Below are 57,671 nucleotides of genomic sequence, written 5' to 3' on the forward strand. Positions count from 1 at the left end.
CTCGATCCCCGGCGTCAGACTGGTCTCCATCCAGAAGGGACCCACCGAAGGGCAGGCGGCAAACCCGCCGGGCGGCTTCCCGCTGCTGAACCTGTCGCCCGACATCAAGGACTTCGCCGACACCGCCGCCATCATGGCGAACCTCGATCTGGTCGTCTGCGTCGACACCTCCGTCGCCCATCTCGCCGGTGCCCTCGGCGTCCCGGTCTGGGTGCTGGTGCCCTTCGCCCCGGATTGGCGCTGGATGCTCGACCGCGAGGACAGCCCCTGGTACCCGACCATGCGCCTGTTCCGGCAGGCAAGGCCGCAGCACTGGGACGACACCATCGACAGGCTGGAGCGCGCACTGCGCGAACGCGCCGCTTCCCTCCCTCTCCGTCAAAATGGAGCTTCCGACATGCCGATCCTGGCGCCCGTCTCCTGGGGCGAACTGCTGGACAAGATCACCATCCTCGACATCAAGACGGAGCGCATCGCCGACGCCGACAAGCTGGCCAACGTCCGGCGCGAGCGCGAGGCGCTGCTCGCCGTGGCGGTGCAGGCCGACACCGCGCGCCCGGAGGTCGCCGTGCTGATCGACGAGCTGCGCGCGGTCAACACCACCCTGTGGGAGGTCGAGGACGAGATCCGCGACTGCGAGCGTGCCAAGGATTTCGGCCCGCGCTTCGTCGAGCTGGCCCGGCAGGTCTACCACACCAACGACCGCCGGGCCGCGCTGAAGCGCGACCTGAACCATCTGCTCGGCTCCGAGCTGGTCGAGGAAAAATCCTACCAGGCCTACTGAGGTCCGGCGGCTCCCGTCCTCTCCGGCCCCTGTCCTCCCTGGCCTCCTTCCAGCCCAAAGGTCCAGCTCCATGACCACCGACAGCGCAATCGGGACCGCCGGCCTTCCGACCGGCCAAAGCGGTCCGGACCATCAGGCCGCCGGCCAACGTCTGGCGCAGGTGCTGGATCTGTGCCGGTCCGGCCGGCCGGAGGAGGCGGAGGGGCCGTACCGCACGCTGTGCGGCACCCCGCCGCAGGATCCGGCCGCGCTGCTGTCGCTGGCCGACGCCGCCCGTATCCTGGGCCGGCCGGCCGACAGCGTCGCCTGGGCCGAGGCGGCGGTGCGCAGGCAGCCGGACAGGGCGGAGGGCTGGAGCGTGCTTGCCCTGGCCTTCATCGCCGCCGGCCGTGTCGACGACGGCTATGCGGCGGCAGCCGAAGCGCTGCGCCGGACAGGACATGAAGCGGCGGGTGGAGCGGCCGCGGTCCAGGCCCACCGGGCGCAGGCGCTCGCCCGGCTGCGCCGCGGCCAGCTGGCCGAAGCGGCGGCGGCCTGCGACACGGCCCTGCGCCTTGCCGACGGCGCGGCGCAGCCGGCCCAGCCGTTGCGGCAGGCGCAGGCCGAGGCGCTGGGCACCCTGGCGCTGGTCCGCATGCTGGAGGGCCGCGTCGAGGAGGCCGAGGCGCTGTTCCGCCGCGCGCTCTCCCATCGACCGGTTTTGCCGGAAATCCTGGGCAACCATGCCTCGCTGCTGGCCCGGCTGGGCCGCGACGAGGAGGCGCTGGAACAGGCCGAGCAGGCGGTGGCGCTGCGCCCGCGGCTGGCGGGAACGCTGCATCTGATCGGCACCCTGCACCACCGCAGCGGCCAGCTTGAATCGGCGATCGCCGCTTTCCACCGCGTGCTGACGGTCGATCCCGGCCATCTCGATGCCCGGCTGCTGTTGGCCGACAGCCTGCGCGTCGCCGGCCACTGGACGGAAGCCGTCACCGTCTGCCGCGACGGTCTGGCGCTCATCGCCGATCCGGACGACAGGACCAGGACGGCGCTGCTGGCCAATCTCGGCACCGCCCTGCAGAGCGGCGGCGATGCCGCAGGCGCACTGGAGGCCTATGGCGCCGCGCTGCGCCTCACCCCCGACCTGCCGGAGGTCCACAACAACCTCGCCCGCCTGCACCAGGAGACCGGCAACCCCGACGCCGCCATCGAGGACCTGCGCCGCGCCGCCGCCGGCCGGCCGCTTCCCCTGCCGCTGCGCCGAACGCTGCTGTCGCTGCTGATCGCCGCCGGCCGCACCGCAGAAGCGGAGACGGAGGCGTTCGGCATCGCCCGCACGGCTCCGGACGATGCGGAGCTGTGCTTCGGCATCGCCGCGCTGTTCCTGCAAGGCGGCTGGCGCGACCAAGCCCTGCCCTATGTGCGCAAGGCGATCCGCCTTGCCCCCGACATGCCGCGCAACTGGATCGCCTTCGTCGAAGCATTGCGCGACGCCGGGCCGCCCGCATCCGGCGAGGGGGCGGATCAAGGCCTGCGCACCGACCTGCTGGCGGCGCTCGAGCGGCCGGAGGTGGAAAGCGCCGGCCTGTCCCGGGCCATCGCCGGCGTCCTGATGGCGTCGCCCGTCCTCAAGGCCCTCGCCGCTCCGGAGGCGGGACCCGAGGACGACGGGCGGACGCTGGACGGGAAAAGCCTGGCGCTGCTGGCCGACGGCTCGCTCGCCGGGCTGGCGGAGGATGCACTGCTGCTGGCCCACCTGCGCGCCGCCCCGGTCTGCGATCCCCGGCTGGAACGGGCGCTGACCCGGCTGCGCCGGGTGCTGATGCTGGCGCTGACCGGTCCCGGCCTGCCCGACCGGCCGTCCTGGCGCACCCTGTGCGCCGCCATCGCCGAGCAGTGCTTCCTCAACGAATATGTCTTCGCCGAGACCGACGGCGAGTTCCAGGTGCTGGCGGTGCTGGTCCGCGCGGCGGAGGCGGCTTTGGCGAGCGGCGAGCAGCCGCCGGCGGTTCTGGTCGCCCTGCTCGGCGCCTACCGGCCGCTTTACCGCTGGGAGCGGGCGGAGGCCCTGCAGGCGCTGTCCTGGCCCGAGGAGATCGCCCGGCTGCTGAACCGGCAGGTCGTCGAACCGCTGGCCGAGGCGGCGATCCAGGCGGAACTGCCGGAACTGACCCCGATCAGCCACCCGGTGTCAGTCGGCGTGCGCGCCCAGTACGAGGAGAATCCCTATCCGCGCTGGATGAACACCGGACTGCTGCCGGAGCCGATGCCGCTGTCCCGCTTCCTGCATGCCCTGTTCCCGCATGCCGCCCTGCCGGCCGCCCCCGCCTGGAACGCGCCGGGCTGGGAGGCGCCGGAGGTGCTGGTCGCCGGCTGCGGCACCGGACGGGAGGCGGTGTGGGCGGCCTCCACCCTGAAGAATGCGCGGGTGCTGGCGGTCGACCTCAGCCGCCGCAGCCTTGCCTACGCCACCCGCCAGAGCCGGCGCCTGGGCCTGAAGACCATCGAGTTCGCCCAGGCCGACCTGCTGGAGCTGGGGGCGCTGGGCCGCCGCTTCGACGTGATCCACAGCGTCGGCGTCCTGCACCACATGGAAGACCCGATGGCGGGCCTGCGCGTGCTGCGCGGGATGATGAGCCCGCACGGCGTGATGGAGATCGGCTTCTACAGCGCCGCCGCCCGCCGCCCCATCCTGGCTGCCCGCCAGTTCATCGCCGAGCGCGGCCATCCGCCGACCCTGGACGGCATCCGCCATGTCCGCCGCGACATCCTGGCCCTGCCGGAGGACCATCCGGCGCGCGCCGTCATCCATTCCCCGGATTTCTACGGTACCAGCGCCTGCCGCGACCTGCTGATGCATGTCCACGAACTGCACGTCACCCTGCCCTGGCTGGCCGACGCGCTTGCCGCGCTGAAGCTGGAGTTCCTGGGCTTCCGGCTGGCCGACCCGGCGGTGGCGGCACTCTACCGCAAGCGCTTCCCCGAGGATCCGGCGATGACCTCGCTGGCCCGCTGGGACCGGCTGGAGGCGGAGCATCCGATGATCTTTGGCGGGCTGTATCAGGCCTGGGTGCGCGGATGACCGCCCCCGACTTTGAATGTCGGCCGCCATGAAACCGATCACGTCCAGAGTCGGACCTGTTTTATATCTTTTTCAGGAAGAGATGCGGCATGGATGAAGAGATCGGCCTTCTGCGCTACAATTCGATCCCCCTCCTGTGTGATCACATCCTGGATGGTGCAAAGGAATATTACGAACAACTCGGGGCCCCGCCCCTCCACTCGAACCCGCCTTTCCGTCCTCACGAGGTGAAGGCGGGGGATACCGTCTTCGTAAAAACGGATCTTCTGCCCGCGGGGCAACGGGGTGGACACGATAAGCGTGTGGGAAAGCTTGGCAACGGGCGCCATTCCGATCGTCACGTCGAGCATCCTGGATCCGCTCTACGAGGATTGCGGATGCGCCGTGATTCCCGACTGGTCCCAGATACGGACCGCCACGGAAATCCGGGATGGGGATGACAGGCGACAAAGAACGGTGGACTCATTCGCCAGACGCGATGGCATTCTGTTCCTGTCCCATTGGCGCGATAGAATGAAGCATCCGAAGACGTCTTGATCCCTAATCCTTCCCGCCTTTCCGCAGACGAACACAATACGCCTTGCTTACCCATGGAGATGTTGATGCTTCACTTTTTCTGGTCACCATACATCTTCAGGGAAGATTCCTATAACAAGTACGAAGCGAACAACGCCGAAATCTGCAAGCATGCGCGAAGGGTTCTCGGGAAACACACAGACATTCATCTGGAAAGCTTCACCGCCTCCCGGGTGACCCGCAACCCGTCCGACATCCTGCTTGGGCACACCACCTTCGATCCAGCCGGCGGGGTGAGCGACGATTGGGTCCGCGACAACGCCCTGTCGCCGGGCGAGCCCTGCCATCCCAACACCTACATCATGGTCCCGATCCTGCCTGTGCAGATCGCGGAGCACAAAAAATGGTCTCCTTTCGTCGACAGCCAGTTCGACGCCGCCCGGCTGATCTTCGGCATCTGCGGCGAGTATTGGTACGAGCAGATCCAGGCACTGCCGGTCGATACGCCGATCGGCCGGATCAAACATAAGCTGGTCCGCATCGACATGGGGTGCGAAGCGCGCCTGTTCGGATCGCCCCGCCGATACACCCCGGAAAGCATGAACGGCCTGCTCCATCTGAGCGACCTCCAGCCGCACAAGGGGTTCGACCTGCTGCTCGACAGCATCGACCCAAGCCGGATGCGGCTGCATCTGGGCAGCGGCAACCTGCGCAGCTATCCCAACCAGCGGGTCCGCATCCACGACAAGGAGGTCATCTCGCTGGGTTGGATGGACAACAGCAATCCGCAGGTGGACCACTTCGTCAAGGAGCAGTGCGCCTTCTACATCCACACCAGTTCCCTGGATGCGCAGGCCACTGCAATCCTGGAGAACTGCGCGCGCGGGCTGGTGCCCATCGTCACCCCGGAGAGCGGTTTCCGCTCTCCCCACGCGATCTACCTGACCCAGGACACCGCCAGGAACCGTGAGATCATCCTCGCGGCGATGGCGATGAGCCCGGCGGAATACGAGGCGCGCAGCGCCGGCGTCGTCGAACAGATCCGGACGAATCACTCTTGGGAAACCGTGTTCGGCACTGTATGGGAGACCATCCAAGCCGACATGCGGCAGCGGTATACGGCATGAGCGGCCCGACGATGACCACAATCCCCACCAGTTCATGCCGGCTGTGCGGCGGCAACGCGATCCGCGTGTTCGAGACGACGGTTCTCGGCCGCCACCAGGTCGGCTATTGGGAGTGCACCCAGTGCGGCTCCCTGCAGACCGATCCTCCCCATTGGCTGGACGACGCCTATATGCCGGACTGCATGATGCAGGACGTCGGTATCGTACAGCGCAGCATATTGCTGTCGCTCACGGTTCCTCCCCTGCTGGAGCAGCTTGGCGTCGGGGCGGGAACCCCCTGCCTGGATTGGGGCGGAGGCAACGGCCTGTTCACCCGCATGATGCGGGATCGCGGCTTCGCCTTCTTCCTGCACGACAAATATGTCGACAATCACTATGCGCTGGGGTTCGCACGCAAGGATACGGCGACGGCCGTCTTTCCGGTCACCACGGCATTCGAGGTGCTGGAGCACTTGCCAAATCCGGCCCAGGACCTTGATGGCATCTTCGCCGCGGACTCGGACATCGTCATCACCACGACCCAGCTTTATCGCGGGGAAGGGCCGGACTGGTTCTACCTGTCCCCCGACAATGGCCAGCACGTCTTCTTCTACTCGCTGCGCGCTCTTGACATGGTGGCTCAACGCTACGGCATGCGGCTGCACAGCAGCGGCCAGACCCATGTCTTCTATCGGGAACGCCCCAAGCATCTGCGCTATTCGCCCGACCAGACCCACGCACTGGGCAAGGCGCTCGCCGATCAGGGAGGAACGCTGGAGAGCGGCCTTCGCGGCCTGCAGAACCACGTCCGGCAAGCGCCCTATCGGCATGTCGCTGCCGATGCGCAGGCTTTGCTGGAGCGTTTGCGCTCCAGCCGTTCCGCATCCGCGTCGGCACCGCCACCGGCGCGGGAACGCCTGCATTTCCAAATCCGCCGCAGCCCGGCCAAGCCGCGGGTGATGATCGATTCCGTCTTCTTCCAGCTCCAGCGGACCGGCATCGCCCGTGTCTGGCACAGCCTGCTGAAGGAGTGGAGCGGCACCGACTTCGCCAAGCGCCTGCTGGTCCTCGACCGCAACGGCTGGGCGCCGCGGGTGCCGGGCATCGAGTACCGGATGATCGAGCCGCACGACTATGCCGACCCGCAGCGCCAGCGGCGGATGATCGAGCAGTGCGGCCAGGAGGAGAGGGCCGGGGTCTTCATCTCCACCTACTACACCACGCCGCTGACCATCCCGTCGGTGATGATGGTGTACGATATGATCCCCGAAATGCTGAACATGGACCTGGCGCAGCCGATGTGGGCCGAGAAGCGGGCCGCCATCGCCTATGCCCAGCACTATATCTGCATTTCCGAAAGCACCCGCGCCGATCTGGAGCGCCTGCATCCGGAAACCGCCGGGCGGACCAGCCTTGCCTATCCGGGGGTCGATCCCTCGTTCCGCGTGCTGCCGGAGGCCGACCGTCGGGCCTTGCTGGCCGAGGTGCGCTGCCCCAACGGCTATTTCCTGCTGGTGGGCGGCCTGCACGAGCACAAGAACGGCGTGGCCCTGGTCCAGGCCCTGGCACAGATGCCGCCGGAAGAACGCCTGCCTGTCCTGTGCTCCAGCCGCCATGCGTCGCCGGACCAGCTGAACGGCCTGCCGGAAGGGGTCGAGGTCCGGCTGGTGCGGGCGGAGGACGACGCGCTGGTCCGCCTGTACAATGCGGCGACCGCGTTGGTCTTCCCGTCCTTCTACGAGGGCTTCGGGCTGCCACTGATCGAAGCGATGGCCTGCGGGTGCCCGGTCGTCGCCTCCGACCTTCCGGTGCTGCGCGAAGTGGGAGCCGAGGCGGCGCTCTACATCGACCCGCGGTCTCCGGACAGCTTCATCCCCGCCCTGCACGCCGTCCGCCGTCCGGAGACCCGGAACGCCCTGATACAGGCCGGCTTCGACCGGAGCAGGCGCTACACTTGGCAGGGAATGGCCGCCGCGGTTCGCGAGGTTCTGGAACGGGAGGCCGACCGGGCGGGGGCCTGAACCCTCCCATACCATTGAACATAAAGCCTGACACAGCGGGCTTTATGCCCGCCCCCGATCGGCGGGCGCGACCCCCTTACGGCGGAGTGCAGGTGACTTCCGCCCGACCGTATCACTGCCACCAGGCGTGATCGTCGGTGATCTCGGGTTCGGGGACGTGGATGTCGCTGCCCGGCGGCAGGGCGACGAGGTTGACGGCGCCGACCCCGCCGAACAGGTCGGTGGAGTTGCCGGCGAAGTTGCCGGGATGGAACAGGCGGGCCGTGTGCCACCAGACCCGGTAGCCCATCGACCGGATCAGCCCGATCAGGGCGGGCGAGCGGTCGCGCCGGTCGTTCTCGACATACAGCACCGGCCGGTGGCGCGCGATCAGCCCGCCGGCCCCGCGCAGCACCGCCTCCTCCATGCCCTCCACATCGGCCTTCAGCAGGCGGCAGGACGGCAGGTCCAGGCTGTCCAGCGTCACCAGCGGAACCAGTTCGCCATACTCCCACCCGCCGAGGCCGAGGGCGCCGAAATTGTTGGAGCAGTTCGGGTCGAGCGTCGGCACCCGGATGGCGCCGGCCTCGCTTCCCACCGCCATGCGCCGGGTCCGCACATTGACAACGCCGTTCAGCGCCAGATTGGCGGAGAGCAGGTTGAACAGCATCTCCTGCGGTTCGAAGGCGATGACGGTGCCGGACGGCCCGACCATGCGGGCCAGCGGCAGGGTCTGGGCGCCGATGTTGGCCCCGACCTCGACCACGACGTCGCCCGGACGCACGACCGAGCGGAACAGGGCCACCTCATACTCGGCATATTCGCCGTAGAGATCGAGGGAACGGCCGACATAGCGGTCGTTGCGGTTGTAGACCATCAAGCCGTGGCGGCACGGCCGCATGCGGTTGAAGCCGCCTTCCAGATCCACTGGCCCACCGATCATCCACCCGCTCCCATCCGACCCGGCCAAGCTGGCCGCACGCCACGGCCCCTGCTGTAGCCAAAGCAGGAACCGGAAGCCACGACTTTCCGCCCACCTTTTCCGCCCACACGCCCGCTGCCCCCGCCTCTCCGTCACCCCGGGTCCGGCATTTCACCATGGCACCCGGCCGGGGGAGGCGCTACACCTAGCCCCCGTCGCCACCCTCGGCAGTCCCTTCGGGAGAGCAGCCCCATGTGCGGTTTCGCCGGCTTCGCCGGACCCGGCGGCGAGCGCGACCTCGCCGTCATGACCAGCATCATCCGTCACCGCGGTCCCGACGACGACGGCGTCCATATCGACACCGACGGCGCCTTGGCCGTGCATCTGGGCTTCCGCCGCCTCGCTATCATCGACATCGAGGGCGGCCACCAGCCGATGGCGACGGCGGAAGGCGATCTGGTCATCGTCTATAACGGCGAGATCTACAACGCGCCGGAATTGCGCCGCGCGCTGGAGCAGGCCGGGCACCGCTTCGTCACCGACCATTCCGACACCGAAGTGCTGCTGCACGGCTACCGGGAATGGGGCCTGGACATGCTGGAGCGGCTGAACGGCATGTTCGCCTTCTGTCTGTACGACCGCCGCCGGGGCCGGCTGGTGATGGGGCGCGACCGCTTCGGCAAGAAGCCGCTGTTCTATGCCGAGACGGCGGACGGGCTGGTCTTCGCGTCGGAGGCCACCGCGGTGCTGTCGCACCCGTCGGTGCCGGACACGCTCGACCGCACCGCGCTGGTCAAATATTTCGCCTACGGCTTCATCCCGGCGCCGCTGACCGCCCATGCCGCGGTGCGCAAGCTGCCGGGCGGCTGCAGCATGGTCTACGACCTGGCCAGCCGCCGGCTGTCGGTCAGCCGCTATTGGGAATACCGCATGGTGGTGGACGACCAGCCGCCGGGCGGTCCCGACCAGTGGGCCGAGGAGCTGCGCGAGCTGCTGGACCGCGCGGTGGAACGCCGCATGCTGAGCGACGTGCCGGTCGGCTTCTTCCTGTCCGGCGGCATCGACAGCGCCGCCATCGTGGCGCTCGCAGCCCGCCACCGCGACCCGGCCTTGATGAAGACCTTCACCATCGGCTTCGACGAGCCGAGCTTCGACGAGAGCGGCTATGCGGCCGACGCGGCGCGCCACTACGGCACCGACCATGCCTGCCGCACGCTGAACCTCGACACCGCGGCGGGAATGCTGCCGGAACTGCTGGGCCGGCTGGACGACCCGATCGCCGATCCCTCCATCCTGCCGACGCACCTGCTGTCGCGCTTCGCCCGCGAACGGGTGACGGTGGCGCTGACCGGCGATGGCGGCGACGAGCTGTTCGCGGGGTACGACACGTTCGACGCGCTGCGCACGGCGCGGCTCTACCACCATGCCGTCCCCCGCCCGCTGCACCGGCTGGCCGAGGCGGTGGCCCACCGGCTGCCGCGCTCGGACCGCAACATGAGCTTCGACTTCAAGCTGCGCCGGGCGCTGCGCGGGTTGGGCCACCGGCCGGCGCACTGGATGCCGGCCTGGCTGGGTCCGGCGTCGGTGGAGGAGGTGTCGCGGCTGTTCGGCGCCGAGCTGACCGCCGACGAGCTGTATGACGAGGCCGACGCGCTGTGGCGCTCGGGCGCCAGCCGGCACGACGTCGACCGCTCCATCGAGTTCTACGGCCGCTTCTATCTGGGCGAGAATCTGCTGATCAAGGCCGACCGCGCCAGCATGTTCTGCTCGCTGGAGACGCGTTCGCCCTTCCTCGACCGCGACCTCGTCGCCTTCGTCAGCCGCCTGCCGGCGGGCGTGAAGCTGCAGCCGAACGGCATCCGGGCCGGCACCCGCAAATGGATCCTGAAGAAGGCGATGGCCCCGCTGCTGCCGCCGGCGATCCTGTCGCGGCCCAAGAAGGGCTTCGGCATCCCCTTGAGCCGCTGGCTGCGCCACCTGCCCCAGCCGCCGCTGGAGACCGCGGCGCGCATCGGGGTGGACGGCAAGTGGCTGGCGGCGCGCTGGGACGAGCACCGCAGCGGGCAGGCCGACCACCGCGGCCTGCTGTGGGCCTGGACCGCGCTCGCCACCGCGCTGGACCGCCCAGCCCCGGCACCGCCCCTGGCACCGATGGAAAACGCCGCATGAGCCTAGACAGTCTGGACCGTCCGTTCCCTCGGACGCGCGGGGGGGCGGACATGCACGATGCTGCCCGCTCCGATGTCCCCGCCGGCCGCGGTTCGTCGCCCGCCCGCATCCTGGTCGGGCTGCTGCTGGGGCTGGGGGCGCTGATCGTCGCCTATCAGTTCGGCATGAACATGCATGCCAGCACCGGCCTGCCCTATTGGGACGACTGGGGCTATTTCTTCGGCACCGCCCAGGGCGTGCAGCAGCCGCTGACGTTCCAGTCGATCTTCGCCAAGGACAGCGACCATGTCGCGCCCTTCTTCAAGCTGCTGACCCACGGGCTGTGGCAGGCCATCGGCGTCGATTTCCTCGCCTTCCGGCTGGTCGGCTGGCTGGCCTTCGCCGCCATGCTCGCCGCTTACGCGCTGGTGCTGCTGCGGGACTGCGTGCGCTCGGCCTGGGATGGGGTGCCGGTGGCGGCGGCCGGGCTGTTCCTGACCGGCACGCTGAACAACGAGTATTTCTATTACCAGCACATGGGGCTGGCCCAGCCGATCTTCTTCACCTGCCTGTTCCTGTTCCTCCACACGCTGGCCCGCGGGCGGCTGATGCTGGCGACGCTGTTCCTGCTGGCCTTCGGCTCCACCGGGGTGTTCGGCGCCAGCTATGCCCTGGGGGCTGCCGGGGCCGGGGCGGTTCTGGCCCTGCGCCAGGAGGAATGGCGCGATCGCCTGGACGGCCGGACGCTGGTGGCGGTCGGCGGCGGACTGCTGCTGACCGCGGCGATGCTGTGGATGACCTTCCACGGCTCCTACGCCAACCACACCGGCCAGCCGCTGGTGCTGCCCTGGCACAGCGGCTTCTGGGCCTTCCTGCTGGGCGCCTTCGCCACCGCCGCCGGCCTGCCGGTGGAGGCGGTGGGAGCACCGCTGTCCTTGGCGGCGGGAGCGGCGGCCCTGGCGCTCTGCCTCATCCCGGCGGCGGGCCTGCTGCTGGGCCGCGCCGGGTGGGAGAAGCGCAATGCCGCGCTCGCCATTTCCGGGCTGATCGCCGGGGCGCTGATCGTCACCATGACCACCGCGCTGGGCCGGGCCGGGCTGTGCGGCGAGGGCATCGCCAACGCCATGCGCTGCGGCACCATCCCGCGCTACGCCTATCCGGTGCTGCTGGCCTTCCCCGCCGCGGTCGCCGGCTGGACCCTGCTGTTCGGCCGCCGCACGGGGGCGGGGGCGGGAGCATTTGCCGGTCTGGTGCTGGTGGCGGCGCTCGCCGTCGGCCATGGCGCCGGGACGGACGCTTTCTGGCGGCACTGGAGCGTCGCCGGCCTCAACCGCATGGTGGCGGAGCGCGACGGGGCGGCGGAGCGCTGCGTCGCCACCTATCTGCAAGCCATCCGCAAGCCGGCCGGATCGGACTCGGCCGGGATGGATTGGGGCCAGCCGCTGGTCTGCCCGTCCGCCTCGCCGCGCAACATCGCGCCGTTCCTCCAGGCCGCCTACGATCTGAAGGCCGACTTCGTGCGGACGATCCTGGCCGATGCCGCGAGCCGGCCGGAGCGGGGGACGCTGGCCACCCTGTTGCAGGCGGGCAAGCTGGATGAGGCGTCGGGACGGCTGCTGCTGGAGGCGGCACCGCGCGACGCCGGTTTGCTCGGGGGGGGGCTGCTCGGCTCGCTCGACCGCTTCACGCAGCTTCCCTCCGGCTCGCTGGCGGCACTCGGCTGGGCGGTCGATGCGGCGGTGCCGGCGCCGGCGGCCTTCGTCCTGCTGGGGGTGGGCGACCGCATCGTCGCGACCGCCCCGACCGGCGGTGCGCGGCCGGACGTCGCAACGGTCCTCAAGGACGGGCGGATGACCGACAGCGGCTTCGCCCTGCCCGTTCCGTCCGAACTGGCCGGCCAGCGGGTGCGGCTGTTCGTGCTGGGCCATGACGGCGGGCTGAAGGAACTGACGCCGCCCGGCGGGGTGGCGGCGACGCCCTGATGCGAAAAGGCCCCGCACCGGGAACGGTACGGGGCCTTTTCTTTATCGGGACCGATCAGTCGCGGAGGCTGCGGTCCGGCGGCGGCGGCTCGTCGAAATTCAGCATGGTCTTGATCGAATAGTGGCTCTTGCCCTGGCTTTCGAAATAGATGCGGACCAGCAGCTCGGCCAGCAGCCCCATCAGGATGCACATCACGCCGGTGACCAGCCCCATCGTCACCAAGAGCGGCAGCGGCGTCAGGATGAAGGAGATGCCGTCGACCAGCTTCAGGTAGATCGCATAGATGCCGGCCAGCACCGACAGCCCCATGAACATCAGGCCGGCGAAGCCGAAGATGTAGATCGGCTTGGTCTCGTACTGGGTCAGGAACTTCACGACGACGAGGTCGAGCACGACCTTCAGCACCCGCTCCAGCCCGTATTTCGACTGGCCGTGGCGGCGCGGGTGATGGCGCACCGGCATCTCGGTCAGCCTGGCGCCCTGCCAGCGGGCGTAGATCGGCACGAAGCGGTGCATCTCGCCATAGAGCCGGTAGCCCTGGAGCATCTGGCGCCGGTAGGCCTTCAGCGTGCAGCCATAGTCGTTCAGCTTCACCCCGGAGATGGTGGAGATCAGCTTGTTGGCCATCCGGCTCGGCAGCGTGCGCAGCAGGAAACCGTCCTGCCGGTCGGCGCGCCAGCCCGACACCACGTCGTAGCCCTCGTCCAGCTTGGTGAGCAGCCCGGCGATGTCCTGCGGGTCGTTCTGGAGGTCGCCGTCCATCGGCACGATGACGTCGCCGCGGGCATGGTCGATGCCGGCCATCATCGCCGCGGTCTGGCCGACGTTGCGGCGGAAATTGATGACGCGGATGCGGCTGTCGGACGCCACCCGCTGCAACTCCGCCTCCGTCCCGTCGGTGGAGCCGTCATTGACGAAGATGACCTCGAAGCTGCGCCCCAGCCCGTCGAGCGCCGGGATCAGCCGGCCGCACAGAGGGGCGATGTTGTCCTCCTCGTTATAGACCGGGATCAGGACCGAGACGGAAACCGTGCCGGTGTCCGTGGTGGCGGATCCGGGGGCAAGCAGGAGGGTCATCGAACGGGTCCGGAGGCTGCTGTCATCTGTGGGTGCGATGCCGGGCCATGGTATGGCCGCTGGGTCCAGCGAGCGCAACGGCTAATTGGGGCGCGGACTCGGCACGGGGCCCGTCGGGAACCGCGACATGCGGCAACTCCGCCTCCCCTACTGCGTCTTGCCAAGGCCCATGCCACTGTGGGATGACGTGCGGGCAAAAGGCGGGGCAATACGAGCAGCCGGGCGGATGTCCGTCGGTGGTCGTCTGCCGTCCGTTCAGCCCGACATGCTCCCCCGACCGGAACCGGCCCGCATCCGATGAAACTCTCCCTCGTCATCCCATGCACCCACCGGGACGTCGTCCTGGTTCCGGATCTGCTGGAAGCCTATGCGCAAGGCGCCGAACTGCCGGATCAGGTCATCGTATCGGTCAGCAACGCGCATATGGCGGACAAGGCCGTCCTGGAGCGGATCGCCGCCATCGGCGTCACCCGGTTCCCCGAGATCCTCATCCTCAAGCATCACAGGCGCATGTTCCACGGGCCGAACCGCCAAGCGGCCTCTGAACGGGCGATCCATGAGCTGATCTGCTACCAGGACGCCGACGACATTCCGCACCCGCAGCGCGTCCAGATCGTCAAGCGCCTGTTCCAGCAGTACGACATCATGCACCTGAACCACACTTACTGCCGGGCGGGATCGGAGTTCCAGCAGGTCCACGGCGCCCTTCAGTTCATGATCTGGCACCAGGCGGCCATCTTCAACGGCAGCTTCCCGCAGGGCCGGCTGCGCGACTGCGTCCAGGATCAGCAATCCTACGGCGCCTTCACCGAACGCCCGGTTCATGCCGGGCAGCCGGTGATCCGGCGGGAGGTGCTGGAGAAGGTTCGCTGGAAGGATTGGGGGGAGCTCGCCTTCGGCATAGCCGAGGATTACGAGTTCAGCATGGAATGCGCCTATGTCTGGCGCAAATCGATGATCGTCGACATTCCGCTGATCCGCTACACCCCCTATGCGGGCCGCGAGACGATGGAGGAAATGCTGGGGCTGGTCCCGGATGACGCGCCCTCCGCCGATACGACCCCCGCTCAACAACTCTGAACAGGACAGCCGGCGTAAGGCCGGCTCCACCATCAACCCTTCGGGAAAGAATGCAGGCGATGATCATTGCGGATCTGACCGGCGGCCTCGGAAACCAGATGTTCATATACGCTGCGGCCCGTGCCGCGGCCCTGCGCCACAACGTGCCGCTGAAGCTCAACATCGCCGGCTTCGTCCGCTACAAGCTGCATCACTATGCGCTGTCGAACCTGAACATCCAGGAAGACCTCGCCACGGCGGAGGATCTGACCGACATCCTGGCCACGGGCCGGATCTATCGCGAAGGCAACCCGTACGGCTTCGACCGCAACGTCCTGGAAGCCCCACCGCCGATGTATATGCGCGGCTATTTCCAGAGCTTCCGCTATATCGAGCCCATCGCCGACATCATCCGCTCGGACTTCAGCGTCCGGACGCCGGCCGAAGGGCAGGATGCCAGCGTGCTGTCCATGATCGCCGAAACCAACGCGGTCTGTCTGCATGTCCGCCGCGCGGACTACGTCTCCAACCCCGGAACGCAGCAGCATCACGGCGTCTGCCCGCGTGAATATTACGAAGGGTCGCTCAGCCATCTGCAGAACCGGGTCGGCCCGGTGACGCTTTTCGTCTTCTCCGACGACATCTATTGGGCGCAGGCCAACCTGAAGCTGGACGCGCCCACCGTCTTCGTCGGCCACAACCGCGCCGACCGCAATTACGAGGATCTGCGGCTGATGAGCGCCTGCCGGCACTTCATCATCGCCAACAGCAGCTTCTCCTGGTGGGCTGCCTGGCTCGGCGCCGCCCAGGACAAGGTCGTCTATGCACCGGCCAGATGGCTGAACAATGGGCTGGACACCCGTGACCTGATCCCGCCCGGCTGGACCCAGGTCCGCTACTGACCGGGATTGCTTCGGCAGCCCTCCGCCGCATCGCATCCCCGTTTCCGCCAATCTCCGCCAAATCTCGGGTGAGCGCCGCCATGGACTTGATGGCCAGAAAAATCTTCGTCGCAGGGCATCGCGGCATGGTTGGGTCCGCTGTGCTGCGAAAGCTGCATGCCATCGGACATTCGAACATCCTCACCGTCGAAAAGGGCACGGTCGACCTGCGCGACCAGACGGCGACCAATGCCTTCTTCGAGCAGGAACGCCCGGAGGTGGTCATCCTCGCCGCGGCGCGCGTCGGCGGCATCCAGGCCAACATCGCCTCGCCGGGGACGTTCCTGTATGAAAATCTGGCGATCCAGACCAACGTCATCCATGCCGCCCAGCAGTCAGGCACGGCACGGCTGGTATTTCTCGGCAGCTCCTGCATCTACCCGACCAATTGCCCGCAGCCGATGCGGGAGGAGTATCTGCTGACCGGCCCGCTGGAACCGACCAACGAAGGCTATGCCATCGCAAAGATCGCCGGCATGAAAATGGTCGAATACTATCACCGGCAATACGGGATGGACGGCTTCTCGCTGATGCCCTGCAACATCTACGGCACCAACGACAGCTTCGACCTCCAGAATTCGCATGTGCTGTCCGCCCTGGTCCGCCGCTTCACCGACGCGGTGGACGACGGCATCGGCCGGGTGGAGCTGTGGGGGACCGGCCGCGCCCGGCGCGAGTTCCTGCATGTCGACGATCTGGCCGACGCCATCCTGATGCTGACGGAGCGGATGCCCGGCGACGGCCGCTTCATCAATGTCGGCAGCGGCACGGACATCTCGATCCGCGATCTGGCCCTGTTGATCGCCTCCAAGGTCGGCTATGACGGCGAGATCGCCTGGAACGCCGAAAAGCCCGACGGCATGCTGCTGAAATGCCTGGATGTGTCCCGGATGCGCGAGATGGGTTTCCACCCGCTCGTCACATTGGAGGACGGCATCGAACGAACCATTGCCGATTACCGTACCCTGAAGTCGCGGAGCGCCGCATGACCCCCGCCGATCTGCAAGTGAAGCTGCTCGACGTCCTGAATGCCCTGATCGCGGTCGGCAACCGCGGCAACGAGGCCCAGGCCCGGCGCTACTTCTATCCCCTCAGCCTTGCGACCTTCGACGTGGACGAGATCATGGAGGCGGTCCATTCGATGACCAGCTTCCGTACGACCATGTGGGAGAAGACGCTTCAGTTCGAACGCCAGTTCGCCAGCTATGTCGACTGCAACGATGCCGTGATGGTCAACAGCGGCTCCTCCGCCGACCTGCTGCTGTCCTTCCTGCTGCGCAACCCGACCAACCCGCTTCTGGAAGAGGGGGACGAGGTCCTGGTTCCGGCGGTGACCTGGCCGACGCACATCTGGTCGCCGCTGATGGCCGGGCTGAAGGTCCGGCTGGTGGACGTCGATCCGACGACCTTCAACATCGACCTTGACGACCTCGAGGCGAAGATCGGTCCCCGCACCCGTGCGCTGTTCCTGGTGCATCTGATGGGCAACCCCTGCCAGATGGACCGGATCGGGGCGCTGGTCGCCAAGCACAACCTCGTCCTGCTGGAAGATTGCTGCGAAGCGCTGGGAGCGGCCTGGAACGGCAAGCAGGTCGGTACTTTCGGCCTGGGCGGCGCCTATTCCTTCTTTTTCTCCCACCATATCTGCACGATGGAAGGCGGGATGATCTCCTGCTCCAGCGCCGAGGTGGCCGACAACCTGCGGATCATGCGGGCGCATGGCTGGATGCGCAACGCCAACCGGCCGGCTCCTCCCATGGCCGACCCTACGCTGGACCCGCGCTACACCTTCGTGAACTGGGGCTTCAACCTGCGCCCGACCGAGTTGCAGGCCGGTTTCGGTCTGCACCAGTTGCGCAAGCTGCCCGGCTTCAACGAGAGGCGGGAGCAGATTGCCCGGCGCATCTTCGACGCCATCGACCGCAGCGGACATCTGTCGCGGCCCCGCGCCCATCCGCTGGCCCAACCCTCCTGGTTCTGCATTCCTCTGCTGGTAGCCGCCGACGCGCCCTTCACGCGAGACGATCTGGTACGTTACCTGGAGAACAAGGGCGTGGAGACCCGGCCGGTGGTGACCGGCAACATCGCGCGCCAGCCGGCAGCGAAACTGTTCCCGGATCTGGCGACCGGTGCCCTGCCCGGCGCCGATGCGATCCACGACCGCGGCCTGTATATCGGGCTGTCGCCGCTGTTCACCGATCAGGTCATCGACCGCCTGCTGGAATGCCTGCAGGAGTTTCTGGGAGGCTATTGACCGTTATAGACCGACGCCCTCGCGCGGCCTGGCCCCAGGCCGGCTGCGCAGGACGGTCAGGTCGATGACGGCGCCCAGCAGGGCCACCATCGCCTGGAAGGCGAGGATGCCGAAACCGAGCGCCAGCGACTGGGCGTGCGGCACCCCGACCAGATCGAGCAGACCGACCAGCGACGCCTCGCGCAGGCCGATGCCGGCAACGGTGACCGGCATCAACACGATCACCGACATCAGTCCGATCACCGCGCTCCACACCGAAAAGAGCTGGTCGATGCCGACCGCCAGACCAAGCGACTGGCTGCCGGCGACCGCCGCCACCTGCACCGCGATCCCGACGGCGACCGACAGCAATGCCCGCCCCGGGCGGCGTGTCTGGTCGCGCCAGGCTTCCAGGAAGCGGCGCAGCGGGCCGAGGAGCCAGGCCTCGCGCTTCGGCCCGGCACGCCAGCCCAGCAGAGCCAGAAGCAGCGTGCGCGCCGGCGACCAGGCCAGCAAGGCGGTCGCCGCGACCAGCCCGGCCAGCACCACCCCGACCGCAACCAGCAGCCCCTCGCCGAAGCGTGCCGACTGCACCGCCAGCCCTCCGCCGGTCAACAGCAGCAACCCTGCGATCCCCGTCACCTTGTCGAAGGCGACCGCCGAGACGATGCGACCGCCATCGTCTCCGCCCCGCCCTTCGTCGCGGCTGAGCCGGTAGGCCTTCACCGCCTCCCCCGCCAGCTGGCCCGGCAGCACCAGCGCATAGAGCTGCGCCACCAACGTGTAGGCAAGCAGCCGCCCCGCCCGCAGCTCCGGCAGCAGCACCCGCAGCTTCAGCGCGTTCAGCACATGCATCAGGAAGAACAGCAGGCCGGCGAGCGCCATCAACCCCGGCGAGGCAACCGCCAGCACCCGCCCGACCTCCGCCACATCGACCCGCCACAGCAGCAGGGCGACCAGCAGGGCGCTGACCAGGGCCTTCAGGCGGGGACGCATCTAAAGACACCTTTTCATGAAATCATGACGTGATGAAAGAAGATCATGCCCTCTCCCATGCGCCCGGCGGAGCGAAGACCAGCCGGGCGCATGGGAGAGGCAGGGAACTCACGACCCCGGCCGGCGAGCCAGCACGTAGATGTAGTCGCCGTGCGACCAGGAGTTCAGGCGGAAGATGTGGTACAGCGCCTCGGCGAGGAAGCGGCGGCCGGGGCCGTAGTCGCCTTCCGTGCCCTGGCCGCTGGCGGCGCCCAGGACGTTGCGGTAGAGCGGCGAGAAGAAGGGGAAGCCCCACTCCACCACCCGCTCGATCTCCAGCCCGACCGACTTGATCTTGGCCTGCAGCTCGCCGCGGGCATAGTTGCGGTGGTGGCCGACCGTGCGCTCGAAGTCGCGCATCCGCCCTTGCAGGGTGGAGACCAGCAGGTAGCGGCCGGTCATGGCGGCGAGGTTGCGGAGCGCCGCGACATCGTCCTCGATATGCTCGACCACGTCGGTGCAGACCACCAGATCGAAGCGGCGGTCGAGATGGCCGGCGGCGACGTCGAGCAGGCCGAACTCGGCATTGGGCGCCCTGCGGCGGGCGACGTCGATGGCCTTGGCGGCGAAGTCGAGACCGGTGTAGCTGGCCTGCGGCTTCAGCGGCATCAGCGTGGCGAGCAGCGAGCCCTGGCCGCAGCCGACGTCAGCCAAGCTGTCGTAATTTAGCGGGCGCACCATCTCGGTGACGATGCGGCGCAGATGCCGGCCGGTCGGGCCGTATTTGCGCATGTCGTTCCAGCGACGCTCCCAGCTGTCGTCGTAATCGACGCCGCCGGGATGGTCAGCCGCCGCCGCGGGCAAGGGAGTGGAGAGGGGAGTGGCGGACTTGAATGCGTCGTCGCTCATGCGGGCCTCCGGCGCAGGATGAATTCGTTGCAGCCCGTCGGCACGCGCGGCGGACGGACCTCCAGCATGTCGAAGCCGAGCGCGTCCATCCGCGCCCGCACCTCGTCGGCACTGGCATATTCATAGGGGTAGCCGCCGAGCCAGTCGGTCACGTCCACCCAGAACTCCATGCCGCGCTCCTTGCGCAGCGGGTTGGCCCCGGTGATCGCCCAGGTCGCCAGGAACATCAGCGAGCCCAGCGTCCAGTCCCAGACCTTCCGCAGGAAGCCCGGCGACAGGTTGTAGACGATCTTGATTAGGGTCCAGATCGGCGAGGTCCAGTGGCGGTTGTAGAGCGCCAGCACGAAGGTACCGCCCGGCGACACCAGCGGGGCTACCGTCTCGATCGCCGGCCACATGGAGCCGGTGTGGTGCAGCGAGCCCCAGGCATAGACCACGTCAAAGCGGCCGAGCGAGCCGGCGAAGCTGCTGTCCAGCGCAGACCCGCGGCGGAACTCGATGCGGTCGGCCAGATCCGGAGCGAAGCGGCCCAGGTTGCGGCGGGCGACCTCGACCCCGGTGGGGTTGACGTCGAAGCCCAGCGCACGGGAAACGCCCAGCTTGCCGGCGGCAATGGTGAACAGGCCGGAGCCGGAGCCGACATCGCAGAAGCTGGCGTCCTTCAGCCGGTCGGTCCCGACCAGCCCTTTCAGGCTGTCGATGGCCGCCACCAGCCGCGGCTCGTCCAGCACCGTGCGCGAGTAATGGTCCCAGTTCTCGCCGAAATCGAAGGCCAGGGCGGATGCTCCGGCCGGGGTGCCGCCCCTGCCTTCCGCCGTCTTCACCGGTTCCGCCACGCTGTCCGATCCCTTGCTGTCCGATCCGCTCTGCCGCGCCGCCATACGCTCCCGAAAGCCATCGGATGTCAACAGCACCTGTGAGCCGGCGCGACGGCCGACGGAACCGACGCCATGGCGACGGCTCCACCCTCCCTGGCCATCAACCGGCCCCCCCGACATCAACCGAGCCCCCAGCCATCAACCGAGGTTGATGTCGGAGAGCGAGAGGACCGTGCCGTTGTACACGCCGAGCAGCCGGACCTCGGTGGCGGCCACCTGGCCGTCGCCGTTGGTATCGACCACCTGGTACAGGCCGGAGCTGGTGCCGTTGTTGGCCAGAACCAGCGTGCTTGCACCAGCCGACGAGTTCGTCAGCGTACCCAGGGCCGAGCGGAAGCTGGCCAGCGAAGCGTCCGTCAGGCTGCCGCTGACGACCGAGGTCAGGCTCACCAGCTCGTTGGAGCCGATGTTCACGCCGTTGGTCGCAGCAGAGGCCGTCGTGAGCGAGGCATCGCCGTTCTTGTCCGCAGTGGTCCGGGCCGTACCGGTCAGCTGCACCTTGTCGGTGCCCGACTGGAAGTTCGAGACCGAGACGAAGCCGGTGTTCGCGCCCAGCGCCGAGATGTCGGTGAAGGACGAGTACACCACCGTGTCGGTGCCGCTGCCCGAAGCCAGGCTCAGGCTGTCGCCCGTGCCGGCCTGGAAGCGGATGCCCGAACCGCCGGTCACCGTGATGGCGTCGGTGCCCGCACCGCCGATCAGCGTCTCGATGCCCGAGACCGACATCGTCACACCGGTGTCGCCCAGCGTGATCACGTCGTTGCCGGTGCCGCCGGTCAGGGTCTCGATGCCACGCAGCAGGACCGTGTTGCCGCCATCGCCGAGGCTGACGAGGTCGGAACCGGCGCCGCCGACCAGGATCTCGATCCCGCTCTCGGCCCGCATGGTGACGCCCGTGTCGCCCAGGATCACCAGGTCGCTGCCGGCACCACCGATCATGGTGTCGATGCCGCGGGTGATGACGGTGTTGCCCGCCGCACCCAGGGTCACGACATCCGAGCCGGCACCGCCGACCAGGAACTCGACGCCCGAGGCCGTCATCGTCACGCCGGCCGAACCGGTGAAGACGATGTCGGTGTTGGCGCCACCGACCAGGGTCTCGACGCCCGTCACGGTGACCGTGTTCGGGGTGTCGCCCAGGGTGATGACGTCGGTGCCCACGCCGCCGATCAGCGTCTCGACCGCACGGGTCAGCAGGGTGCTGCCCGAGGTGCCCAGAGTGATGACGTCGGTGGCCGCGCCGCCGACCAGGATCTCGATGCCCGAACCCAGCGTCATGGTGACGCCGGTGTCGCCCAGGAACACCAGGTCGCTGCCCGCACCGCCCGACAGGGTGTCGATGCCGCGGGTGATGACCGTGTTGCCCGAGGAGCCCAGGGTGACGACATCCGAACCGGTGCCGCCGACCAGGAACTCGACCCCCGAGACCGTCATCGTCACGCCGGCCGAACCGGTGAAGACGACGTCGGTGTTCGCACCGCCGGTCAGGGTCTCGATGCCCGTCACGGTGATGGTGTTCACCGTGTCACCGAGCGTGATGACGTCGGTGCCCACGCCGCCGATCAGCGTCTCGATGCCGCGGGTCAGCAGGGTCGTGCCCGAGGTGCCGATGGTCACCACGTCGGTACCAGCGCCGCCGACCAGGATTTCCAGGCCATTGGTGGCTGCACCGACCACGTCCACGGTCAGCGTGTTGCCGGTGTCGCCCAGGATCACCAGGTCGGAACCCGCACCGCCGATCAGCGTCTCGATGCCGCGGATGGTGGTGGTGTTGCCGGCCGTACCCAGGGTCAGGACGTCGGTGCCGGCGCCGCCGATCACGAAGTCCGCACCCGAGACGGTGAGGGTCGAACCAGCCGTGCTGGTGAAGATCACCTCCAGGCCCGTGCCGCCGATCACCGTTTCGATGCCGCTCACCAGCAGCGTGCCGCCGGCCGTGCCGATGGTCACGATGTCGGTGCCCACGCCACCGGTCAGGGTCTCCAGACCCGAAACCAGCAGGGTGTTGCCCGCCGTGCCCAGCGTGACGATGTCGGAGGCGAGGCCACCGATCAGCGTCTCGATGCCGCCGACGATCAGCGAGTTGGCGGTGTTGCCGAGCGTGATGACGTCGGTGCCCAGACCGCCGGTCAGCGTCTCGACGCCGCGCAGCAGCACCGTGTTGCCGGCCGTGCCCAGCGTGACCACATCGACGCCCGTGCCGCCGACCAGGATCTCGAGGCCGGACGCCAGCAGCGTCGAACCGCCCGAACCCAGGAACACGAGGTCGGAACCCGTGCCGCCGGTGAGGGTCTCCAGCGCGTTGACCACCAGGGTGTTGCCCACGGTGCCCAGCGTGACGATGTCGGTGCCCACGCCACCGGTCAGGGTCTCCAGACCCGAAACCAGCAGGGTGTTGCCCGCCGTGCTCAGCGAGATCAGGTCGAGGCCTGCGCCGCCGGCCAGGGTCTCGATGCCCGAAACCACCATGGTGGTGCCGGTGTCGCCGATGGTGATGACATCGGTGCCGACGGAGCCGATCAGGGTCTCCAGGCCACGCAGGATCAGGGTGTTACCCGCGGTGCCCAGCGTGACGACGTCGGTGTTGGTGCCGCCGACCAGGATCTCGATGCCCGAAGCCAGCATCGTGTTGCCGGACGACCCCAGGAAGATCACGTCGGTGCCCAGACCGCCGGTGACCGTCTCCAGCAGGTTGGCGAGCAGCGTGCTGCCGGCCGTGCCGATGGTGATCAGATCGGTGGTGGTGGAACCGGTGATGGTTTCCAGAGCCGAGACCAGCAGGGTGTTGCCCGCCGTGCCCAGCGACACGACGTCGACGCCCGCGCCGCCGTTCAGCGTCTCGATCAGCGTCACCGCGAGGGTGTTGCCGGCCGAGCCGAGGGTGACGACGTCGGAGAGCGAGCTGCCGGTCAGGGTCTCAAGACCCGAAACCAGCAGGGTGCCGCCCGTGGTGCCGATCGTGATGGCATCGGAGGCGGTGCCGCCGATGATCGTCTCGAACAGCGAAACCGTCGCGGTGTTGGCCGTGTTGCCCAGCGTCAGGACGTCGGTGCCGACGTTGCCGCTCAGCGTCTCGATGCCGCGCAGCAGGACCGTGTTGCCGGCCGTGCCCAGCGTGACCACGTCGGTGCCGACGCCGCCGATCAGGATGTCGATGCCCGACACCGAGACCGTCGAACCGCCCGAGCCCAGGAACACCAGTTCCGAACCCGTGCCGCCGGTGATGGTCTCAAGACCGTTGGCAAGCAGCGTGCCGCCGGCCGAACCGATGGTGATGACGTCGGTGCCCAAGCCACCGGTCAGGGTCTCCAGACCCGAAACCAGCAGGGTGTTGCCCGCCGTGCCCAGCGTGATGGCGTCCGTCGCCGCACCGCCAGCCAGCGTCTCGATGCCCGAAACCACCATGGTGGTGCCGGTATCGCCGATGGTGATGACGTCGGTGCCGAAGGAACCCGTCAGGCTCTCGATGCCACGGACGATGACCGTGTTGCCCGAGGTGCCCAGGTTGACCGTATCGCTGCCCGTGCCGCCGATCAGGAACTCCAGACCGGAAGCCAGGACCGTGTTGCCGGCCGAGCCCAGGAAGACGAGGTCCGTACCCGAAGCGCCGGTGATCGTCTCGATGCCCGAGGCCAGCAGGGTGCCGCCCACGGTGCCGAGCGTGACGACGTCGGTGCCGACGCCACCGGTCAGGGTCTCCAGCAGCGACACCAGGACGGTGTTGCCGGCGGTGCCCAGGGTGACAACGTCGTTGCCGGCCTGACCGGTCAGCGTCTCGATGCCGGACACCAGCGTGGTGTTGCCGAGGACCGAGGCGAGGGTGATGACATCGGTACCGACATTGCCGGTCAGCGTCTCGACGGCCGAGACGAAGACGGTGTTGCCGGCCGTGCCCAAGGCGATGACGTCGGTGGCGGTGCCGCCGATGATCGTCTCGAACAGCGAAACCGTGGCGGTGTTGCCCGTGTCGCCCAGCGTCAGGATGTCGGTGCCGACGTTACCGGTCAGCGTCTCGATGCCGCGCAGCAGCACCGTGTTGCCGGCCGTGCCCAGCGTGACCACGTCGGTGCCGACGCCGCCGATCAGGATGTCGATGCCCGACACCGAGACCGTCGAACCGCCCGTGCCCAGGAACACCAGTTCCGAACCCGTGCCGCCGATGATGGTCTCAAGACCGTTGGCAAGCAGCGTGCCGCCGGCCGAACCGATGGTGATGACGTCGGTGCCCACGCCACCGGTCAGGGTCTCCAGACCCGAAACCAGCAGGGTGCCGCCCGCCGTGCCGATGGTGATGGCGTCCGTCGCCGCACCGCCAGCCAGCGTCTCGATGCCCGAAACCACCATGGTGGTGCCGGTGTCGCCGATGGTGATGACGTCGGTGCCCACGCCGCCGGTCAGGATTTCCAGACCGCGGACCGTGGTGGTGCTGCCAGCCGAGCCCAGCGTGATGACGTCGGTGCCCGCACCGCCGATCAGGAACTCCAGCGCGACCGTCTGGAAGGTGCTGCCAGTCGAGCCGATGAAGACCAGGTCGCTGCCCGCGCCGCCCTGCAGGAACTCGATGCCCGAGGTCAGCAAGGTGTTGCCGGAGGTGCCCAGGATGACGGCATCGGTCGCCGTGCTACCGGTCAGGGTCTCCAGACCCGAAACCAGCAGGGTGCCGCCCGCGGTGCCGATGGTGATGGCGTCGGTCGCCGCACCGCCGGTGATCGTCTCCAGCAGGCTGGCGAGGATCGTGTTGCCGGCCGAACCCAGGGTGACGACGTCGGTGCCCACGCCACCGGTCAGGGTCTCCAGACCCGAAACCAGCAGGCTGTTGCCGGCCGTGCTCAGCGTGACGACGTCGGAGGCCGTGCCACCGATCAGCGTCTCGATGCCGTTGACGGTCAGCGTGTTCGCCGTATCGCCCAGCGTGACGACGTCGGTGCCGACACCGCCGGTCAGCACGTCGATGCCGCGCATCAGCACCGTGTTACCGGCCGTGCCCAGCGTGACGACGTCGGAAGCCGTGCCGCCGACCAGGATTTCGACGCCCGAAACCAGGACGGTGTTGCCCGTGGTGCCGAGGTAGACGAGGTCGGAGGCGCTGCTGCCGGTGATCGTCTCCAGCAAGCCGGTGAGGATGGTGCCGCCAGCCGAGCCGAGGGTAACGACGTCGGTGCCCACGCCACCGGTCAGGGTCTCCAGACCCGAAACCAGCAGGGTGTTGCCGGCCGTGCTCAGCGTGACAACGTCGGAGGCCGCGCCACCGATCAGCGTCTCGATGCCGCCGACGGTCAGGGTGTTGGCGGTGTTGCCCAGCGTGATGACGTCGGTGCCGACACCGCCGGTCAGCACGTCGATGCCGCGCAGCAGCACCGTGTTGCCGGCCGTGCCCAGCGTGACGACGTCGGAAGCCGTGTCGCCGACCAGAACCTCAACGCCCGAAACCAGGACGGTGTTGCCCGTGGTGCCGAGGTAGACGAGGTCGCTACCGGCGGCGCCGGTGATCGTCTCCAGCAGGTTGGTCAGGACGGTGTTGCCGGCCGAACCCAGGGTAACGACGTCGGTGCCGACACCGCCGGTCAGCGTCTCGACCAGGGTGACCAGCAGGGTGTTGCCCGCGGTGCCCAGCGTGACCACGTCGGTGGACGAGCCACCGGTCAGGGTCTCGATGCCGCCGACGGTCAGCGTGTTGGTGGTGTCGCCCAGCGTGACGACGTCGGTGCCGACACCGCCGGTCAGCAGCTCGAGGCCACGAACGGTCAGCGTGTTGCCGGCCGTGCCCAGCGTGACGATGTCGGAAGCCGTGCCGCCGACCAGGATCTCGAGGCCGGAAACCAGGACCGTGCTGCCGGCCGAGCCGAGCGTGACGATGTCGGTGCCGACACCGCCGGTCAGCGTCTCGAGGACATTGGCCAGGATGGTGCTGCCGGCCGTGCCCAGCGTGACCACGTCGGTGCCGACGCCGCCGGTCAGGGTCTCGAGGGCATTGACCAGCAGGGTGTTGCCGGCCGTGCCCAGCGTCACGACATCGGTTGCCACCGTGCCGCTCAGCGTCTCGATCGCGCCGACCGTGATGGTGCTGCCGCCGGTGCCCAGCGTGACCACGTCGGTGCCGATGCCGCCGGTCAGGCTCTCGATCCCATTGATCAGCAGCGTGGTGCCGGCCGTGCCCAGCGTCACGACGTCGGAAGCCGCCGTACCGGTCAGGGTCTCGATCACGCCGACCGTGATGGTGCTGCCGCCGGCCGCCAGGGTGACGACGTCGGTGCCGACACCGCCGATCAGGATCTCGATGCCGCCGACCAGCAGGGTGCTGCCAACCGTGCCCAGCGTGACCACGTCGGTGCCGACGCCGCCGGTCAGGGTCTCCAGACCCGAAACCAGCAGGGTGTTGCCGGCCGTGCCCAGCGTGACCACGTCGGTGCCGACGCCGCCAGTCAGGGTCTCAAGGCCGCCGGCCAGAACCGTGTTGCCAGCCGTGCCCAGCGTGACCACGTCGGTGCCGACGCCGCCGGTGAGCGTGTCGATCGCGTTGACCAGCAGGGTGYTGCCGGCCGTGCCCAGCGTGACCACGTCGAGGGCGGTCGTGCCGGTCAGCGTCTCGATCGCGCCRACCGTGATGGTGCTGCCGCCGGYCSCCAGSKTGAYSACGTCGGTGSCGMYRCCGCCGGTGATGGYSTCGATGCCGCTGACCAGCAGGGTGCTGCCATTGTTGCCCAGCGTGATCACGTCGGTGCCGACGCCGCCAACCAGGGTCTCGACAGCCGTGAGCGCCAGGGTGTTGCCAGCCGTGCCCAGCGTGACGATGTCGGTGCCCGACGAACCGAACAGCGTCTCGATGCCGCCGGCCAGAACCGTGTTGCCAGCCGTGCCCAGCGTGACGATGTCAGTGCCGACGCCGCCGGTGATCGTCTCAAGCAGGTTCACCAGCAGGCTGTTGCCGGCCGTGCCCAGCGTGACGATGTCGGTGCCGACGCCGCCGGTCAGGGTCTCCAGCGCGGAAACCAGGATGGTGCTGCCGGACGTGCCCAGCGTAACGACGTCGGTCCCAACACCGCCAGTGATCGTCTCAAGCAGGTTCACCAGCATGGTGGAGCCGGACGTGCCAATCGTGACCACGTCGGTGGTGGTGCTACCAACCAGGGTTTCCAGCAACGAAACCTGGAGGGTGGAACCGGAAGTCAAGGTAATGAAATCGGTGCCGGTGCTGCCGATCAGCGTCTCAAGCGTCGAAATCGACACGGTGTTACCGGCCGTTCCGAGCGTGATGACATCGGTGCCAACGTTACCGATAATCGTAGAGAACTGCCCCAATGTTAGGGTTGAACCCGTAGTTACGCCTACGGTGTAGGGTCCAGCCATTAGTAATCCCCTTCAGGTTTGGTTCGCCGGCGGATGAACCATTCTAAGGTGTGCGCCACACTGGATGCAGGCAGACAGACTCAGTCCTAGCGCGACCTAACACACCGTGCCCTTGTTATCCGAAGGACTGCGCCTATGGCAATCCGTTTCTACCGAAGTGGGTAGACCGAACTGGCCGGTCTTGTGACACTCTGTGAAGCGGTTATCCTGAATGGCGGAGTGCTATTCCCCCAAGCCTTTGCAATGCCTTGCGAAATGCCCGGTATGGCGAAATCGCCACAGCACGCGCGAAGTTGGTGGTACCCACAGTTCCAAGGGCTTCCAGGCGGGAGCGTGCCCCCGGGAAGGAGGAAGCCGTTCTCGAATCGAGTGTGCAGCGACGAAGACTTGCGTGACCTTCACAACTTCGCCGCCGATCTGCCGCCAAGCTCTGGCTTCGACGATGACGGCCACGTTGTTACAAGTTGATAACACGGCCTGTATTTCGTTTGCCGCGGCAGCGAGGATGCGCTTGGAGAATTCGGGAACACCCGTTATTCCCTTGCGGCAACAGGCGCCGCCGGACAGCCGCCACACGAAGACACCCAAGGGCCAGGGACGACCGATCGAGCATGGCGACCATTCAGGACGCGCTCGCCGCAGCAGTGCGGCATCATCAGAGCGGCAATCTGGCCGCGGCCGCGCGGATCTACCGCCGTATCCTGGAGATCACGCCCGAGCAGTCCGACGCGCTGCATCTGCTGGGGCTGGTCGCCCGCCGCGCCGGACAGGGGGGAACAGCACTCCGCCTGATGATCCGTGCCCTGCGGATCGATCCCGCCATAGCGGAAGCGCGGCTCAATCTGGGCAACCTGCTGCGCGACCAGGGCCATGCAGCCGGGGCGGCGGCGGCTTACCGCAACGCCATCGCACTGCGCCCCGACTTCGCCGCCGCCTATGAGAATGTGGGCGGCCTGCTGCGCGGGCTGTCGCGCCCCGCCGATGCCCGGGACGCCTATCGCCGGGCGATCCGCCTCTCCCCCGCCGGGTCGGAGGGCCATGCGGGGCTGGGCAATGTCCTGCAGGAGGGCGACGACCTGCGGGATGCCGTCGCCTCCTATGCCCGCGCCATCGCCATCGACCCCACCCATATGGCCGTCTGCAACAACCTGGGCATCGCGCTGCGCTCCCTGGACAAGACGGGGGCCGGGGCGGAGGCGGCAACGGCGTGGCATCGCCGCGCCGTGGCGCTCGATCCCTATTTCGCCGCCGGCTACAGCAGCCTCGGCCTGGCCTTGCAGGAGTTGGGACGGTTGGAGGACGCGGCGCACGCCCATGCCCGCGCCGTCGCCGTCGATCCGGGCTTCGCCGGCGGCTATGCCAACCACGGCAACGCCCGGCTGAACCAGAACCGGCTGGACGAGGCGGTCACCGGCTTCCGCCGCGCCGTCGCCATCGACCCCGCCGGTCCGGATGCCCGCCGCAACCTGGGCATGGCCCTGCTGGTCGGCGGCCGTTTCGAGGAGGGCTGGCGCGAGTATGAGTGGCGGCTGCGCTGCAAGGACGCGCCCGCCCAGGCCGCCATGCCCAAGCCGCGCTGGACGGGAGAACCGCCGGATGGCCGCCGCATCCTGCTGCACGGCGAGCAGGGGCTGGGCGACAGCCTGCAATTCTGCCGCTACGTTCCCCTTGTGGCGGCGCGCGGCGGCCGGGTGATCCTGGGGGTGCCGGCGCCGCTGAAACGGGTGCTGGCCGGCCTGCCCGGCGTGGAGCGGGTCGTCAGCGGCCAGCTCGGCACCGACGACTTCGACCTGCATCTGCCGATGCTGAGCCTGGGCGAGGTGTTCGGCACCCAGATGGACACCATCCCGCACCGCGTTCCCTACCTGTCGGCGGAGCCCGATCTGGTTGCGCGCTGGGGCGAGCGGCTGAAGGGTGCGGCAAAGGACGGGGGCGGGCTGAAGGTGGGCATCGTCTGGGCCGGATCGCCCACCCACGGCAACGACAGGAACCGCTCCATCGGGCTGGCCCCCTTCGCCCGGCTGGCCTCGATCCCCGGCGTCAGACTGGTCTCCATCCAGAAGGGRCCCACCGAAGGGCAGGCGGCAAACCCGCCGGGCGGCTTCCCGCTGCTGAACCTGTCGCCCGACATCAAGGACTTCGCCGACACCGCCGCCATCATGGCGAACCTCGATCTGGTCGTCTGCGTCGACACCTCCGTCGCCCATCTCGCCGGTGCCCTCGGCGTCCCGGTCTGGGTGCTGGTGCCCTTCGCCCCGGATTGGCGCTGGATGCTCGACCGCGAGGACAGCCCCTGGTACCCGACCATGCGCCTGTTCCGGCAGGCAAGGCCGCAGCACTGGGACGACACCATCGACAGGCTGGAGCGCGCACTGCGCAAGCGCGCTGCCGGATAAGGGGTCCCGGCAGGATCGGGTTTCCCAATGGGATCGGGGGCCATGCCCCGCCCGCTGCGTCCGTCATCCCCCTGGCTTGCCTGACTGTCCGGGCGGCCGGCGCATTCGGGACTGCGAATATAAAAGTGCCACGCCGGAGCGACCGGCGTGGCACAGTTTCGGCTGGAACCCTTTCCCGGGTCCATACAGACATTTGATGATATTTGGCGAACTGTTCAAGCGCCTTCTCCTGAACGGCAGCGTTTTGGCTCGGCATCGCCTCTATATTTCCGCAGGGCGGTGGTGGACCCGCATTTGTGGTACCGGCCACCCTTGCAACATGGACCATTCAGGGCCGGTGAACCGCGACTCGGGGGAAACGATACGGTCGAACGGAAGGCATGCTGGCAGCTTGTCAGCCGGACGGGTGTCATGGGATGAAAGCCGCCCCAGCCTGAAAAGCCGACCGCCATGCCCCCCATCCCGCCGCCCGCCGATCTCCAGAGCGATTTGGACGCCGCACGCGACGCCGAGCGGACGGGAGGACCCGAAGCCGCCATGGCGCTCTACCGCCGGGTGCTGGAACGTGACGCGGAAAAGGGCGAAGCCGGAATGGCGGTGGCCCATGACGCGCTCGCCCGGCTGCTGGTCGGACAGGACATGGCGGAGGCGGCCGGCCATGCGCTCGCCTCCTGGCGGCTGACGCCCGCCGACCAGACCCGGCGCTCCAACCTGTGGCAGCTTCTGACCCATTTGGGCAAAGCCGACGACGTGGACCGCTTCCAGGGCCGAGACGACTGCGTCGGGCTGGTGGCGCTGGGCAACGCGCTGCGCCGCGACGGGCAGGGGCTGCGCGCCGAACGTGCCTACCGCCGGGCGCTGGAGCTGTATCCGGAGGTCTCCTTCACGCTGAGCCGGCTGGCCTGCCTGTGCGCCGAGCAGCACCGGCTGGAAGAGGCCGACGCCCTGTTCCTCCAGGCGGCGGAGCGCCATGGCGGACGCGATGCCGCCACCCGCACCGCCCCGGCCTTCCTGGCGTCCCTGCGCGACGGGCCGCCGCCGGCCGGCATCCGCGCCACGCTGGCCGAAGGGGCGGGAAGCGCCGACCGGCCGCTGGTGGTCTACGCATCCTGCGACGCGGTCTATGCGCGCAAGTTCCTGCCGACCATGGTGCGGTCCATCGTCGAGGACAGCGGCCTGGACTGCGCCATCGCCCTGCACCTGATCAATCCCGACGCGGAGGCCGAGGCGACGGTGGCGTCCCTGGCCGCCGCCCATGGCGCCGGGCGCTTCATCGTCCTGCGCGAGACCATCGACCTGGCGCCACTGGGCGACAACGCCAAGACCTATTACGCCTGCAGCCGTTTCCTGGTGCTGCCCGACCTGCTGTCCCGTTGGAAGCGGCCGGTGCTGATGCTGGACGTCGACCTGATGGCGATCCGCGACCTGAACCCGCTGCTGGCGGCCTCCGCCCACTCGGACCTGGGGATGATGAGCCATGCGCTGAAGCGGCTGGACATCTGGAGCCTGCTCTACGCCGACGTGCTGCACATCCGGCCGACCATGGGCGCCCTGCGTTTCCTCGACCTGACCCGGCGCTATATCCGCCATTTCCTGGATCGCGGCCTGCCGGTCTGGTTCCTCGACCAGGCGGCGCTCGCCGCCGTGCATCTGGCCGGCTTCACGACGGAGGCGGCCCCGCGCCTGACCGTCTATCCGGCCGATATCCACAGCAGCACGGTGATGGTCGATGGCGAGGGCCGCTATTGGACCGACGACAGCGCCTATTTCTATTCGGTCCGCGCCACCGGCGGCGGCCAGCAGGCGATGCACCGGCTGAAGCGCCGGGCCGGCACCACCGCCGACGTCAAGCCCGGATAAGGCTGGGCGGCGCCGGCCCGTCTCAGCGGATCCAGCCTGTCTCCCGGAAGCGGTCGAGGTTGTCGCGCACCAGCCGGGGATGACGGTCGAGCGGCACAACCTCGTATCCCCCACGGGCGCCGGGGGCGCCTTCTGGCAGGGTGCCGCCGCCGTCGAGGAAGCTGGCGACATCCGCCATGTTGCCTTCGCCGAAGGACTGGGCATGCTCCTGGTGGGCGTAGGCGTTCAGCTTGGCGGCGAAGCGCGACACATCGCCCATCCAGCTGAAATGCCAGCCGGCGTCGCGGATGAGGTGGCCGATGTTCTGCTTGGCGAGGTAGCGCACGGCGTTGGGGCCGATCTGCCGGATGAAGCGGAAGGGCGCGGCCCCGGCGGCACGCCAGTCGCGGGAGAAGCGATAGTTCAGCCGGTAGAAGAACAGGTCGAGTTCGGTGGTGAAGACGGTGTCAAAGGCCGGCCCGCCGCCGCGCAGCCGCTCCACCACCTCGCGCCGCAGGATCTCGTCGACGTCGGAGACGATGACCATGTCGTCGTCGCGGCAGCCGTCCAGCCCGCGCAGGATGGCGTCGCGCTGGTAGGCTTCCCGCTGCCAGGAGAAGGTGCCGACAAGCTCGTCCACCACCACGTAGCGGATCTTGTCCATGTAGGGCTGGAACCGCTCGCGATGGTCGCCGAAGGTCAGCGCCTTGGGCTCGCCGGAATGGGTGTGGGACGCCTCCACCACGACGAAGCGCTCGACCACGTCGTAGAGTTCGGCCAGCCGGACCTCCAGGATCTCGGCCTCGTTGAAGAAAGTGCAGCAGTCGAAGACCCGCCGGGATGCCGGCCCCGCCGGGACGGCCGGTCCTCCCGCCATGTCTTCGGCGGCCATGTCTTCGGTGGCCGTGTCTTCGGCGAAGGGATTGCCGGGCAGCGGAAGAGTGGGATTGTGTCCGAGCGCCGCCGCATAGCCGACGAGCGACCGCATGCCGAGCAGGGTCGTCCAGCGCTGCGTCCGGGTCCAGCTGTCGATGCCGGGCGCCTCCAGCAGGCGCTCCATCGTTGCCGACAGGCTGTCGAAGGAGGCACGGGCCGCGGCCTGCCGGTCCATGTCGTAGATATAGGCGTAGGCGAAGCCCTTCAGGCTCTCCAGAAGCCCCTCGATGACGAGATACTGCTGGGCCTGCGCCTTGCGCTCCAGTCCGGCCGGGCTGTTCCACAGGTCGAAGCCTCGGCTGTGGGCCTCCAGGGCGTCGCGATAGCCCTGCCGCTCCTGCTGGAGGTCTCCCAGCCAATGCATCGCGGCCGCGGCCGCCTGCCGGCGTGCCTCCGCCCGGCCGGCGCCCGGCCACGCCTCCGCCTGAAACGTCATCCCGCGGCAACGGGTCAGGGCCTCCGCCTGACCGGGCGGGCACAGCCGGCCGAGCGCGCCCAGGAGCGGAGCCGCCGGCCGGTCACGGCCAAGCCACTCGGCAAGGGCGCGGATGCCGGCCGGGATGGCGATGTCGCGCAACTGGCCGGCATGGGCCGTCCCCGGGGCGAGCAGCAGGCCCCGGGCGATCGACATGGCCGCCACCGCTCCGTCGCCGTCGGCGCCGCGCTCGAACTGCCCGACGAGCAGATGCGCCTGGGCGATTGCCGGATCGAGGACCAGCAGCAGCCGGCAGGCGCGCCTGGCGTCGCCGGCCCGCCCGGCATTCGCATCCTCCGTGGCGCGCTGGAGGATCATGGAGATCATGGCTTCGCAGTTGGTGCGAAGGGTGTCGCGCGGCGCGCCATACTGCGCGAGAAGGGCGAAACACCAGACCGCCACCTCGAGCCGGCCATGCCGGTAGGCGTCGCTCCCCTTCGCAAAGATGTCGGTCAGGACCGTTTTCGACAGATCTACGGCGTCCGCATTCCCGGGATCCCGTTGCAGGATGCGCCGCAGCCCTTCGATGGCGTGCCAGGAACGCCCCGCTTCGGCATCGGTCCGGACCTGGAGAAAGCTGGCGTCTGTCATGCGGCGGATCCTGGCGACGGGATGGCGGAGACGAAGGGATGAGCGGCTGAACACAGAACCCGCAGGCAGGCAGCGGCCGATCCGGGCACGGCACAGCTTGCCGCCGGCTGGGAGCCCCGCAACGGCTGGGCCGGGTGGCTATGCCATGGCGACGCCGGGGCTGACAAGCGCCGGGGCAGGGAAACGCCGCCGCCCCGGCATTCCTTCCACTCACCACAAAGCCATTTTATGTTTAAATATCATGATTTCATGTTTCTTCTTCATGACGTGAAACCACTTCCATCTTTCCTGTTCTTGCGTGTAAATCCGCAAAGCTCCCGCTCGGGTCACCCCGCTTTCCCCCTCTGCAACCGGGAACCACCGCATGGCTCGGATCATCAGTTTCGCCTCCACCAAGGGCGGCGTCGGCAAGACCAGTCTGGTCATGGCGCTCACCTCCGAACTGCGCCGGCGCGAGGCAAACGTGCTTCTGCTCGACTGCGACCCCAACCGGCATCTGGCCGAATGGGCACGGCGGCGGAACGATGCCGGGGTGCGGGTGCTGGACGAGATCACGGAATCGAACGTCCGCCAGACGGTGCAGGAGAACGCGCCGAGCTTCGACTACACGCTGATCGACCTTGCCGGCTTCGGCAACCTGACCATGCTCTACGCCTTCTCGGTCAGCGACGGGGTGCTGATCCCGACCCAGCAGTCCTTCATGGACGTAAAGGAGACGGTGCGCACCTTCAAGGTGGTGGCGGATTCCGTCGGCGTGCTGAAGCACACCCCGGCCTCCAGCGTGGTGATCGTCCGCACCCAGGCGGCCATCGAATCCCGCGTCGACCGCCACGCCCGCGGCCTGCTGGACGAACATGGCGTCCCGGCCTTCCGCACCGAACTGATCGAGCGCTCTCTCCTGAAGGAGATGACCTATACCGGCCACGGTCCGGGCGAGGTCAATCCCGAAAGCAATGCCGACCTGAACGTCCGCGCCCTGACCGACGAGTTCGTCGCCTTCCTGGAAAGCTCCCCGGCCAATCCACTGATCCCGCGGGGGTGAGGCGGACCGGACGGCTTCCGGAGGGTGTGGGGAGCGCAGTCGCGGTTGCAGGACATGAGATACGGTCATGTCTCTGCTTGGTGATTTCATGAAATGATTTCTATCGCACAACCGGCGACCTGAGGGTGAGGCGGGGCTGCGTTTCCGCGGATTGGGCGCATCGAGACCGGGGCCTCAAACCGGTGGGCGGTTCCTGTGCGGAGCAGCGGAGAAATTGGCTGGAGAGATTGGCTTGTGTTCCCCTCCGGCAGATGTAAGGGGCACCGGCAGCGGGGCGGGCAGGCTCGGCATCCGATTGCTATTTATCATGTCATGATTTTTAGGCATGACTTCTTGTCAGGATGAGAGCTGATGAAAGCATGAGGCCGGAGCAGGGCCGCTTCGACGAGACCGGAGAAGCCAACCACTCGACCGACCAAAACATGCTTTTTCATCATTTCATGAAATCTTGACAACGCCGTTGCGCAGCGAGGCGGTATCCTCAAATCACGATTGCCCGATCCTGCAAAGGTCCGCTCCTGACCGAGGAAAGGCCGGACAGGGCAAAATAAGACAGGACAGGACAATCGCGTTTCACCGGGTACCCCCGCCAATACGGGACAACGGCATCTCCCCTTCTTGCGGTCCCACTGCCACGGGCATACCGGACAACCGGCACAGCCTCGCCCCCACATTGCCGAACTCACGGCACACCATTTCATGATTTGTTTTCAGCATAACCATTCATACAGAGCTTGCCGCCCCCGCTTTTCCTCCGGCGATGCTTCCGCTCCGGATGGACAGGCCATCCTTCCTCCGCCGATGGCCGCTCCTCCATCCCCTCTTGGAGCCTCCAAGCCCACACTTGTTTTCATGTTTTTATGTCATGATTTTTTGTGTTGGAATGATGCCTTGCTATCCCCCTGTGCTCCCCGCGCCACGCCGGTCGGCTTTCCGTCATGGCACAGGGGCCACCCGCCACATGTCGCGAAGACAGGACACCAAGTCATGATAATGCTTCATGGCTTATTCGGCCGGCCCTCTTGGAGCCGGCATCGCCCTGACCGGAGTGCCCATGTCGACCGACAGCCCCGCCAAGCCGACCGTTAAGCCTGCCGCCAAGCCGGCTCGTCCTCCATTGGGCGGGATCGGGATCGGCGGGCTGGGCGCGAACGACATCGATCCGATCCGCCAGTACGGATTGAGCAAGGGCTTCCTGCCGACCGAGACGGAGCCGACGGCACCGCCGGCGGCCGTCTCCCAGCCCATCTCACAGGCCGCTGTCCAGCCCACCGCTCAGCCCGCACCGCAGCCCCAGCCGGCTCCCACCGTCGTCCGTCCGGCGCCGACCCGGCCGTGGCAGGCGATGCTGCCCGATTATCTGGTTGAGGAGCTGCGCCAGGCCGCCGCGCGCGAAGGCACCGCCCAGAAGGTGATCGTGCTGAAGGCGCTTCGGCAGGCCGGATTCCGGATCGACGACATCGACCTTCAGGATCTGCGGCGGCGCTAAGCCTCCCGAATGAGCGCCGGGCGGCCTCAAGAAGCACACAAGTGCAGCCGAAGGGACGGTTTGACTCTCCTTGAGTAGCCGTCTATCCCCTACCCGCGCTCTGCTCCTGCTCCAAACCGACTGCAGACCACCAGCGACGACGAGAGATGAAGGCAAACATCACCCAGGCCGCCCCGGCGCCGTCCTCCCAGGCAGCCTTGCCCCTTCAGGCCTCGCCGCATCCGATATCGTCGGTTCCGGTATCATCGGTGCCGACTCCCACACCGGCTCCGGCCCCAATTCCGGCAGCCAGCCAGGGCTCCCACGGACTCAGCATCGAGATGCTGGAAGGGATGCTGGAGCAGAAGCCGCGGGATCCCAATGTATGGAGCGCGCTGGGCGCCCTGCTGCGGCAGGCCGGCAAGCCGGAGGCGGCGATCGCCTGCCAGCGGCGCGCGCTGGAGATCGACCAGCGCCATGTCGGCGCCTGGACCAATCTCGGCAACGTGCTGGGCGACGTGGAGCAATATGCCGATGCCATCGCCGCGCAGGAGCATGCGGTGGTGCTGTCTGGCGGCAACGCCAACCTGCTGTCCAACCTGGTGGTGGCGCTGCGGCACGGCTGCCGGTTCAACCGCGCGCTGGAGATCCTGGACGTCGCCCTGCGCGCCCGGCCCAACGACCCGGGGCTGCTGTGGGACCGCGCCCTGACGCTGCTTCAGGTCGGCCGCTATGCCGAAGGCTTCCGCGATTACGATTCCCGCCTGTCGCTGCCCAGCTACCAGAACCGCATCGCCGACGGCACGATGTGGGACGGCGGGCCGCTCGACGGCAAGACCATCCTGCTGACCACCGAACAGGGGTTCGGCGACGTGCTGCTGACCGCGCGCTATGCGCCGATGGTCAAGGCGCGCGGCGGCCGGGTCCTGCTGGAATGCCATCCGGAGCTGCACCGCCTGCTGTCCGGGCTGGAGGGCATCGACGGCTTCGTGCGCGCCGGCACTCCTTATCCGCCCTACGACGTCCATTGCCCGCTGATGAGCCTGCCGCACCGGCTGGGCACGACCATCGACACGGTGCCGCCGCCCACCCGCCTGACCGTTACGGCCGAAGCGCGCGAGAAGGCAGCCCGGCTGGTTCCCGGCCCGGACGGCACGATCAAGGTCGGCATCATCTGGTCCGGCCGCGTCACCTTCAAGGACAACGCGCGCCGCGCCACCACTCTCAGCCGCTTCCTTCGCTTCCTCAACGTGCCGAATGTGCGGCTCTACAGCATCCAGAAGGGCCCGCCAGAGGCGGAGCTGGAGACGCTCGGCACCTCCACCCTGATCACGCCGCTGGGGCAGCATTTCAACGATTTCGCCGATACCGCGGCGGTGCTGGAACGGCTCGATCTGGTGATCATGACCGACAGTTCGGTGGCGCATCTGGCCGGCTCGCTGGGCCGCCCGGTGTGGAACCTGCTGCAGTTCATGCCCTACTGGGTCTATGGCGACGGCAAGGGCGAGTGGGCGGACACCACCCCCTGGTACCCGTCGATGCGCCTGTTCCGCCAGACCACCCCGGGCGACTGGGACAGCGTGTTCGCCGCCGCCGAACAGGCCCTGCGTCAGCTGGTGGCGCTCAGGACCTGAGATCGGACGCGGCCATCGAGCGTCGGGACGGAGCGGAATGGTTCCGCTGTGCTCACGGCGTCAGGCAATTTCCCGCTCATGCCTGACGCCCCATCCTATGGCGTTCCTCCCACGGACCGTAACGCCCGGCCCACCTCGCCCAGCACGCCCCTCCAATCCCCGGGCGCCGTCTGGCGGAAGAGCCGCAAACTCGGGTACCAGGGGGATGTGGCCGCAGCCCCCCCCCAGAACCACGCCGGCATAAACGGCAGCAGCACCCAGCCTGGAACACCAAGCCCACCGGCCATGTGCGCCGTGGTGTTGTCGATGGTGATGACCAAATCCATCGCCGCCACCAGGGAGGCAAAGCCATCGAGATCGCCCGATGGGTCAACGCTTGTTTCATGGAAAAGGCCGGCGATGCGCCGCTCCTGGTCGTCGACACCGTATTGCAAGCTGATGAGCCGCCCTCCGGCTGCCGCCACCCCTGGAGCGAGAGCCGCCACGAGTTGCTCCAGACCGAGCGAACGTTCTGTACTGGCAACCGAGCGCCAGGAGAGGCCGATACACAGCTGGACATCGCGGTGACGGGCCCGCAAGGCGGCAATCCGCTGTGGATCAGCGACCAGATAGGGGCGTTGGCCGGCAAAATCCTCCGGCCGGCGCCGCAGATACCGCGGCAGGTCGCTGGCCGGAACCCGTGCCACACTGTCATCCACCAGAGCGGGTGTCGCCATGACAGAGGGATCGGCATCTCGCCCCACCACCTCCGTTCCCTTCAAAGAGCGCCGCAACAAGGAAACGAGGCGGGTATCGCATACGAAACGGCAAGCAATGCCGCTTTCGACCAAGTCCGGGATCAGACTGGCAAACAGGATCTCATCTCCCACCCCGGCTTGCCCCACCACCAGCAACCGTCCAGCCGGTATGGCAGAACCCGACCAACGAGGCAGATCATCGCCCACTCCTGGCGACGCCGTGGTCTCCCAGCGAGCAGCCAGATCATCCCATCCACCGGCCATCTCTCCCAGCAGAAGCCGGGCGACACCGCGGTTTACTTTCAGCTCCGAGTTGTCCGATTCAATATCCAGGGCCCGATTATAGGCGGCAACCCCATCCTGTGGCCTGCCCAGATGCACCCGCGCATTGGCAAAAAGGGCATAACCCTGCACAGAGTCGGGTGCCAGGGCGATAACCCGCCTGCCGTATCGTTCTACATCGGGCAACCGTCCTTGGGCTATCGCCACCAGAGCACTGTTGAGCACGGCCTCCACCGCCTCCGGAGCCAGGCGGCGCCCACGCGCCAAAGCCACCTCGGCCATTTCCTGACATCCCAGGGCATGCAGGACAGCGCCACGATTGACGTGCGCCATCGCCAGAGCGGGCACAAGCAGGCCCACTCCCCGGAACGCGGCCTCGGCTTGCTTCAAAGCACCACGCCGGAACAGGAGTATCCCGCGCTGGAATGCCGCTTGCTCCATCAGCGGATCGCAGCGCAGCGCCACCCCATAGGCAGCAAGCGCGCCAGCCTCGTCACCCTGCTCCGCCAGCAGAGCCGCAAGTTCGGCAAACATCGTGGCGTCGGCAGGGGATAGGGCGATAAGGCGCTGCAGACAGCCCAGCCCTGCTCCATAATCGCCGGCCGCCCTGGCGGCCTTGCCCAGCAGGCGCCAGCCATCGGCATTCACAGGATCGACGCGCAGGACAAGGCGATACAGCGCCATCGCCTCTTCCAGACGCCCGGCGGTGTGGTGATCCGCCGCCAGACGCAGAACGTCGCCGGTCGTCGCCATGACTTCGGTGTTCCTGCTTCAATGCCGCTGTACAGCTCTTTGCGTTCCTTAATGCGCTGGAGAGAGGCTGACCAGAACAATTCACCATCCGCACAGCCATCTCCCTTAACCACGGCTGCTGACTGCATCGGCCGATTGCCAACGGTTCATGCAAGCTGTCAGGCGCAATCCGGCTCCCCCGCAACAGGGAACGCCCCACAACAGGGAACGGGAGAGGGGAGGTGAGGATTTTGCCGGTTTGAATACCGTGCCGTCCCCCTACTCCTCGCCCGACGCCCCCGCAATCCGGCCATAACGCGCCAGCAATGGGTCCTGCCGCTTCAGGATGCGCTCCAGGTTCGCAAGCGCATCGTCGACGCCTTCGGCCGGTTCCACCCACCGGTCCAGTTCGGCGGGAGCCACGGGCGCGATCCCAGGAACGGCTCCGGCCGCCGCCGCGGGCCGCGGCGCCACCTCCCCCAGCATCGCCGCCAGATCCGCCGCCACGAAGACACGGTGGGTGCGCCGGCGTGTGATCTCCACGGCGATCTCCAGCCGCTGCAATTCCTCCAGCAAATCGGTGGCGGCACTGGTGGCGCAGCGCAGCCGGGCAGCCAGCCGGGCCGGGCCGATCACCCCTTCCGCCGCCACCGCATCGACGGCCCGGCGAATACGGGCGTCGCTGCGCCGGTCGCCGACGCGCCGGCGCCAGCCGCGCCAGCGATGCAGCAGGGCGGTGAGACCATCCTCCCCCTGCTCCGCTTGCCGGGCGATACCGTCGAGGAAAGCAACGAGCCACATCCCGTCCGGTTCGGCGCGGCGGATCGCCTCGACCCCGTTCAGGCAGGGCAGCGGCAGCGGCGTCATCCCTTGAGCGGCGAGGAAACGGGAAACGGCCAGACAGGCTCCGCTGCGGTCTCCGCCGGCTTCCAGATGGGCGAAGAAGCCAACTCCGCACGCGACCAGCACCGCCGGTCCAGCCGTGGCATGGGCCTTCTCCATCCGGGCGAGCGCCCCGTCCATACTGGTCGGAGCGAATGCCGGCGGGCTGGGGTCGGAGAGCATCTGCCGCATCAGGTCGAGGGCCAGCATGGTGGCCCCCCAGTCGCGCAGAGCACGTGTCGGCACCTGAGCCAGCAGAGTGCGCAGTCGGTTGGGATCGACGCGGCGCCCCTGACTGTCGGCGATGTCGGCAACAGCCTCGACCCGCGACCGATGCAGCCAAGCGGCCAGAACCGGACTGCCGGTGGTTGCCTGGGCCAGCCGCCCGACAGCCTTGGCTGCCCGCTCCAAGGGACCGAGAAGGAGGAGGGGGTCGGAAAGGCGCAAATCCTTCATATCTTTATATAACAGTTAGTTATCGATATTTGATAATAGAAATTCTGGAACCTGTCCAATACACCCGATGTCGGAAACGGGCGCTTCCAAGCGCTTCCGCGCGGCGCAATCAACGCTCGGGATTCCGGTGCTCACGCTGGCATCGCCCCGGCCCTGCCGGCGATCCTGGCCTTTTGTCGCGCACCGAATGCCGGAACCAGAAGACGGGCTTCCGGGGCCGCAATCCGGGGCAGTTTCCCACTTTTGCATCCTGAATCCATATTCATCCGAGTGGATGAAATCGACTGATATTCTGTACAAGAAGCCCGACAGGCGCGTCTCCGCCCAGAATGCCCAGGACATCCCGATGGCCCTCGTCGCCTACGCCCGCGTCTCCACCGAAGACCAGTCCACCGACTCCCAGCTGCTCGCCCTGCGGCAGGCCGGCTGCACGGTCATCTTCGAGGAGCATGCCTCGGGTAGCGACCGTGACCGGCCGGTGCTGGCCAAGGCGCTCGCCAGCCTGAGGAAAGGCGACACGCTGGTGGTGGCGCGCATCGACCGGCTGGCACGGTCGCTGTTCCATCTGCTGGAGGTGATCGACGGGCTGGGGCAGCGCGGTGTCGCCTTCAAGTCGCTGAGCGACCCGATCGACACCACCAGCCCGCAGGGGCGCTTTGCCCTGCAGGTTCTCGGGGCCGCGGCCGAGTTGGAACGGGCATTGATCCGCGAGCGCTCGATCGCCGGGCTCAGGGCCGCGGTGGCCAGGGGGAAGGAGCCCGGCAATCCCGGCCTGCGCCGACGGGACCCGGCGGCGCTGGAGAAGGCACGGCAGGGCCGCGAGGCCGCTCGCGACGAGCTGGTCGTCGCGCACGCCCAGGAGTTCCTGCCGACCGTCGAGGCTCTGCGCCCGACGGCACCATGGGATCAGGTCGTGCGGGCATTGAAGGCGCAGGGGCGGACCCGGCCGTGGGATCGCAAGCCATGGACTCCCAACAGCCTGATCCGCGCCGTCCGCCGGCTGGCCGCAGCGGGGCTGGTTCGTCAGAACCTTCTCGATGCGGCGCCCAAGCGGGTCGACAGCAACGACCTCGTGCTGATGGTGGCGGGGCTGGCGCGGGCCGAGCCCGGCATCACGCTCGATGGCATCGCGCGCCGGCTGCAAAGCATGGGACAGCGCACGCCGCGCGGCGGCCTGCGCTGGAGCCGGTCGTCGGTGAAGAACCTGTTGGATCGCGCCCGGGATCAGGGGATGGTGCGAAAGCCGGAGAGCGCGTAGCCGGCGGTCAGCCTTCTGCACCCCGGCTTGGCGGTAGGACCGGCGACGAGGGGAAAGCACGGGATCATGCAGGCTCGTCGAGGGCCTGCGGCATCGGATCGGCCGCGGCGATCCTGGTCAGGAAGAGGTTGCGGCGGAACAGCAGGGCCTCGGCCTCCCGGCGCTTCACCAGACCTGGAAGCTGCGTTTTCCTGCCATTGACGGTGGCATAGACCCAGCGGCCGAACTCGCCGGCGGCCCCCTCATGGTCCCCCATGTTGAGCCGCTTCAGCAGGGTCGAGGATTGGAAATTCCCCCGTCCCAGATTGAAGACGAAGCTGGCGAGCGCACCGCGCTTCCCGCCATTCAGAGGCACCGTCACCAGCCTGTCGACCACGGCCGCCGCGGCGGCGAGGTCGCGGGACAGCAGCGTTTCGGCCCTTGCGGCGGTGATGCTCTGCCCGAGCGTCACCCCGGCGGTGTGGCCATAGCCGATGGTCGGGATGCCGGCCGGGCAGAGATAGGCGTCGAGGGACAGGCCTTCGAAATGCTTCACAAGGTCGATGGCGGCCTTGCAGATCGGATCGGGCATCGATCGGGACTCCCGGGCGATAGGTGGGGAGACAGGGTGGGAGCGGATCCGGCGGAGCACTGCCGGGACCGTCAGGGCGACAGCGCTCCACCGGATCGAGGCCAGGGTCCCGGGGATGGCCCCGGGACCGCCCGCGTCAGGCGACGTAGTCGTAGACGACGTTGACCGGGTAGGGCTTCAGGTTGGTTATGCGGTGGATTTCGGCCCCGGCCGCCCCGTTGCGCTTGATCGTGTAGTCGATCTTGGCGGCCCCGAGTTCGTACTCGTCCCGCGCCAGAGTCACCGCATCGACGCTGGGCGAGAAGTTCGGGTTGGCCGTCTTCAGCGAGAAGGCGAAGTCGATGGTGCCGTAGCTCTCCACATTCAGGTTTTTGAGGGCATTCTGCAGGGTCAGATAATCGTTGCCGTTGGTGTCGATGCTGGCCCCGCTGTTGAGGGGCACGACAACCCAGGCCGCTCCGTCCCACTTCCGCCAAGTCGTCCGGCCGTCGAAGCTGACCAGCCACTTGATGCTGGTGCCGGGCGGGGTGGTCTGCGTGATCGTCGCCGAATGGATCGTGCTCCAGTCCGACACGTCGATGCGGCTGCTGTCGAGCGTCGCCACATAGAACGGGCCGGTGACGTGCTGCTGGCCGTAGGGGATGGTTGGCGGAGTGAAGCTGGAAGCCCAGCGCATGGTGTTGCTCATGCGGATTTCGTCGAGCGTGCCGCAGAAGGGCGCCGTTCCGTTGCAATCGTTGAACAGGCTCAAGAATCCTCCATCGCCATCGTTGCGGCACATGGTGTCGGACAGCGAGGTGTCCCTGACGCCGTCGATGTAGAACACTGCGGTAGCGGCTCCGGCGTTCGCCAGCAGGGTGTATGTCAGCGCCACATGCTTCCAAGTGTTCAGCGGAATGGCGGTGCTGGCCGTTAAGGTACGGGTACTGCCACCGGCATCGCGCCAACGGAACTGCGGAAGGTTGCCGCCCGCGTTGATCCACAGCTGCCACGTTTCGACGCCGTTGCCGTTGCCGCTGTCGTATTTCTGCGCGATGACGTTGGGTGAAGACGCGGTGAGATAAACCCAGGCGTCGATGGTGAAGGTACTGTCGACACCGCCGATCCAGGTCATCCATCGCGCGCCGCGCATGTCATAGCGATGCGCCCCGCCAGCACCGGTGTAGGCGAACTCGACACCACCGGCGCCGAACCTGGCGCGGGCTGTGCCACTCTTCGGCCCGCCATTGGCACTCAGGGCCGGCATCAGATAGACGCCATCCTTCACCGTGCGGGCATTGCCGTTTGCGGCGATCATCGCGCTGTTGCCGGACAGCTCCTTGACCCACTTCTGGCCGACCGCGCCGTTGAACTCCCACATCAGCGTGGTCATGTCGTCGGCGACCAACGTTGCCGGGGTGAAGTTGGCGGTATAGCGCGGCTGGCCGTTGGTGATGCGCACAGCATCAATGGCTCCGGCCAGATTGTTGATGATCGAGCCGGCGTTGTTATAGGCCCCGAGGTACAGGGTCTGCGTGTTTGAGTTGGACGCAACGCTGATGTGCGGGATGGTATAGGTGCCGATGGTGCCGTCGAGGCATATTGCCCAACCACGCGCATCGCGCACCAGAGCGATGTGGTGCCAGCCCGAGGTGATCGCGGCACCGCTGAAGCTGTTGCCGTTGACAGCCACCGTCAGATTGCCGGAGGTCTGCGCAGCATACATGCGCAACAGGGGGGTGTTGCTGCTATCAACGATGGCAAACAGGCCGTGGTCATAACCAAGGGAATTGAAATAGAACCAGCCTTCGATGCAGAACTTGGCGTTCACTCCGAAGTAGACGGGGTGCCCTGCACTCGGCGGGGAGAACTGGATTGAGGCATACTGGCTGGAGCCATTCAAGGCGAGAGAGGTGGCGTGACCGCCACGCGCCTGCGTTGCCGACAGAGCGGCGCTCCCCTGGAAGATCAGGTCGGGGGTGATGGTGTCGCCGAAGGCGTTGGTACCGTAGCTCGACCCACTGCTGTCCAAAGTGACTTTGTCGCCATTGGCCCCCTCGAAGTGGCAAAGCAGAACGGTGCGATCATCAGAGGAGTATGCCGAGGTCGGCGGGGTGAAGCTGGAGACCCACACAGCTTCGCCACGCTTAACGCGGAACTCATCGACATAGCCGGACCATTGGTTCGATCCAGTAAAGTCGGCACCGAAAGCCCAACCGGCACCGTTGTTCACCGGCCAGATCGAGCTTGTCCCAACCGAGATCGTCGCACCCAGCACACCGTCGATGAAGCAATAGACGCTGGTGCCGCTGCGGGTGATAGCGACATGGTGCCAGGAGTTGGCCGAGAAGGAGCCGAACGACACGCCATTGGCGAGATCGAAGGATGCGGTCCCAGATGCCAAATAGATTTTCAGAACACCGCTCTCATATTGGATTTTCGGCGCGTAGGTTCCCGAATTGCCGACGAACAGGCACTGAGTGGGGGCGCTGGTAGAGGACAGATACGCCTGAACATCCAGCGTGAAGTTGTCGCTCCCCATGGAGAGCAGATCGGCATGACCCTTTGATTTGTCGGAGATGACATAACCGCCAGACAGCAGCGCGGAAGTGGTGCCGAACTTTGCCTGCGCAGTGGAGAGTGAACCTGTCAGCTGGATTTCGCGCCCACTGCCCGAGCGGTCCTTCAGCACCTGCCCGCCGTGGCCGTCGTCGAAGCTGAACAGATGGACGGTGTCGGCATCGGTGACGAACGCCGTGGTCGGGGGCGTGAAGTTGGCGCTATAGCGGGCGATCTTGGAGACGCGGAACTGGTCGAGCCAGCCGGTCAACGTATTCGAGCCAATGGCTGCCGACTGACCGATGATGATCTGGCTGTTGGGCAGCGTGTAGCTTTCGGCCCAGGTCAACGCCGACACGCCATTGACATAGATGGCGGCAATGCCGCTCCGGCGCACGAAGGCGATGTGATAGAAGGCGTTGGTCGCGATCAGGCCGGACGCGGTGTCGCGGTTGGTGCCATTGATCCAGATGCGCACAGACCCGTTGCTGAGGATGATCAGGGCCGGGTTGTTGCCCGAGCTGCCAGCCGGTCGGGTGTCCCAGACAATCGGGTTGCTGGTCAGGCTGTCGAAGCGCGCGTAAATCTCGTAGGTGAAGTCCTGGGACGAACCGAAAGCCAGCTTGTAGCTGGGCGGCACCGCGAAGTAGGACGACCCGTCGAACCAGCCGCAATGGGTGCCGAACGGCGTGATGCCGCGCTCGTCGATGATCTCGGTCGAGCCGTTGGCGCCATCGGCGTGGATCAGCAGCTTGGTGGCGCTGTCGATCTGAGCGCCGGCTGTGTTGTAAAGCTGGAAAGCCCCACCGACCTGATCGGTGCCGGTGGCGGCGTTCTCCTGGGTGTAGTTGGCCTCGGTGTTGTAATCGACGTTGAAGGCTTGGCCGACGAACTGGCTGTAGACCCCCAGGATGGATTTGGCGGGAACGTCGAGGCTGCCGGTGGCCGGAAGAACCGTGACGGCCGACTTGGCGACGGTGTTGGTGTTGGTGTTGGTGGCGAGCGGAGCGCCGTTGACGGTCGGGCTGGACTTGAAATCGACGGCGTTGCCGGAGACCGTCACGGGCAGGTTGCCCGCATGCCAGACCTTATGGGCGACACCGCCCATCGACCAGCCGCCGATCTTGAGCTCGTTGTCGGTGTCGAGACCGACATGCACCGCATAGTTGCCGGGGCGGTGGAAGGACATGAACGCGGCCCCGGCGGGGGTGCCGGTGCCCTGCGACTGAATCTCGAAACCGGCGGTGTTGCTGATGGCCGAGGCAATGCCCGTGTTGGCCGGCAAGCTCGCGCCGGCTCCGAGTATCGTCTGTTTGCCGTTGAAAGTGTTGGCCGAGGTGACAGCGGCATAGTTGCCCGGAACGAGGTTGCCCGCGTGCCAGACATCCTTGTTGTCCACCTGAATGCCGGTGGCGACGTTCAGCTTGGCCCCGCCGGTCGGCATCGCGGTCGTGCCGATGGCGGTCGGCGAGCCTCCCTCGGAGATGGCGAAATTCTGCCATGCGCTTGAACCGTAAGCGCCAATTCGACCGAAACCGCCAGCTTCATTCCATCCGACGAAAGTGAATTTGGTTCCGGCGCCGTTCCCGACGTGGATGGCCTCCGCAGATGCCGAGTTCAGGACGCTAACGGTGCCGCTGAGGACGTTGTTGGCGGCAATCTGGGCATAGCGCCCATCCGCTGCCGCACGATCCGGAATGTCGGTCGACGCTGCCGTGCCGACGGCCCGCTTTGTGGCGGTGCTTGCCCCGGTCTGCACCAGGACGCCGCTACCGGCGTCGAGCGAGGCGAGGGCGGTCAACAGAGCCGGCTTGCTCTCCACCCCGGACCAGTCCACCGCCGAAGCGCGTGCCGCGGTGTAGGCCCGGTAACCCGCTGCGTTGCCGAGATTGCTTTCGTCGACGACCAGATACATCAGGCCGCCGGTGCCGCCGACCTGCACCGTGTCGCCCTTCTGCACCTGGGCGGTGGTCAAGGCGAAGCGCTCGGCATCGCTGGCGACCGGATACAGGCGTTCCAGCGCCCCTGCCGGCAGACGGGCGATGTCGATGGTGCCGGTCAGCGCCGACGCCGCCACCGCCGTCACCGGGATGGCGATGTTCTGGGTGCCGTCGAACGCGGTCGCCGTGCCGGTCGCCCCGCCCGACAGGGCAATGGTGCGGGGCGTCGTCAGCCTGGCCGCACCGGCCGCCTGCCCGGCACTGATCATGGCGGCGATGGCGGCATCCGTCTGCGCCTTGCCGTAGGCGGTCGCGGACGTGTGCAGCTCACCACCCTTGTAGGTCGCCGTCCGGCCGGCGGCCGGGGCGATCTCGACCGCTCCGTCCTCCGTCACCCGCACCGAGCCGCCGCCGTTGGCGATGCTGTCCTGCGACAGGGTGGACAGCCGGTGGTCGATCTCCTCCAGCGCTCCCTGCACGGTGCCGGCGGTGATGTTGCCGGATGCCGACACCGGCGCGGTCGTGGCATCGAAGCCGAAGGAGACCGCGCGGTTGCCCGGGCTGAAGGTGAGCTTGCCACCTGGGGCCTGCACGAGGTTCAGCAGGGAACCGGGGTTGTCGGCGGCGAAGCGTTGCGAGGCGCCGTCGCCGACGATGCCGAAATTGGAGCCGCCGACAATGGTCGCGGCGGTCTGGGCATGGCCCTTGGCCTGCTCCGACCAATGGAAAGCGGAATAGACGCCGGGGCTGGGTTGATAGCCGACGGCACCCTGGGCGAAGGCCTGGGACAGATCGCGGGCACCCTGGGCCTCCGTGCGGGCGGCCACGGCCAGATCGCGGGCCGCGGTGGCATCGGACTTGGCCGAGATCGCGTCCGCCGCCGCCGTTGCCGCCGTCTGCGCGCTGTTGACGGCATTGGTCTGCGACTGGCCGGCCTGGGAGGCGGCGACCTGCGCCGCCGTCATGGCGGTGGCCGCGCTGTCGCGGGCCGCCTCCGCCGCGGTCCTGGCCGTGCCGCTGCCGGTCCCGGCGGTTTCCGCCTGCTGTGCGGCCGAACGGGCGGTGTCGGCGGAGATGGCAGCAGCGGCAGCCTTGGCAGTCGCGGTCTGGGCGCCGGTCGCCGCATTGCCGGCGGCGGCCTGCGCAGCGGTTGCCGCAGTGTCGAGAGCGGCGGCGCTCGCGGCGGCGGCGGCGGCGCTGCCGGAGGCTTCCGTCGCCTTGCCGGTGGCGACGGAAGCCTGGGAGGCCGCGTCCAGGGCGTAGGACAGCGCCGATTTCAGGTTGCCGGAGACCGGGGCATCGGTCTTCACCGCCCAGTCCTGTGCCTGCGTCCGCGCCGTCACCGCCGCGTCGCGCGCCTGTTGGGCGGCATCCCGCGCAACGGTCGCGGTGTCGCGCGCCACCTCGGCCGCCGTTCTGGCGGACAGGGCACCGGTCGCAGCATTGCCGGCTTCGGTCCGCGCCTCCAGCACGATATCGCGTGCGGTCTCCACGGCGGCAAGCGCCGCGGTGGCGGACGCCTCCAGCCCGGCCGCGGCAGCGGCGCTGTCGGCGGCCTCATCGGCGCGCTGGACGGCGATGGACGCCTGGGCGGTCGCGGTCGCGGCGGCGGTGGTGCTTTCGCCGGTCTGCGCAGCGACGGTCGCAGCGGCTTGCGCCACGGCCTGCCGGTCGGCGCCGACGGCCGTCATCGCCGCCGTGGCGGCAGTGACGGCCTGCCGTGCCGTCGCCACGTCATCCTCGATGGCGGCAATGATCTGCGCGGCATGCTCCACCACCCCGTCGTCGAGAAGCTGAAGCAGGCGGGCCGGGCTCTCGACCAGACGGGTGACGCCCTTGCTGTCGGTCAGCGGGTACTTGCCGTCGGCATTCGGGCCACCGTTCGGGGAGCCGCCCAGCCAGTCGTCGTACTGGTCCTCGCGCACCGCCCATTTCGCGACCATCGCCGCGATCTCGCCGGCCAGTTCGGCGTTGGACAGGGTCGCCGACGCGGCGATGACGGCATAGGCGGAGGCCGCCGCCGTCTCGCCCTCCCAGGGGCGGTCGAGAGTCAGCGTGCGGTCGTTGGCGACCTCGCGGATCTCGTAGAGCGTCCTGCCGTCGGTGGTGAAGGCGGAGCCCGGACGCACGACGCCCATCCACATGGTGCCGGCGCCGGCGACGGCGGCCGATCCGGGGGTCAGGGCAACGGTGCCTTGGCGATACCAGCCGGCCATGTCAGTTCTCCTCGCTGGGGGTCGTGTCGGAATAGGGGTAGAGTGCGCGGATCGCCGAGAAGTCGGCGCGCATGCGCTCCCATTTGGCGGGGTTGCCGTTCAGCATGTCCTGCTGGGCTTCCAGCTGCCGGGCCGCCGGCCATGCGGCGAGGTAGGCCTGCTGGCGCAGCTTCGCGATCTCGTCGCGGGTGCGGACTGGCGTCACCTTCATGGCGTGATCTCCAAAACGAAATGGGCGTCATGATGAGGCCAAGCGCTGACGCGCACGTCGTAGGTGCCGGGCAGATCGTCGTAATCGAAGCTGCCGTCCTCGACCGTGTAGGTGCCGACCGCACCGGAGGCCCGGCAGGTGACGGTCACGGTCGCCGGGATGGACAGAGCGTCCAGACTCTCGATTTCGGGACGCGTGCGCACCGTGGCTTCGGAGCCTGAAAGATCGACGTAGTCGTCGAAGACCGAAGCCTTCGCCTGCAACCGCTCGCAGCCCGGAAGATGCATGTGCGGCACTTCCAGCGGCCCGATGCAGGCGGTTTGCCGGATTTCACCGGTTTCCGGCTTATAGAAAACGTAGGAAGAGCTTGGGTTTCCATTTTGCCCTGAAGCCGCGCCGGAATCGCTCTGAACTATCGGCGGAGCTTCTCTTTGGATCTTTTTAAGTGATTGAATCATTTTCTCAACTCGACTGCTGAAATTGCGCAGTAGAAATTGCGTGGATTTCTCCCATAGGCATCAGACGTTGCTGTTCTCCAGGTGTAGTAACCTGGCCCTGGATGCTCTATCCAAGCATAGGCAACGGAAACCCAGGATGGAGACCAGATCTCTGAGCTGCTCTCGCCGCCACCGTAGCCAGTAACGATGTCGATCTGCCAACCACGCACTGCGGTGATCAGCACACGTTTCCCGATTGTCTGAAGACCGACGGTCGCGTCCCACGCTCCCTGCGCCGCATTCATATTGGACGTGGCGAAATCTTCGATCTTCTGGCCCCGGATCGTCAGATCCTGGATGTGCGCGCTGGAGATCGTTGCATCCCTGATCTTCGCGCTGTCGATCGAGGCGTCCTGGATGAAGGCGGCGGACATGGAGATGCGGGGCACCCCATCCACCCGACCGATGACGAAGGGATGGTCGATGCTGCCCCCGGGGCCGGTAATGCCGATCAGGAAACGGTCGGCCCGCACATAGAACTCGGATCGCACCCCGCTCTCATCGGCCGGGTCCGAGGAAAGGCCGAACCCGCTGACGGCGCCATTGTTGTCGATCTTGACCGTCCACTGCCCCGACAGCCCGTCGGTCACTTTCGAGACCTGCTCGATGGACGAGGTGTGATTACCGACCGTGCCGCTGAGGAGAGTTACCTTGTTGACCGCGGATTTTGCCTCAGTAACCGCCAGGTTGACGCTTTCCTGAAAAGACCCGGAAGCATCTTTTATCGCCACGAACGCGCTGTCGATCCGGCTGGCGAGGGCACCGACGGCGTCGGCACGGGCGGTCTGCTCGCTGGTCAGCCCCGCCTTCACGCCGTCGACCGATGCACCGATCACATCCAGACGCGTGGTCAGCGCGCCGGTCGCGGTCGCGTTGGCGGTGATGCGGCTGTCATAGCCGGCCAGGCTCTTGTCATAGCCGGCGACGACGCTGTCGATGCGCTCGGCGTTGGTCCGGGTGTCGTTCGCCGTGGCGGTCAGCTTGGCCTGCACGCCGGCCAGATTGCCGTCCCAGGCCGCGGCCACCGTGTCGATGCGCGTCGCCGTCGCCTCGTCCGCCGTCACCAGCGCGGTCAGCTCCTCCTTGACGGTGGCGATCTGCCCGTCGAACTGGGCGGCGACGGTGGTGACCCGGCTCGCCAGCGACTGCGTGTCGTCCCGGACCTGCCTGACGTCCGCCTTCACCTCCGCGACGTCGGCCTCGCGCCTGCCGATCTCGCTGCGGATGCGGCCGTAACTGTCGTTGACGCGCACCAGACCCGACGTGACCGTCTCGGCGATCTTCTCGATCCCGGTGATGCGCTCGGCCATGAAGGGAGCGAGCTTCGATTCCGAGACCAGCTTGTCGGCGAGGTCGTCGTGGGAGATCTGCTCGGTGGTGGCGCCGGTGCCGATGTTCGAATTGACGTTGCCGACATTGCCGCCGAGATCGACGGCGCGCACCCAGTAATAGCGCGTGACCAACCCGCCCAACCCGGCGCGCACGAAGGCGTTGCCCTTGACCGTGCTGATGACGGCGGCAGCCGGCAGGTCGTTCGCCGCCCCCTCCAGCACCTCGATGTGGGAAAGGTCGGTGTCGGGCGGATTGACCCAGGACAGGGCGATCTGGCGCAACCCGCCTTTGGCGACCAGCCCGGCCGGCTGGCCGGGCGGCGTTCCCTTGCCACGCACCGTGGCCCGGATTTCCGCCGGCGCAGAGCGGCGGTTGTCGTAGGCCAATGCGGTGATGCGGAGCGTGTAGACGCCCTCCGCCGCCGGCTCGATGTCGAAGCTGCCGGCGCGGGTGACCTTCCATTCCTGCCACTGGCCGCCCGGCGTCATCACGTCGGCGCGGTAGCCGGCGATGCGCGCATCGTCGCTGGGCGTCCAGCTGACGGTCAGCCGGGCCTGCGGCAGGCCGTTGACCCAGTAGGCGCTCTCCACCGCCGCGAGGTTGGCGGGGGACGGGATGGCGTTGGCGGCGCTCTGGGTCGCCACCGGCTCGATCTGCACGCCCTCCTCGACCCGGGCATATTTGCCGGGCTCGTGCAGCAGGGCGGTGACCTCGTAGACGCCGGGGGACTTCTCGGTGACGGCGCGGACCCGGAACAGGCGTGGGGCGAGGTTGGTGGCGGTCAGGATCCACACCGCATGCGGCTGCGGCACCGCGCCGCCGAGCGGAGCCGCGTCGATGACGAGCTGGCCGGTGGTGTGGTCCTCCAGCACCGGGCGGCGGACCGGGCAGTCGACCAGCCGTCCGTCCGGCAGGGTGAGCGCCAGCACGTGGCTTTGGTTGGCTTCCAGCGTCACCGTGTCGTCGAGCGTGACGACCTGCCGTTCCGGGTCGTAGGCGACCAGCCGCCCGCCGGTGCGCACCAGCGCCCAGTTCGGGTCGGCCAGCTTGACCACGTCGCCCGGCATGACGTCGAGATGGTCGAAGGAGCAGCGGTAGGTGACGGTCTCGGTCTCGTGCTGCTCGCTGTCGAGCATCCACAGGCCGAGGCGTCGGGCCTGGCTGCGCCGGGTGCAGCCATAGGCCGTCGCCTCGATCGGCCGCCAGCCGTAGCGCTGGATCATCCCGGCATTCTCGACGACCTCGACCGTCGGGCGGTAGCCGTCATCGGGGTCGTTGAAGGTGATCAGCGCCGCGGTGTGGCGGGCCTTCAGCGCCGTGCCGGAATAGGTGAAGCTGCCGCCGATGACGTTGGCCGGGGTGACCAGCTTGATCGGATCGGCCGGCATGTCGGCGCGGGCCAGCACGCCGCCGGCCGACCAGAAGATCAGGCCGCGGAAGGTCGAGGCGATGGACTGGAGGACGCGGTAGGCCTCGGTCCGGCCGGAGATCACCCCGTTGAAGGTGAAGCGCGGCTCCATGATGTCGCGGCGGCTAGTGTCCAGCCGGCCCGACTTGACCGGCTGGTCGCAATAGACGCCGATGGTGTAGAGCGACCAGCGGTCGACCGCCTCGGCGGAGATCGACTGGCCCAGGCCGTAGCGCCTGTTGGTCAGCAGGTCGTAGAGTACCCAGGCCGGGTTGTCGCTCCAGGCGGTCTTGAGGCTGCCGTCCCACTGGCCGGTATAGGTCCGCGTCTCCGGGTCGTAGTTGGACGGAACTTGGATCTTCAGGCCCTTGACGTCATAGGCCCGCTCGGGGATCGAGTTGCCGAACTGCTCGGCCTTGACCGTCAGCGCGACCAGCGCCGAATTGTCGTAGCCGAACTTGGACTCGACGATCTCGGCATAGTGCGACCAGGAAAAGCTGTTCTGGATCGCGGCGCGGGGCGGGTCGTCGGTAACGCGGGTGACGCGGATGTCGTATGGGCTCCTGCCCAGTTCGCGCAGCCCGACCTTGTAGGACCGCTCATAGGCGCTGGTCGTCTTGCCGGTCACCGTATCGTTGACCAGAACCTTCCAGCCGCCGTCGGCCGCCCGCCCCTCGATGGTCACCTGCACCGCCGATCCGCGCAGGTTGCCGTTGGAGGTGTCCTGCTCGGTCAGCGCGTTCCAGCGCAGCACGATGCGGGCGGCATCGACCTCGTCGCCATGGATGGTGCGGACGACCGGGGCCGCTTTCTTCACTTCGCTCCCGACGCCGACGGTGGTCTCGCTGGCGGTGAAACCGCTGATCGGCTCCTGCGAGGGAATGCCCCGGCGCTCTTCCCAGGTCACGCCCTTGAAGTTCTCCGTACCGTCGGAGGCGATCAGCGGCGTGCCGTCGAAGTAGATGCTCTTCCCCTCATTGACCAGCCCGACGATCTCGCCCTCGCTCAGCAGATCGATCACCCGGGCGGTCGCGGCGGATTGCAGGCTGTTGGGGTCTTCGGTGGCACCGGAACCGCCGCGGCCGGACTTGCCGCCGCCCTTGGCCCCCTGGATGCCGCCTGCCGGACCTCCATCCGAAGCGGCTGTGGCGGCGGATGCCGCCGGCTGGGGCTGGACGGTTCCGATCTGCTCCGTATCCATGCCGGAGGAGATGACCGTCGAACCCACCCAGCAGCGGCCATAGACCAGGGGAACCGACCCGCCCTGTTCGCTGACATTGGCCGGACCGGAGAACAGATAGCTCTGCGTGTTGTCCGGCAGGTTGGCCTTGGGCGTCGGCGACAGCATCTGGCTGATGCCGGACAGCATCATCGCCGCGCCGAACAGGGCGACCGACCCATAGCTGACGCCGAGCCCGACCCCTCCGACCGTGAATTCCGCGCCCAGCGCCAACGAGGTTCCCCCCGTGGGAATCGACGCGACTAAGGCGACCGCCATTACCAGCGCGCCCATGATCGCCTTGCCGGCACCGCCGTTCTTGGCGCCGGCCGGAACCGGGATGATGTGCAGGTCGGTGCTGCCGAGCCCGAGCGTCAGGGTGTCGAGGGTCAGGTCGATGCCGCCGCGCGAGCGCGGGCCGCGGACCAGCCGGTAGGAGCCTTCGCGGAAGACCTTGTCGAAATCGGGATGGTTGGCGGCGAGCGCCCGGATCGCCTCGGCGGCGTCGCGGACCTGATAGTCGGCAAGGCGCCCGAATTGGCGGCCGAGCGCGCCGTGCAGATGGATCCTAGCCATGAGCGAGATCCTTGTGACGCAGGATATGGACGATCTGCCGGTGCCAGGGGCCGAACGGTTCGCGGCGCGACAGGCGGCGCGGCAGGTGATGCAGCAGCAGGCCGCCGTCGAGGACGACGCCGGCATGGTTGGGCACCGGCGACAGCACGGTCATCAGCGCGACGTCGCCGGCCGCCGCCTCGCCGGAGCGGACCACCGAGAAGCCGGCGTCGGCGAAATGGTCGAGATAGAGGTTCTTGCCGGCGTGCCACCACTCGTCGTCGCGCGGAAAATCCGGCAGCCGGATGCCCCGTTCCAGCTGGAACCAGTCGCGCACCAGGGCGTAGCAGTCGGTCACGCCGTGACGGAACTCGCGGCCGATCAGATCGGGCACCGGCACGCCGTCGCCCCAGAGGATCGGATCGGAACAGCGCTCCCCGTCGGTGGCCAGGATCGCCCAGGGGACCGCGCTGTCGATCTGGCCGCGCATGTCGGCGGCCGACGGGTGGAGCGGTCCGTCGGGATGGCTGTGGATGATGGCGTCGATGGCGCCGGCATGGGCGAGGTAGTCGGCATCGTCGATGCGGAAATGGGCCGCCGGGTCGGCGGCGCGGTTGGACAGGGGCCGGTAGGTGCCGGCCACCACCAGGCCGCAGCTCTCGCGCGGATAGTCGGCCAGGGCGTGGCGCTTCATCGCGAGGATGGCGTCAGCGGTGAACATGCGCTGCTGGCTCCTCTGAGTGTGAGGGGAGGGGCACCCGCATCAGACCCGGATCCGGGAGACGCCGGGAAAGCCGCCGAAAGGCAGGAGATCGGTCGAGTTGGGATAGCGCAGGCGGCAGTCGGCCAGCCGCTTGCCGCAGGCATCCTTGGCCGAATCGCCGGTACTCTCGCCGGTCGCAGTAAAGCAGCGGCTGCCGGAATAGGGGCAGTCGACGCCGTCGAACGACCACCCCGATCCGGTCCAATGGCGGTAGCGGCGGGTGCAGCCATCGCGCAGCACCTGCCGGCCGGGGAGCATGGCGCCCTCCTGGTCGATGGCCGCCGACAGCTCGAACTCGACATGGGTGGCGGTGTGGGCGCTCTTGCGCTCGATCCGGTAGAGGTCGGGCGGGAAGAAGGCGAGCGGGTCGGCTTCCGCCCGACCGTCGAGATAGCGGTCGAAGGTGCGCAGCCGCCTGACCTTGGCGCCGAGCAGGTCGGAGAACTGGTAGATCAGCGCCGAGATCTGGCGGTTGATGTTGGCGATGCGCAGGCGCGGCGTCGGCAGCGCCCCGGTCGCCGTCCATTCGAACCCTTCGGTCTCCATCTCGACCGGGACATAGGCGATGCCGCCGAACAGGACCGGTTCGCCGCCGCTGCCCGAGGGCGTGAAGTGATGGATCGTGCCGCCGGGATACATGGTCAGGTCCAGCGTGAACAGCGTCACATAGGCACCGGGATCGGGCGACTGGGCGGCGGCGGCAAGCGCCGGCCGTTCATCCCATTTGGGGATGTTGGTCTGGCTCATGGGGATTCCTTGGATGGGCGCCGCCCCCGCCGTCGAAGGGAGCGAAGCGGCCGCGTGGGGTCAGAGGTCGAAGACCTCGACGAAGGTCGCGGAGATGCTGGAGAACAGGTAATGGGTGCGGGCGCGCTTCCATTTGCTGCAGATCCAGCGCCGGTGGTCGGGTTCGCCGGGCGGCTTCCACAGGAAGCTTTCCGCGCCCTGCCGCGCCCGCAGGAACTCCTCGATCGCCCGCGCCTGATCGGTGTCGAGATACTCCCAGCTCAGCGAATACTGGTCGCGGATGTTGTGGATGCCGTCGGGCGCCCGCTGGGTGTAGCCGTCGCCGAAACCGGCGGTCAGCACCTTCACCTCCGGCTCGATGGTGCTGCCGGTCACCGGCGGACAGGGCGGCAGGAAGACCGGGACACCGTTCTGGCTCGTGGCGTTCTGGCTCGTGGTTTCGCCGGCCATCGCTCAGCCTCCGTAGCTCATGTTGTTCAGCATGCCGCCGGGCCGCATCTGCTGGCGCAGCTCGTTGCCCATCATCGCGCGCAGCTGCTCCTTGACCGACGCGCCGATCCGCTCGGCGAGCGCCTTGTCCTGCTCGCGGTCGCCGGTGGAGCCGCCGGCGACATTCACCGTCACCGACTGGGTCACCGCAGGGCCGCCATCCTGCGCCGCCTGGATCAGGCGGTCTGCGTTCGTCATTTGTTCCGGCGTGAAGACGGCCTCGCCCTTGCGGGCGATGATCGGGACCTCGCCCGCCACCAGACCGCCGGTGTGGAAGCGGGGAGCGCCGGCGAACAGCCCGGCGGGCACCATCCGCCCCGGCCGGCCGGTTTCACCGACGATGCCACCGGTGTGGAAGAACGCCGAAAAGAAGCTGGCGACGCCCGACAGGATGCCGCCCAGCGGCCCTTCGGGTTTGAACAGCGAGGAAAAGAGGCCGGAGATGCTGGACATCAGGCCGCCGAGCAGCCCATCCGACTTGAAGAGGTTGGAAATCTTCGACCAGATGGTGCCGAGCA

General features: G+C 67.8%; 35 protein-coding genes (1 of these 35 running past the window's edge). 16 read left to right on the forward strand and 19 right to left on the reverse strand.

What is annotated here, in order from left to right; translation table 11 throughout:
- On the forward strand, positions 1–784 hold a 784-nt coding region (locus tag VH569_RS29665), incomplete at its 5' end, for a DUF6165 family protein (RefSeq protein ID WP_423320209.1).
- A gap of 70 nt (positions 785–854) precedes the next feature.
- Entirely contained in the window at positions 855–3,845 is a 2,991-nt protein-coding gene (locus tag VH569_RS29670) for a tetratricopeptide repeat protein (protein ID WP_423320211.1), read from the forward strand.
- Between the two features lie 38 nt (positions 3,846–3,883).
- Here the strand turns inward: VH569_RS29670 and VH569_RS29675 are convergent, their stop codons facing one another.
- Complete coding sequence (locus tag VH569_RS29675; protein ID WP_423320213.1) at positions 3,884–4,195, reverse strand: hypothetical protein; 312 nt, start codon at positions 4,193–4,195, stop codon at positions 3,884–3,886.
- A 240-nt stretch (positions 4,196–4,435) separates the two neighbouring features.
- Here VH569_RS29675 and VH569_RS29680 point away from each other — a divergent pair, with 240 nt between their 5' ends.
- Positions 4,436–5,488 (forward strand): glycosyltransferase, encoded by a 1,053-nt coding sequence (locus VH569_RS29680; protein WP_423320215.1) that lies wholly within the window; start codon positions 4,436–4,438, stop codon positions 5,486–5,488.
- Positions 5,489–5,499: 11 nt separating this feature from the next.
- On the forward strand, positions 5,500–7,488 hold the full coding sequence (locus VH569_RS29685; protein ID WP_423320217.1) for a glycosyltransferase: 1,989 nt from the start codon (positions 5,500–5,502) through the stop codon (positions 7,486–7,488).
- Positions 7,489–7,600: 112 nt separating this feature from the next.
- Here VH569_RS29685 and VH569_RS29690 read toward each other — a convergent pair whose 3' ends face one another.
- Entirely contained in the window at positions 7,601–8,410 is an 810-nt protein-coding gene (locus VH569_RS29690) for an FkbM family methyltransferase (RefSeq protein WP_423320219.1), read from the reverse strand.
- A 231-nt stretch (positions 8,411–8,641) separates the two neighbouring features.
- On the opposite strand from VH569_RS29690, the gene asnB reads away from it, so the two are divergent.
- Both asnB and VH569_RS29700 read left to right on the forward strand, forming a co-directional pair.
- The gene (asnB, locus tag VH569_RS29695) at positions 8,642–10,558 is read left to right on the forward strand and encodes an asparagine synthase (glutamine-hydrolyzing) (RefSeq protein ID WP_423320221.1); all 1,917 of its coding nucleotides are present in this window, start codon (positions 8,642–8,644) and stop codon (positions 10,556–10,558) included.
- A gap of 50 nt (positions 10,559–10,608) precedes the next feature.
- Positions 10,609–12,519, forward strand: a complete 1,911-nt coding sequence (locus VH569_RS29700; protein WP_423320223.1) for a hypothetical protein — start codon at positions 10,609–10,611, stop codon at positions 12,517–12,519.
- Between the two features lie 55 nt (positions 12,520–12,574).
- Here VH569_RS29700 and VH569_RS29705 read toward each other — a convergent pair whose 3' ends face one another.
- Positions 12,575–13,597 (reverse strand): glycosyltransferase family 2 protein, encoded by a 1,023-nt coding sequence (locus tag VH569_RS29705; protein WP_423320225.1) that lies wholly within the window; start codon positions 13,595–13,597, stop codon positions 12,575–12,577.
- A gap of 297 nt (positions 13,598–13,894) precedes the next feature.
- Here VH569_RS29705 and VH569_RS29710 point away from each other — a divergent pair, with 297 nt between their 5' ends.
- The 4 genes from VH569_RS29710 to VH569_RS29725 all read left to right on the forward strand — a co-directional run bounded on the left by VH569_RS29710 (position 13,895) and on the right by VH569_RS29725 (position 17,851).
- Positions 13,895–14,677, forward strand: coding sequence for a glycosyltransferase (locus VH569_RS29710; RefSeq protein ID WP_423320227.1), 783 nt, complete (start codon positions 13,895–13,897; stop codon positions 14,675–14,677).
- A 98-nt stretch (positions 14,678–14,775) separates the two neighbouring features.
- Positions 14,776–15,558, forward strand: a complete 783-nt coding sequence (locus tag VH569_RS29715) for an alpha-1,2-fucosyltransferase (protein WP_423320228.1) — start codon at positions 14,776–14,778, stop codon at positions 15,556–15,558.
- An 89-nt stretch (positions 15,559–15,647) separates the two neighbouring features.
- Positions 15,648–16,586: a GDP-L-fucose synthase family protein gene (locus VH569_RS29720; RefSeq protein ID WP_423320304.1), complete on the forward strand. Its 939-nt coding sequence runs from the start codon at positions 15,648–15,650 to the stop codon at positions 16,584–16,586.
- Positions 16,583–17,851 carry a DegT/DnrJ/EryC1/StrS family aminotransferase gene (locus VH569_RS29725; protein WP_423320230.1) on the forward strand — a complete coding sequence of 423 codons (1,269 nt, stop codon included), beginning with the start codon at positions 16,583–16,585 and terminating at the stop codon, positions 17,849–17,851. The genes VH569_RS29720 and VH569_RS29725 overlap by 4 nt, the downstream gene beginning before the upstream one ends.
- 3 nt (positions 17,852–17,854) lie before the next feature.
- Here VH569_RS29725 and VH569_RS29730 read toward each other — a convergent pair whose 3' ends face one another.
- The 4 genes from VH569_RS29730 to VH569_RS29745 form a co-directional block, all read right to left on the reverse strand.
- A complete protein-coding gene (locus VH569_RS29730) occupies positions 17,855–18,826 on the reverse strand; it encodes a lysylphosphatidylglycerol synthase transmembrane domain-containing protein (RefSeq protein WP_423320232.1) in 972 nt (323 codons plus the stop codon).
- 108 nt (positions 18,827–18,934) lie between these two features.
- Positions 18,935–19,714, reverse strand: a complete 780-nt coding sequence (locus VH569_RS29735) for a class I SAM-dependent methyltransferase (RefSeq protein WP_109095363.1) — start codon at positions 19,712–19,714, stop codon at positions 18,935–18,937.
- Entirely contained in the window at positions 19,711–20,595 is an 885-nt protein-coding gene (locus tag VH569_RS29740; protein ID WP_423320234.1) for a class I SAM-dependent methyltransferase, read from the reverse strand. The genes VH569_RS29735 and VH569_RS29740 overlap by 4 nt, the downstream gene beginning before the upstream one ends.
- Positions 20,596–20,730: 135 nt before the next feature.
- Positions 20,731–27,819 (reverse strand): calcium-binding protein, encoded by a 7,089-nt coding sequence (locus tag VH569_RS29745; RefSeq protein ID WP_423320235.1) that lies wholly within the window; start codon positions 27,817–27,819, stop codon positions 20,731–20,733.
- A 731-nt stretch (positions 27,820–28,550) separates the two neighbouring features.
- On the opposite strand from VH569_RS29745, the gene VH569_RS29750 reads away from it, so the two are divergent.
- Positions 28,551–30,335, forward strand: a complete 1,785-nt coding sequence (locus tag VH569_RS29750; RefSeq protein WP_423320236.1) for a tetratricopeptide repeat protein — start codon at positions 28,551–28,553, stop codon at positions 30,333–30,335.
- A 450-nt stretch (positions 30,336–30,785) separates the two neighbouring features.
- A complete protein-coding gene (locus tag VH569_RS29755) occupies positions 30,786–32,195 on the forward strand; it encodes a tetratricopeptide repeat protein (RefSeq protein ID WP_423320238.1) in 1,410 nt (469 codons plus the stop codon).
- 22 nt (positions 32,196–32,217) lie between these two features.
- On the opposite strand, the gene VH569_RS29760 is transcribed toward VH569_RS29755, so the two are convergent.
- Positions 32,218–34,176, reverse strand: a complete 1,959-nt coding sequence (locus VH569_RS29760) for a hypothetical protein (protein ID WP_423320239.1) — start codon at positions 34,174–34,176, stop codon at positions 32,218–32,220.
- A 364-nt stretch (positions 34,177–34,540) separates the two neighbouring features.
- Between VH569_RS29760 and VH569_RS29765 the strand changes: the two genes are divergently transcribed.
- From VH569_RS29765 to VH569_RS29775, 3 genes are all read left to right on the forward strand, one after another.
- On the forward strand, positions 34,541–35,218 hold the full coding sequence (locus tag VH569_RS29765) for an AAA family ATPase (RefSeq protein WP_423320241.1): 678 nt from the start codon (positions 34,541–34,543) through the stop codon (positions 35,216–35,218).
- A 1,054-nt stretch (positions 35,219–36,272) separates the two neighbouring features.
- Positions 36,273–36,707, forward strand: a complete 435-nt coding sequence (locus tag VH569_RS29770; RefSeq protein WP_423320242.1) for a hypothetical protein — start codon at positions 36,273–36,275, stop codon at positions 36,705–36,707.
- Positions 36,708–37,027: 320 nt separating this feature from the next.
- Complete coding sequence (locus tag VH569_RS29775) at positions 37,028–38,320, forward strand: hypothetical protein (protein WP_423320244.1); 1,293 nt, start codon at positions 37,028–37,030, stop codon at positions 38,318–38,320.
- 95 nt (positions 38,321–38,415) lie between these two features.
- Here the strand turns inward: VH569_RS29775 and VH569_RS29780 are convergent, their stop codons facing one another.
- Positions 38,416–40,092, reverse strand: a complete 1,677-nt coding sequence (locus VH569_RS29780; protein ID WP_423320246.1) for a tetratricopeptide repeat protein — start codon at positions 40,090–40,092, stop codon at positions 38,416–38,418.
- 258 nt (positions 40,093–40,350) lie between these two features.
- Complete coding sequence (locus tag VH569_RS29785; protein ID WP_423320248.1) at positions 40,351–41,400, reverse strand: hypothetical protein; 1,050 nt, start codon at positions 41,398–41,400, stop codon at positions 40,351–40,353.
- Positions 41,401–41,683: 283 nt separating this feature from the next.
- Here VH569_RS29785 and VH569_RS29790 point away from each other — a divergent pair, with 283 nt between their 5' ends.
- On the forward strand, positions 41,684–42,667 hold the full coding sequence (locus VH569_RS29790; RefSeq protein WP_423320249.1) for a recombinase family protein: 984 nt from the start codon (positions 41,684–41,686) through the stop codon (positions 42,665–42,667).
- Between the two features lie 64 nt (positions 42,668–42,731).
- On the opposite strand, the gene VH569_RS29795 is transcribed toward VH569_RS29790, so the two are convergent.
- The 9 genes from VH569_RS29795 to VH569_RS29835 all read right to left on the reverse strand — a co-directional run.
- Entirely contained in the window at positions 42,732–43,238 is a 507-nt protein-coding gene (locus VH569_RS29795; RefSeq protein ID WP_423320250.1) for a lysozyme, read from the reverse strand.
- Positions 43,239–43,374: 136 nt separating this feature from the next.
- On the reverse strand, positions 43,375–49,932 hold the full coding sequence (locus VH569_RS29800; RefSeq protein WP_423320252.1) for a LamG-like jellyroll fold domain-containing protein: 6,558 nt from the start codon (positions 49,930–49,932) through the stop codon (positions 43,375–43,377).
- Between the two features lies 1 nt (position 49,933).
- Entirely contained in the window at positions 49,934–50,143 is a 210-nt protein-coding gene (locus tag VH569_RS29805; RefSeq protein WP_376967501.1) for a hypothetical protein, read from the reverse strand.
- The gene (locus VH569_RS29810) at positions 50,140–50,601 is read right to left on the reverse strand and encodes a carboxypeptidase-like regulatory domain-containing protein (RefSeq protein WP_423320254.1); all 462 of its coding nucleotides are present in this window, start codon (positions 50,599–50,601) and stop codon (positions 50,140–50,142) included. Before VH569_RS29810 ends, VH569_RS29805 begins: the two co-directional genes overlap by 4 nt.
- On the reverse strand, positions 50,598–55,175 hold the full coding sequence (gpJ, locus tag VH569_RS29815) for a TipJ family phage tail tip protein (RefSeq protein ID WP_423320256.1): 4,578 nt from the start codon (positions 55,173–55,175) through the stop codon (positions 50,598–50,600). Before gpJ ends, VH569_RS29810 begins: the two co-directional genes overlap by 4 nt.
- Positions 55,168–55,875 (reverse strand): C40 family peptidase, encoded by a 708-nt coding sequence (locus tag VH569_RS29820; RefSeq protein ID WP_423320257.1) that lies wholly within the window; start codon positions 55,873–55,875, stop codon positions 55,168–55,170. The genes gpJ and VH569_RS29820 overlap by 8 nt, the downstream gene beginning before the upstream one ends.
- 42 nt (positions 55,876–55,917) lie before the next feature.
- The gene (locus VH569_RS29825) at positions 55,918–56,664 is read right to left on the reverse strand and encodes a phage minor tail protein L (RefSeq protein WP_423320259.1); all 747 of its coding nucleotides are present in this window, start codon (positions 56,662–56,664) and stop codon (positions 55,918–55,920) included.
- Between the two features lie 60 nt (positions 56,665–56,724).
- Positions 56,725–57,114, reverse strand: coding sequence for a phage tail protein (locus VH569_RS29830; RefSeq protein WP_423320261.1), 390 nt, complete (start codon positions 57,112–57,114; stop codon positions 56,725–56,727).
- Between the two features lie 3 nt (positions 57,115–57,117).
- Positions 57,118–57,671 carry the final stretch of a hypothetical protein gene (locus VH569_RS29835; RefSeq protein WP_423320263.1) on the reverse strand. Its footprint extends 655 nt past the window's final position, so 554 of the gene's 1,209 nt are visible here — the last part of the coding sequence; its start codon lies beyond the right edge, outside the window; the stop codon is at positions 57,118–57,120.

This window comes from Azospirillum sp. 11R-A (assembly GCF_049472615.1).
Taxonomy (GTDB): Bacteria; Pseudomonadota; Alphaproteobacteria; order Azospirillales; family Azospirillaceae; genus Azospirillum; species Azospirillum palustre.

Excerpts from the sequence above, each read along its gene's own strand:
- VH569_RS29770 (WP_423320242.1), top strand. The coding sequence starts at position 36,273 with ATGTCGACCGACAGCCCCGCCAAGCCGACCGTTAAGCCTGCCGCCAAG.
- gpJ (WP_423320256.1), bottom strand. The coding sequence starts at position 55,175 with ATGGCTAGGATCCATCTGCACGGCGCGCTCGGCCGCCAATTCGGGCGC.
- VH569_RS29775 (WP_423320244.1), top strand. The coding sequence starts at position 37,028 with ATGCTGGAAGGGATGCTGGAGCAGAAGCCGCGGGATCCCAATGTATGG.
- VH569_RS29675 (WP_423320213.1), bottom strand. The coding sequence starts at position 4,195 with ATGCTCGACGTGACGATCGGAATGGCGCCCGTTGCCAAGCTTTCCCAC.
- VH569_RS29795 (WP_423320250.1), bottom strand. The coding sequence starts at position 43,238 with ATGCCCGATCCGATCTGCAAGGCCGCCATCGACCTTGTGAAGCATTTC.
- VH569_RS29680 (WP_423320215.1), top strand. The coding sequence starts at position 4,436 with ATGGAGATGTTGATGCTTCACTTTTTCTGGTCACCATACATCTTCAGG.
- VH569_RS29810 (WP_423320254.1), bottom strand. The coding sequence starts at position 50,601 with ATGATTCAATCACTTAAAAAGATCCAAAGAGAAGCTCCGCCGATAGTT.
- VH569_RS29690 (WP_423320219.1), bottom strand. The coding sequence starts at position 8,410 with ATGATCGGTGGGCCAGTGGATCTGGAAGGCGGCTTCAACCGCATGCGG.
- VH569_RS29715 (WP_423320228.1), top strand. The coding sequence starts at position 14,776 with ATGTTCATATACGCTGCGGCCCGTGCCGCGGCCCTGCGCCACAACGTG.
- VH569_RS29800 (WP_423320252.1), bottom strand. The coding sequence starts at position 49,932 with ATGGCCGGCTGGTATCGCCAAGGCACCGTTGCCCTGACCCCCGGATCG.
- VH569_RS29780 (WP_423320246.1), bottom strand. The coding sequence starts at position 40,092 with ATGGCGACGACCGGCGACGTTCTGCGTCTGGCGGCGGATCACCACACC.
- VH569_RS29670 (WP_423320211.1), top strand. The coding sequence starts at position 855 with ATGACCACCGACAGCGCAATCGGGACCGCCGGCCTTCCGACCGGCCAA.
- VH569_RS29820 (WP_423320257.1), bottom strand. The coding sequence starts at position 55,875 with ATGTTCACCGCTGACGCCATCCTCGCGATGAAGCGCCACGCCCTGGCC.
- VH569_RS29790 (WP_423320249.1), top strand. The coding sequence starts at position 41,684 with ATGAAATCGACTGATATTCTGTACAAGAAGCCCGACAGGCGCGTCTCC.
- VH569_RS29830 (WP_423320261.1), bottom strand. The coding sequence starts at position 57,114 with ATGGCCGGCGAAACCACGAGCCAGAACGCCACGAGCCAGAACGGTGTC.
- VH569_RS29685 (WP_423320217.1), top strand. The coding sequence starts at position 5,500 with ATGACCACAATCCCCACCAGTTCATGCCGGCTGTGCGGCGGCAACGCG.
- VH569_RS29720 (WP_423320304.1), top strand. The coding sequence starts at position 15,648 with ATGGCCAGAAAAATCTTCGTCGCAGGGCATCGCGGCATGGTTGGGTCC.
- VH569_RS29725 (WP_423320230.1), top strand. The coding sequence starts at position 16,583 with ATGACCCCCGCCGATCTGCAAGTGAAGCTGCTCGACGTCCTGAATGCC.
- VH569_RS29705 (WP_423320225.1), bottom strand. The coding sequence starts at position 13,597 with ATGACCCTCCTGCTTGCCCCCGGATCCGCCACCACGGACACCGGCACG.
- asnB (WP_423320221.1), top strand. The coding sequence starts at position 8,642 with ATGTGCGGTTTCGCCGGCTTCGCCGGACCCGGCGGCGAGCGCGACCTC.
- VH569_RS29710 (WP_423320227.1), top strand. The coding sequence starts at position 13,895 with ATGAAACTCTCCCTCGTCATCCCATGCACCCACCGGGACGTCGTCCTG.
- VH569_RS29760 (WP_423320239.1), bottom strand. The coding sequence starts at position 34,176 with ATGACAGACGCCAGCTTTCTCCAGGTCCGGACCGATGCCGAAGCGGGG.
- VH569_RS29825 (WP_423320259.1), bottom strand. The coding sequence starts at position 56,664 with ATGAGCCAGACCAACATCCCCAAATGGGATGAACGGCCGGCGCTTGCC.
- VH569_RS29700 (WP_423320223.1), top strand. The coding sequence starts at position 10,609 with ATGCACGATGCTGCCCGCTCCGATGTCCCCGCCGGCCGCGGTTCGTCG.
- VH569_RS29805 (WP_376967501.1), bottom strand. The coding sequence starts at position 50,143 with ATGAAGGTGACGCCAGTCCGCACCCGCGACGAGATCGCGAAGCTGCGC.
- VH569_RS29730 (WP_423320232.1), bottom strand. The coding sequence starts at position 18,826 with ATGCGTCCCCGCCTGAAGGCCCTGGTCAGCGCCCTGCTGGTCGCCCTG.
- VH569_RS29740 (WP_423320234.1), bottom strand. The coding sequence starts at position 20,595 with ATGGCGGCGCGGCAGAGCGGATCGGACAGCAAGGGATCGGACAGCGTG.
- VH569_RS29755 (WP_423320238.1), top strand. The coding sequence starts at position 30,786 with ATGCCCCCCATCCCGCCGCCCGCCGATCTCCAGAGCGATTTGGACGCC.
- VH569_RS29735 (WP_109095363.1), bottom strand. The coding sequence starts at position 19,714 with ATGAGCGACGACGCATTCAAGTCCGCCACTCCCCTCTCCACTCCCTTG.
- VH569_RS29765 (WP_423320241.1), top strand. The coding sequence starts at position 34,541 with ATGGCTCGGATCATCAGTTTCGCCTCCACCAAGGGCGGCGTCGGCAAG.